Here is a 57,671-nt window from a genome sequence, read left to right as displayed (position 1 = left end):
ACCATTTCTGGCTACCGGAAACCTTATCCAGCGAGTATGTCTCTAACCCCGAAAACTCGCTCAAAGAACATATTGACCAGCTTTGGCCGATACTGACGCGCGAACCGCAGGATCATATTCCGTGGTCTTCGCTGCTGGCCCTGCCGCAATCCTATATCGTGCCGGGTGGCCGTTTTAGCGAAACCTATTATTGGGACTCTTATTTTACCATGCTGGGTCTGGCGGAAAGCGGGCGCGAAGACTTACTTAAATGTATGGCGGATAATTTCGCCTGGATGATTGAAAACTACGGGCATATTCCCAACGGCAACCGGACCTATTACCTGAGCCGTTCCCAGCCGCCAGTTTTTGCCCTGATGGTTGAACTGTTTGAAGAAGACGGCGTGCGCGGCGCGCGGCGTTATCTCGACCATCTCAAAATGGAATACGCCTTCTGGATGGACGGCGCCGAATCACTGGCGCTCAACCAGGCTTATCGCCACGTTGTGCGGATGCCGGACGGTTCCCTGCTGAACCGCTACTGGGACGATCGCGACACGCCGCGCGACGAGTCGTGGCTGGAAGATGTCGAAACCGCGAAACATTCCGGCCGTCCGCCCAATGAAGTCTACCGGGATTTACGCGCCGGGGCAGCGTCCGGATGGGACTATTCTTCACGCTGGCTACGCGATGCGGGTCGGCTTGCCAGCATACGCACAACCCAGTTTATCCCCATCGATTTGAACGCTTTTCTGTACAAACTGGAGAGCGCCATCGCCAATATTTCAGCGCTGAAAGGCGAACGTGACACCGAAGCGCTATTTCGTCAGAAAGCCAGCGATCGCCGCGCCGCCGTGAACCATTATCTGTGGGATGATGAAAACGGCTGTTATCGGGACTATGACTGGCGACGCGAAGAAATGGCGCTCTTTTCCGCCGCCAGTATCGTGCCGCTGTATGTCGGTATGGCAAACCATGAACAGGCCGACCGTCTGGCAAATGTGGTACGCAGCCGCCTGTTAACGCCCGGCGGAATTATGGCGACCGAATACGAAACCGGCGAACAGTGGGATAAACCGAACGGCTGGGCGCCGCTGCAATGGATGGCGATCCAGGGCTTCAAACTGTATGGCGACGATATGCTGGGCGATGAAATCGCCCATAACTGGTTAAAAACGGTGAACCATTTTTATCAGGAGCACCATAAACTGATTGAGAAATACCATATTTCCGGCGGTACGCCCCGCGAAGGCGGCGGGGGTGAGTATCCGCTACAGGATGGATTCGGCTGGACCAATGGCGTGGTGCGCCGCCTGATTGGCCTTTATGGAGAGCCTTAACCTGCTCCGGCCTCAGTGAATCGCATCATAAATGGCTGACTGAATTTTAAACCATTTTTTATTGTCTGCGCTGGGTCGGGCCTGAGCGCGTAATCGGGCCTGCTCCGTATCGTGCTGCTGGCGCGTCACAACGGCCGGAACGGTGCAAAACGTTTGCAAATAGGTTTTATGCATCGCGGTCAGCGGCGCGCCGCTCGACATGGCGTGGCTTAACGTTGTGATAAATCGTCGGCAAGGTTTTACCTCATCCATCAGCGCGGGATAACGCAACAACAGTTGCAGCACCTCGGTATGTCCCGCCGCAAACGCTTGCTCCGTCCACGCGAGTTGCCAGTTCATTCCGCCCTGTAGGAACAGCGCCGTCACCCGCGTATCATTGCGATCTATCGCCGCCCGCATGTTATACGTATCCCAGGTAATACCCATATGGGTGATCGTTTCCCGCGCGGAGGGCGCCTCGCGTGGCGGCTCATCCTGCGCAATCGCGAGAGTTTGCCCGGCCCCGTCGCCCGGCGGGGGCGAACTGAACAGCCAGAATACGCCCGCCAGTATCGCCAGAGTCATTACGCCGACCCCGCCCCACAAAGCGCCGGAAATCAGTTGATCACGTTCTTCAGGCGTGCGCGGCGGCCGTTTACGCGGCGGCTCTATGCTCTCACTAATCTCATGCTTATCTCCTCCGGCCTGTCGATCTTTAAGCCGTGCGGTTTCCCAGAACTGACGCAATTCCCGTTCATCCGCCAGCAGAAACGAAGCGGGATTCACGCGAGTACGCTTTTCGGCATAGGCGCGCTGGATGGGTCGAACGATTTGCTGATACTGAACGTTTAGCAGCATAAGCCGCGCTGAGGTGAGCGGCTGCCTGGCGATAACCTCGTTTCGCGCGAGGCGGCAATCATCCAGAAACATACGCAGAGTGGTGCGCGACTCGGCGAACAGCGTCAACGCCGAGGCGTCATTAAAAATTCTGACGTAATGACGGGCAAACAATTTCTTATCGACCACCATGAGCGCCAGCTCGCTGAACAACATGCCTTCCAGCGCATGTTGATCTTCTCCCTGTTTTAACCACTGGCGCAAACGGTCCGGGCCGAAATGCTGTTTAAGGTAGTGATTCAGAGACGCCCGATCCGGCCATGCGCGCGCAATAAGCGCTTTTAACGTCAGCTCTATCGCCCGAAGCTGACGCTGCGCCTCAAGATGCGCCTCCTGGTCGGGTTCTTCCAGTTCAGTTTGATACGTCAGTAGCGGCTGTTGCTGACGTAGATGTTCCAGCGAGGTGACAAAACGCAACGCGGCAAGCAGTTGATTTTCTGTGACCTCTTGCCCGCTGTCATACTGGGGGACATGCTGCTGAAGGTGACGCAGTTGCAGCATAAACTGGCTCAACTGCGCGTCATTTATCCGCAATTTTTTCGCCACCGCGCCCCAACCGCCCAGATTAAGGCGCGCCTGCTCAAGCTGTTCCATGAACCACCGAGGCTCTTTTCCCTCTGCGGTATGAACACCCAGCAGCAGCAGTATTTCCATTGACGCCTGGCGGATAATCCCCAGGCTATGTTCAAAAGGCGCATGTGTCGCCTGCGAAGCGCTATTCGTCATTATCTTCCCTAAAAAGACGATCCCGCGACGAGATCTTAGTTTTCTTTTAATTATGTTTTTTCATAGATATAACAGATTTAGCCACATTTCAGTGACTTAATCTTAATCATTGCAAATTTATAAGAAGATCGGTTGCTAACCTAAAACATCAGCTTTTCATTCTGTCAACGTGGCGTTACGCTGAACGGTATAGACCTTTTCCCTGCCAGCGTTTGGCCCTCTGACCACTGGTCATGCTTGCCGCACACTTTATAATCGCGATTTTTATGAGAAAGACGCCATGCCGCACATTTCATCTCGCTTTAGTTCCGCCTGCATCGCGTTTATTAAACAGTGGCAAGGTCTGTCGCTGGAAAAGTATCGCGATCGACAGGGGGATTGGGTGATTGGTTACGGACATATGCTGACGCCGGATGAAACACTGACGTTCATTACGCCCGAACAGGCGGAGGCATTCTTGCTGGATGACCTCAATAACTGCGATAAATTGCTACAGACCTGCCTGCCGGAGCTTAATGATCGGTTTCAACACGAAACGCTTATTGCGCTGATGTTCAGCATCGGACATCAGCGTTTTTTATCATTAATTAATACGAGTGATATTTCACAGTGAGGAATCTGCGGACTGTAAATTTAACGTTGTTAATTCGATTCATTTAACATCATGGCGGCCTGAGTACGATTTTTCACATCCAGCCGCCGGTAAAGCGACTCAAGATGCGCTTTAACCGTCCCGGTACTAATATTTAACGCCCGACCAATTTGTTTATTTGATTCTCCTGCGGCAAGCATCTGTAAAATTTCTCGCTGGCGGGTGCTTAACGCTTTTATATCATGGGACGCCAGTTCCGTTGAATTTAACCAATTCCCCGGTAAAAACATCATCCCGCGAGCGACAGTATTGAGCGCAAGGGCAAAGGTATCGGCATCAGAATCACGCGGCACCACGGCCTGAACGTTAAATTGCATCATTTCATGCAGCCACTTTTGACTGCCTTCCATCGCCGTGATAATAATCTTCACCTCAGGAAATTGCCGCGCGATTCTTTGTAGCACCTCACGGCAAAATTCAGCATCCAGGCCGCCATCCAGCATGATCAGCGCATCCGGCGTGCTTTCTACTTTTTGCCAGAGTTCTTCTGCCTGACCGACACTCTGAATACTTATTCCTGAAATACGTTGCTGCAAACTGATTTTCATTCCATGAATAAATATTGACTGCCTGTCAAACATGATTACCTGCATTACTTTTCTCCGCCTCAGTAAAATAATAGACTCAAGATGAGGAAGGGTATTCCCCGTAGGGTAAAATAAGAAGTCGCCATTTGGCATAGACCATTTTACCGATAGCCATTAGTTGAGGAAGAGAGGGGTTATGAATATTTACAGCTTCAACATCGGGATTACATAATTAGCCAGAATTAGCGCTTTAATTTAAGGAATATCTTATTAGCAACAACATAAAACGCTAACTTTAATATTAATTATCAAGAAGAATATGCCTGGCGCGCCGCAAAAGAAACATCTGTCTTCCATCTGGTATGTTACAAAATATAAATTAGCACACCGCGTTAAAAAATAACCGGTCAGCCCTGAAAACTGCGACGATGGGTCAATTCAAATACCGTCTATCCACGCACATTTTCCGCCCTGCCGCACCCACTTTTATCGACGCATTTTACCGCCCTCGTCCCGTTTAACGACTTTTTGGCGCTGCACAACCTGACTTGAAGGGATAAATCCGTTGCACAGCGTGATCAGACCTATTCGTCACGCGGACAATGATTGCGAAAGTGCTTATTAGATGCTAGAAAATCAATAAAACCAGCCGCTTCAGCGTCACTGTTTCAATAAAAACAATAATAGAGCCTGATGATGGATAAAATATATGCAATGAAATTGTTTGTACGCGTGGCGGAACGGGAAAGTTTTTCCCGCGCAGCAGAGGATGTCGGCCTCCCCAAAGGCAGCGTTTCACGGCAGATACAAGCGCTGGAAAATCAACTGGGCACGCGCCTGCTCCACCGCACCACCCGGCGGGTACAGCTTACGCAGGACGGAATGGCTTACTACGAACGGGCAAAAGATCTGTTGAGTAACCTGGATGAACTGGAAGGCCTTTTTCAGCCTGACCCCGCCAGTATCAGCGGCAAAATACGAATAGATATACCGCCGGGTCTCACAAACAGCCTAATCATGCCGCGCCTGCCCACTTTTTTACATCATTATCCCGGCATTGCACTGGAACTTTGTAGTAGCGATCGACAGGTTGATTTACTACGGGAAGATTTCGACTGCGTGGTGCGTACAGAGCCGCTACACGCGCCAGGGATATTAACGCGCCCGCTTGGCAAACTGACGAGGGTGAACTGCGCCAGTCCACAATACCTGGCGCGCTTTGGGTATCCGGAAAACCTTGACGATCTCGCCTCGCATGCGGTGGTGCATTATTCATTGACGCCAGGAGCCTCTTCACCGGGTTTTGCCTTCGAAACCTCCCACGGTATACAGTGGGTAAAAACCGGCGGAATGCTAACTGTAAACAGTACGGAGACCTGGCATGCAGCTTGTCTGGCAGGGTTAGGGATCATTCAGACGCCGCGCATTGTTGTGCGTGAGGCTTTACGCGCCGGAACGCTCATTGAAATTTTGCCGCAATATCGCGCCGCTCCACTGCCGGTAACGCTGCATTATCCTCATCGCCGTAATCTTTCCCGCCGGATACATCTGTTTATGGTATGGCTGACCGAGACTATCAAAGAGGCCGCAGAGTAGCCGCGTTTTCAGCATCAGCCGGGGAGAAGCTATACTGACTACTCTATTAATGATGAAGGACTACCGACCTGATGACGCAGGAAAATGACGTAAAACGCCCTATTCAGGAACTGGAACACGACCCGATACAAAAAATAGAAATGCAGCCGCAAGATGCGCCGGAAAAAAACGAAAAGGCAAATCAGGCGTTGCATGCCGTCACCACCCTGATGCAAAAAATTCAGCGTCAACCGATGGTGGCCCACCTCATTCGCGCGACCGAACGTTTTAACGATCGACTGGGCAATCAGTTTGGCGCAGCTATCACCTACTTCTCGTTTCTGTCGATGATCCCGATAATGATGGTGTCCTTTGCCGCAGCAGGTTTTATCCTCGCCTCGCACCCTAATCTACTGGAAGATATTTTCAGCAAGATATTGATGAATGTGAGCGATCCTACGCTGGCGTCCACGCTTAAGAACACGATTACTACGGCGGTTCAACAGCGTACCACGGTTGGGCTGGTCGGACTGGGTATCGCGCTCTATTCCGGCGTTAACTGGATGGGCAACCTGCGAGAAGCGATTCGCGCCCAGTCACGGGACGTCTGGGAGAGAACGCCGCAGGACCAGGAGAAAATCTGGCTCAAATATCTGCGCGATTTTATCTCACTGATTGGATTATTGGTCGCTTTAATCATTACGCTTTCCATCACTTCCATCGCCGGTTCCGCCCAGCAGATGATTATCTCCGCCTTATATCTCGACAGCATCGAATGGTTAAAACCAGCCTGGCATTTGATCGGTCTGGCAATCTCTATTTTTGCCAACTATCTGCTTTTTTTCTGGATTTTCTGGCGACTGCCTCGCCATCGTCCACGTAAAAAGGCATTGATTCGCGGGACATTTATCGCCGCTATCGGTTTTGAGGTGATTAAAATCATTATGACCTATACGCTGCCATCGCTGGTGAAATCGCCTTCCGGCGCGGCGTTTGGCTCCGTACTCGGTCTGATGGCATTCTTCTACTTTTTTGCTCGCCTGACGTTATTCTGCGCGGCCTGGATAGCGACCGCCGAATACAAGGACGACCCGCGAATGCCGGGTAAAACGCAACGCTAATCTGCGACTTGCTGCCGGATGGCACGCACGGCGTCGTCATTCGGCCTACTGCTGTGTGGACCCAGGCCGGGCAAGCAAAGCGTACCCAGCGGTACAATCAGGCACGTCCTTCCGCCACATCCCATTGCTTCAGCATATAAATCCAGTAATTAACTTTTATTTAACCAAAAACCAGTCTTATTCACTAATTTTAAAATTATGTGAAGCATTTCATAGACGCAAAATGGCTGGCTTAAACATTATCCCCTTTTTGCGCTTTTTTTGACCATCTTTTGCTTTTGTTACACATTGAAATATAACTTTTGCTGTGCGTAATATGGCTATTCGTTCGCTAAAAATAAGAAAATAGTATGCAAGCAACCGCCACAACACTCGACCATGAACAGGAACATGTTCCGGTAAACTCACGCAATAAAGTCGTTATTGCCTCGCTTATCGGCACCGCGATTGAGTTCTTCGACTTCTATATTTACGCCACCGCAGCGGTGATCGTGTTCCCCCATATCTTCTTCCCACAGGGCGATCCCACTGCGGCAACGCTACAATCGCTCGCCACCTTCGCTATCGCGTTTGTGGCGCGTCCGATTGGCTCTGCGCTATTCGGTCATTTCGGCGACCGGGTAGGCCGCAAAGTCACGCTGGTGGCTTCGCTGCTGACGATGGGGATCTCAACAGTCATTATCGGTCTGTTGCCGGGCTACGCGACGATGGGTATTTTCGCGCCGCTGCTGCTGGCGCTGGCGCGTTTCGGCCAGGGGCTGGGGCTGGGCGGCGAATGGGGCGGCGCAGCGTTATTGGCGACAGAGAATGCGCCGCCGCGGAAACGCGCGCTGTATGGATCTTTCCCGCAGTTGGGTGCGCCGATCGGCTTCTTTTTTGCCAATGGCACCTTCCTGTTACTCTCCTGGCTGCTGACCGATGAGCAGTTTATGAGCTGGGGCTGGCGCGTGCCGTTTATCTTCTCGGCGGTGCTGGTGATTATCGGTCTGTATGTGCGCGTGTCGCTGCATGAAACGCCAGTGTTTGCGAAAGTGGCCGCAGCGAAAAAGCAGGTGAAAATACCGCTGGGCACGTTGCTGACGAAACATGTCCGCGTAACCATTCTCGGCACGTTTATCATGCTGGCGACCTACACACTGTTCTATATCATGACCGTCTATTCCATGACTTACAGCACCGCCGCCGCACCGGTGGGACTTGGCCTGCCGCGCAATGAAATACTGTGGATGCTGATGATGGCGGTGATGGGTTTCGGCGTGATGGTGCCCGTCGCCGGCCTGCTGGCGGACGCATTTGGCCGTCGGAAAAGCATGGTTATCATTACCACGCTCATCATTCTCTTCGCGTTGTTCGCCTTTACCCCACTGCTGGGTTCAGGCAATCCGGCGCTGGTATTTGTGTTCCTGTTGTTAGGTTTGAGTCTGATGGGGCTGACCTTCGGCCCAATGGGAGCGCTACTGCCGGAGCTGTTTCCGACGGAAGTGCGCTATACCGGCGCGTCGTTTTCCTACAATGTGTCATCGATTCTGGGCGCTTCCGTCGCGCCGTATATTGCCGCATGGCTGCAAAGCCACTACGGGCTGGCGGCGGTAGGAGTTTACCTGGCGTCAATGGCGGCGCTGACGCTGATTGCGTTGCTATTAATCCATGAGACGCGCCACCAGTCGCTGTAATAGGGCGGCCGGATGGCGCGACGTAGGCCGGATAAGACGTTTTGCGTCGTCATCCGGCGCTACGTTTCACGTTACTGCTTCATCTGCGTTAAAATCGTCCGGCACTGGTTGGCTTCGCCTTCAGACGGCGAAATTAGCGCCAGTAACGCGGCAGCGGGCGTTACCAACGTCGCCAGCGCTGCCGCAACCGCGCCGCGCGCAATCAGCGGACCGGGCTTGACGCCCGCCTGCGGATTTTTAAATGTCCCGCGCACGTAAAGCGGCGATCGCAGCGTAATAATACGAATCCCCTTACTTTCCGGATCAATGGTTAAATCAAGCTGTTCAGAGGCGAAACTCGCCGTACCGGTCACGTTAACCAGCGCATTTTCCGTATCAAAAGCAAAAATTTGCGGTCGCGCCACGCCGTTCGCAATATTGAGATTCGCCGCCGCACAGTTAACCCGCACTTCGTCATCGCCAAAAATCTGCCCGACAATATAGTTGCCGACGTTCAGCCCCACGATTTCCATCAGGTTGCGGCTAATCAATCCGTCATTCATCAATAACTTGAGATTACCGTTACTGTTGCCAAGCAGCGCGGCGACCGAGTTGCCCGTGCCGCGAATATCCGCATCGCCGTTCAGCTCGCCCAGCGTTTTCTGCATCAGCTCCACATCCGGCATCAGTTCTTTAAGCTTCAGCCGACGTGCCTGTATATCCGCCCGCCCCTGCATCGGCTTTTTATCCCCTTCCAGATGGATGTTGGATACAATACTGCCGCCTGCCAGACCAAACTTCAGCGGCTGTAGACGTAAGTCGGCGTTTTTCAGGATGATATGGGTCGAAAGATCGCTAATCGGCAGACTGCCGCCATGCTCAATACGCCGGCCTTTAAACCGGACATCGGCGTCCATGACGTCCCATTTGTCGGTTTCGAAGCGATCGTAAGGCAACACTTTATCCGCCGGCTGAACATTCTTCTCGCCTTTGCGCTGTTCAGACCGTTTCGACTGCTCAGCGCCTTTCCCGGAATCCACGCCAATCAGCGGCCCAAGATCGGCCAGTCGTAACTGGCGCGATTCGACCTCACCTTCCAGTTTAGGACGCGGTTTACCGGTGGTATAAGTGAGGGAGCCGTGGATATCACTGTCGCCAATACGCCCGTTAAAACCACGATAATCAAATACCGACGACTTTTCGGCGTCAATTTTCGCCACTAATCGCCCATCGGTCTCAAACGGCGGCGTATCCGGCAGCAGCACGCCGGTTAAATCATATAAATCGCCCAGTGAATCGCCAGAGAATTTAAGCCGCAGATCGACACCGCCCATTTTCATTGGTTCGTTCACCACGCCGCTAAAAGCCACCCGCGTATTGCCAGAGCGGAAATCGGCCTGCACAGGAAAAGGCGTACTTTCGCTGCGTAGCGCCAGCATACCGCCTATTTTCCCCGTACCGGTCAACGGCTCCCCGTTATAACGCCCCTGCGCTTTCAGGCCGAAGACATAGTCGCCCACGCTGGATTTGTCCTCTTTGCCTTTCGTTCCCGTCACTTCGCTGAACGGCAACGGTTTGCCCAACGGATCTATCAGTATAGTGATATCCGCTTTGCTGACCTTATCATCGATCGCGATTCGCCCCTGGTCGAAGAGAATATTATCCAGCCGGAAGGACCAGGCGGAAGGTTTAGCATTGGGGTCCGTATTCTCGTCTTGCGCGAGGTTAAAGGTCCAGTTATTGGTTTTCTCGGACAGGCGAATAAGACGCGCGTCGGGTTTCACCAGTTTGATCCACGGCAGCCAGACGGTTTTGGTCAGGAGCGCCAGCGGGGCGAGTGTCGCCTCAACGCGTGGCAGATGCACCATCGTTACTTCCGGAATATCCGGCGGATTGCCGAGAATGACGTCTTCCGCATGAACATGTGGCCATGGTACCCAGCTTCGCCAGCCGGTCTCCTGTTTTTGGCGTTCCCACACCACACCTACATCGCCTCGAATAGCGAAAGGCCGGTTCAATTCGGTAGAGACTTTCTGGTTGATGGTCGGTTTGAGGCGGTTCCAGTCAAATGTTGCGATCAACACAATCACTATGACGATCAACAACAAGAAAGTCCCTGTGATGGCGGCGGTTATTTTGCCTGCTTTAGTCATGTGTTATTTCCTCACTTCTTCCCTTGCCTGTCCTAAAGATAGTCCAGTCAGACGAAAAAGGAGGACGACCGCGCCTCGTAATACCACGTATTACGGGGAACAGTCTGGCGTTACAAGGTCAAAATTACCTCTTCGAGCGATATCAGCGGCACGGGTCGGGAAAGAAAATAGCCCTGGGCGGCAAAGGCGGGTGAGCGCTGTACATCACGCCACTCTTCCAGCGTTTCCACGCCTTCGACAATAACGCCGCGGCAGTAGCGGTTCATCAGTTGCAGCAGCAGAATGAACAGGTTGCGCCCCTCCGGGGTCTGACGCAGCATGACGAACAGATCTCGCGCCACTTTAATATAGTCATACCGCACTTCGCTCAGCGCTGAAAAGTTGGCCATACCAGTACCAAAATCATCCAGCCATAGCGGGCCGAACTCACACATCGAGGCGAAAGAGGAGTCTTTTGGTAAACGAATATGTTCCACCAGCTCGAAACGCAGCCAGGGTAAGCGTTCCATCGTTGCCAGAATGTCCGGCTGTTGTCGCATGGCAATCAGCGTAGGGCCGTCGACATTGACCGATGCCAATAAGTGATGACAAGTGAAAAAATCCGCTTTTTGTTCAAGCTGATGAAGTTGTTCTTTCACTACGTCAATGCGGTGTCGAACCGCTAATTCCGCAAAATAACGATCCGGGGCAATACGTCTGGAAGGGTTATCAGGATGGGTTACGACAGTCAGAAGTTCAACCGCCATCAGACGGCCATTCGTCTGGTATATCGGCTGGTAAGTATAGGCACGCTCGCATTGCAGCCAATAGCGCCGTTCCTGCAAGTTCTCTATACCTGCATCAGGAACGTTTAGCTGCTGGATAACCTGCTTTATCATCTCAGTTGTCCTGTTAATGGGAGTGTGACTGTCCGGACTCGTCAAAGGTTACCGGCGTTCAGGCAGAGAACTTTACCCTCGGTCCCAGGCAAAATAAAAACAGGTTACGAAAACCTGTCAGAAATACGTTTTGGCTCAAAAAAATAATGGAACGATGTTTTAATATGATTGACCACTAAACATCCACAGCGCACACTAACGCTAATTTTTACAGATCAGGTTCACGACTATGTCTAAAAAGATTGCCGTGATTGGCGAATGCATGATTGAACTGTCGCAGAAAGGCGCTGATGTTCAGCGCGGCTTCGGCGGCGACACGTTGAATACCTCCATTTATATTGCCCGTCAGGTCGATTCTGCCGCCTTGACCGTTCACTATGTGACGGCGCTGGGTACCGACAGTTTCAGCCAACAGATGCTGGAGGCGTGGCAGCATGAAAATGTGGATACATCGCTAACGCAGCGGATGGAAAATCGTCTGCCAGGTCTCTATTACATCGAAACCGACGACACTGGCGAACGTACCTTCTACTACTGGCGTAACGAAGCGGCGGCGAAATTCTGGCTGGAGAGCGAGCAGACGGCGGCTATCTGTAAGTCGCTGGCGACCTTCGATTACCTCTACCTGAGCGGCATCAGCCTCGCGATTTTAAGCCCGGCCAGCCGTGATAAGCTGCTGTCTTTATTGCGTGAATGCCGCGACAACGGCGGAAAAGTGATTTTTGATAATAACTATCGCCCGCGTTTATGGACAAGTCGCGAAGAAACGCAGCAGGTCTATCAAAAGATGCTGGAATGTACCGATATCGCCTTCCTGACGCTGGACGATGAAGACGCGCTATGGGGTAAGAAACCGGTGGAAGAGGTCATTGCCCGCACCCATGCGACAGGCGTACAGGAAGTGGTGGTAAAACGCGGGGCGGACTCTTGCCTGGTCTCGATTCAGGGCGAGGCGCTCATTGACGTTCCGGCGGTCAAACTCCCGAAAGAGAAAGTGATAGACACCACTGCCGCAGGCGACTCCTTCAGCGCCGGTTATCTGGCCGTTCGTTTGTCGGGCGGCAGCGCGACGGATGCCGCGAAGCGTGGGCACCTGACGGCCAGCACCGTGATTCAGTACCGTGGGGCGATTATTCCGCACGACGCGATGCCGCAGTAAGTCATTCGCTTTTGCCCGATGGCGCGGCGCTTACCGGACCTGCGTGAACGTTGTGCCTGTGCCGGATAAGGCGGTCACGCCGCCATCCGGCATTTTACACAGGGCTCGGGCCGACGGGCGGCAGGTTACTGTGCCGCCGGCGTATCCGTCACTTCCGGATGCGCCTCATCCGTTTCAACAGCGGCGGCAGTCGCCGGGGCCATGATTTCATCCCACGTCGCCTTTAACGCCTTCATATTAAATTCCGGCTCGCCTTGCGGTTGCAGCAAAATTAATGCCATCTCCTGCGATAGCTGCTGACGTAGATTCTGATTGAGCATATCGACGGTCAGGCTGTTGAGGAAATTCTGGCGCAGCTTCTGATACTGCTCCGGCGCGATATCCACCACCTGATTCTGCAGCGAGCGCATACGCTGTCCAGTCAAAATGTCGGTATCGGTACGAGCGTAGGTCGCGAACAGCTTTTGCAATTCGAGATTCTTCTGCGCCACCAGAGCAGTAAACTCCTCTTCCGACAGACCCTTATCGCGTACTTTCGCCAGTTCATTCGCCACCAGGCTCAAATTGGTATTGAGCTTATCATTAGGTGATTCAATATTGATGGCGCACTGCGCGCGCAGAAATAGAACCCGGCAGTCAAACCCCAGACCAATATCTTTCGCGTTATTTTTAGTGAGCTCCTGCTGGATATGCCAGAACAGCGCTTCGCGCGCCAGATCCGCCTGCCAGTAACGCAACAGCGCCGCCGATTCGCGAATCGGTTGCCACGGCGTATCCCACATAATGGAGAGACGATCCTGGCGCACCGCATCGGTCATAATGCTCACTGACTCCGCCCGCAGCGGCGAAAGCGTCGGCACTGGGGCGGGCGCTTCGCGTTTACCTTTCAGCGTACCGAACGTTTTATTGATTTGCTCGGCGACGGAGCGCGCATCAATGTTGCCGACAATAATCAGCGTCATGGCATCCGGGGTGTACCATTTTTCATAGAAAGACTGAATTTTGGCCGCGTCTACCGGCTGCTTTAACGGTTCGGCAGGATCGTGCCCCAATAACGCCGACCCTTTCAGCCGATAACGCCACCAGCCCTCTTTAGTATCTGCTGGCCACGTCGCGACCATATCTTCGCTGCTTAACGCATGATTCACCGTCTCTGGAGTAATGGTTAATTTACCGGAAACATTAGCCAGATAGGTCAGCGCTTCTTTCAGCAGATCGTTACGGTTATTGGGTAAACTGAGGTTATAGAGCGTGGAATCATAAGAAACAATAACGGGCGGCATGGGACGTTTAGGATCAAACCCTTGCTGCCATAAAGAACGTGCCTGTGCGGCATCCAGACCACCGCTTTGCGTCAGCGCGATACGGGGAATCGCATGGCTGAACCCGCTCTGTTGCGTACTTTCGGTGAGCGAACCGGTATTAACCTGCAGACGAACTTCAATACGATCGCTGGGGCGCTGAGGCGTAGCCAACACTTGCCACTGTAACCCATTAGCCAGCGTCCCCTGTTGCCATGCCGGATCGGGCTGGAGCGCATCTGCCTGCACATAGCCGGCAGAGGCCAACATCAACAGACTGCCCGCTAAGAGTCGAATTTTTGTGCCCTGCATGTGAACCCCTGATCAACAATCCTGGTAATAAAAAGACAGCCCCGGCAGGGGTGCCTGAATATGACGTAAAAACACTTCGTGTTAGACCGCAAGAACCTAAAAATGTCACGGAAGAAGTGAAATAATCCCTAAGCATCATGCTGTATGCTTTGGGCGCAGGGGTCAATTATGCGCAAACACCCGCAGTCCTGGAAGGGACTACGGGCATAAGTGGCGAGATTAGGAGGAAATTTCGTGCGTTTTGCCATCCGGCGCACGATTATTAAGCACATCGTCCAGCTTTTGGTGATCTAACTCTTTCACCCATTTGGCAACCACCACCGTCGCCACGCCGTTACCCACCAGGTTAGTCAGCGCGCGCGCTTCGGACATAAAGCGGTCGATACCGAGGATTAACGCCAGTCCCGCAACCGGTAAATGTCCAACGGCGGAGATAGTGGCCGCCAGCACGATAAAGCCGCTTCCGGTCACGCCTGCGGCGCCTTTTGACGAGAGCAGCAGCACGACCAGCAACGTTATCTGGTGGAAGATATCCATATGGCTATTGGTCGCCTGGGCGATAAACACCGCCGCCATCGTCAGGTAGATAGAGGTGCCATCGAGGTTGAACGAATACCCCGTCGGGATCACCAGTCCAACCACCGACTTACGGCACCCCAGTTTTTCCATCTTATCGAGCATACGCGGCAGCGCTGACTCGGAAGAGGAGGTGCCGAGTACAATGAGTAATTCTTCCCGGATATAGCGAATAAATTTAAAAATGCTAAAGCCCGTTACCCGTGCAATCGTCCCCAGTACCACCACCACGAAGAGAATACAGGTGATATAGAAGCAGATAATGAGCTGCCCCAGTTGCACCAGAGAACCGACGCCGTATTTACCGATGGTGAAAGCCATCGCGCCAAATGCGCCAATCGGCGCCAGGCGCATGATCATGTTGATAATGCCGAAAATGACCTGCGAAAAACTCTCAATCACATTGAAAATTAGCTGGCCTTTGCTGCCCAAACGGTGCAGCGCAAAACCAAACAACACCGCAAACAGTAAGACCTGCAGAATGTTGCCGCTGGCAAACGCGCCGATCACGCTGCCCGGTATGACATCCATCAGAAAGGCAATAATGCCCTGCTCCTTGGCTTGTGCGGCATAAACGGCCACCGCCTGCGCATCCAGCGTTGCCGGATCGACGTTCATCCCGGCGCCAGGTTGCACGACGTTAACGATGATAAGACCGATAATCAGCGCAATCGTACTGACAATTTCAAAGTAAAGCAGCGCTACCGCGCCGGTACGGCCCACCGCTTTCATGCTTTCCATGCCTGCGATGCCCGTCACGACAGTACAGAAAATGACAGGAGCGATGATCATCTTAATGAGCTTAACGAACGCGTCGCCAAGCGGTTTCATTTGTGCGCCCAGTTCAGGATAGTAATGGCCAAGGAGAATACCAATGGCGATTGCTGTCAGGACCTGAAAATAAAGACTTTTGAACAGAGAGGTTTTCATAGGGTGTCCTTGAAGTAAAAACCACAGGTCTTGTAAGGTTATGAGTAACCTGCGGCCTTAAAATAACACCCACACAACATGACAGAAATGCGCCAGGATCATAATTGAAACAAAAATGTTAAAAAGTTTGAGCTGGCTCGCACAAGCGCGACCTTTTTTAACTTTTGTAATCAGGATTTACGTGCGGCAGATACCGTTCTTCAAAGATATCCGCGGGAACGGGGCGAGCAAACAGGAAGCCTTGCGCCACGTCAACCCCAGCCTGTTCCAGCCACGCGCGCTGCGCCTCGTTCTCCACGCCCTCGGCAATCAATTGTAAATTAAGACTGCGGGCCATCAGGATAATCGCCGTTACCATACTGTGATCATCCGGTAACCCATCGACAAACATTTTATCAATTTTAAGGATATCGACCGGTAACGACTTCATATGCTGTAACTGGCGCAGCCCCGCGTAGCCCATGCCAAAATCATCCAGCGCAATACGCACGCCAGCATTACGTAACGGACGTAAGATGGCGACGGCAGCGTGTGGATCGTCGATACGGCGGCTTTCAGTGACCTCAAGAATCAGCGTACCCGATTGAATACGATAGCGGTTTAACAATTCCAGCAGCTCCGACACCATGCCTGGGTGCATGAGCTGTAACGCGGAAAGATTGACGGAAAGCGGCAATGTCACGCCGCGCTCCTGCCAGGCGGCAAGCTGGCGACAGGACTCTTCCAGCACCCAATAGCCCACCGTGACCATCAGGCCGCAGGATTCAATGCGCTCAATCAGCCCCTCCGGTAATTCCCAGCTACCGTCCTGCTGCTGCATACGTAACAAGGCTTCAGCGCTTATGACGTTGCCGCTGCGCATCTCGACCTGCGGCTGTAGCCAAATGGCGAATTGATGGTTATCCAGCGCGGTAAGGATATCGCTCTCTTCGGTAAGGCGCTGTTGAGCGGCCTCCATCTGCGCCGGGTCAAAGAACTGGATCTGATTTTTACCCTTCCGACGCGAGGTAAACGCGGCGGAGACGGCACGACCATAAAGCTGTTCGGCGGTCAGATCGCCATAATACATCGCGATGCCAATACTGCAGCTTGGGCGTAGTTGAATACTTTGGATGGGAAGCCGCTCATTAATGATAGTGAGTATTTGCTGACCTAATGTGATGGCGTGCCACGGCTCTTTTACGCCGTGGGCGATAATGGCAAAGTCATACCCGCTGACCTGCGTAAGCACCATGCGCGGCGCCAGCACCGACTTCAGCTTCTCAACCAGCGTCAGCAATAGAATCTCCCGCTGCGTTTCTTGCAGCACGCCTGCTGTGTCACGCAACGTTTCACACGTCACGATGATAAGCGCGGTGGTCTGTTGGCGGGTGACAACCTGTTCCAGCAGCGCCATTAAAAAGGCTTTATTGGGAAGATCGGAAACCGGAAAACGCATCGCGTTGTCCGTTTGCTCCTCGCTTTGACGCTGCATAAGCTGCTGGTTGAGGTTATAGCTGCGCACCAGCATCCCAATCTCATCATCCTGATGCAGACGCGGCAACGCCAACTGATGCCCGATAAGCTCTTGCTGCGGAATGTCATTCAGCTCCCGGGCAATTTTGCGCAGCGGGTGCACAATCAGGCGGTTTACGCACCAGGCGATGGCCACCGTCAGGATTAGCGATAAAAGTAAGTAAATGGTCACTAACGTAGAGAGCGCGCTCATGACGAACTTATACATACGGTACGAATCCGCCTGCAATACAAGGTAGGCCAGAGGTTGCGGATTGGCGGGACGCTCCAGCGAATAAACCGGCAGAGAAATTTGTACCGGCAGTTCGAAGAGACGCGTCACCGTGACCGGGACGGGGCGTTCAGGAATAAAGCGCTTGCGCAACGCCTGGAACTGATTCGGCAATACCACATCGGCGCGACTCACCACGCCCGCAGGTTTAATACTTTCCAGAATGGTTTCCGCGCCGGGGAGATCCGCTTTTAAAATCGCGGAAGAAAGGGGTTCCCGGACGGATCGCGCGATGCTTTCCAGTTGCGTAGCCGTGTTGTAGCGGTTCTGCTGCACCAGATGGAACAACAGAACGGTGCAAAAGACAAAAACAAACACCATGACAACGGCCGCAACCATTGCCATCTGTTTAATTGTTAACGAGCGGCTGACGCGCAAATTGACTCTCCCTGGATATCCCGGACTGCCGCCTGAGTATACCCGATTGCAGCGGCATTAAGAGAGGCCGTATCTGAAAAGGACTTTTCTGAATAACGGTTAATGATAGCGTCTGATGGCTCTGCGCTTCTCAGGCCTACGGCGCATATCAATACGTAGGCCTGACACAATGATTACCAGTCAGCATAAGGCACCAGAGGCTGCGGCGGTAAATCCATATCCCCCTGCCAGCCTGCTGCGGAATAACGGACATACAGCAGCAGATGACTGGGGGTATAGTCTTTCGCCTGCTGAATATCGACTGCCGTACCAATAAACCAGTTGGCAGTGACCCGGCGTTCAATGAGCGCCCGCGCGGTATAGCCAAATCCCTGGCTGCTGCCACCGCCATTGGTCTGGTCACGCGCATCCTCCTGATACTCCGCCGGAATCAAATTCATCAGCGGATAACGCGGCATGGTACGGGTACGGGAGTGCGACCAGGATACCGAGCCGCCTAACTCCCACGACCAGTTTTCCGTACGCTGCCGCCACATCACCGGCACCGCAAACGACAGGTATTCCTGCGGGCTATAATAACCGCCCTGACCCAGTGAATAACCGCTCAAATCCTTGTCGTAATGCCAGATCATGTTATTCAGCCCAACGGTAACGCGGCGGTTATTCTCGTTAATCACCTTATAGTAATAACCGGTCATCCAGCGCACGCGCCAGTTATCTTCCACATTTTTACCGCTCAACTGGTCGCCGCTGAGCGACGCCCACACGCCGTTTGCTTCGCCTTTATCATAGCTGAGAGTGACGCCGCCGCCGTTGGCCCGTACGCCGCCCCATTTGGTGCCGGTATTGCTGGTGGCATCCTTTTGCCCGCCAAACGCCAGCAACGAACTGGAGATCGGGCGACGATGCGCGTTCAGGGTATAACCCAACGGCCCGATATCGTCGCTATAGCTCACGCCGCCGACCACATCAACGACATTAAAGCCCATCGGCGTCGTGCCGATATCCCAACGCCAGGTCTCATTCTGCCAGCCGACTGCCACGCTCGCGCCCGTATCGGCCTGGCTACGGTGTCCACTGCATTTCTCCAGCGTACAGGTGCCCCAGTTATTATCGTATTTCCCATCCGCATCCGTAGAGAAGCGGCCAACATCCATATTAACCATATCAGTACGAAAGAACGCCCGTCCGTCCGACCAGGGCGCATCCACCTGAAGCATCGTAGTATGCGCCTTCAGATCGGAGTAGCCGCCAGTACCGCTCGACCCCCAATAATCGTGCGCCAACGTGACATTGAGATCCTGCTGACGGTACAACTCCGCCGCATCGCTACGCACGCCGCGTTTTAACCAGTCATCTTTTTCATCATTGCGCGTCAGTCGGGTAAAGGTATCGTTATCCTGTGGACGAACCGGCGTAATCGCCGCCGCGACCATGGCATCTTTGTAGGTCTCCAGCGCCCGCTGCGGCTCGCCCGTTTGCGCCTGAAAATCGGCGGCGTCACGCAATACCATCGCGCTTTCCATTGATGGCGGCTGTGCTTTTGCCTGCGGCGTAATGCGGTTGAAGGTCCGCGCCGCCGCCGCGATATCGCCAAGCTGGAGCTGCGCCAGTGCGACGCGGCGCTGCATGTTAATAGAGGCGATTTGCGCCGCAGGCAGCGCCGCCAGTTGAGCGCGCGCCGCGGCGTTATCACCCTGTGCGATGTCGATTTCCACTCGCCCCAGCATGGCATCGACATTACCCGGTTCACGCGCCAGAACGGCGTCATAAGCGGCGCGGGCCGCCGCATTATCGCCACGCTGCTGCGCCCAATCCGCCAACGTTAACGCAATGCGCGTAGAGGGCGGCTGCTGACGTAACAACGCTTCCGCTTCGCGTTCTTTGCCGCTATCGCGCAAGCGGTTAGCGCTTTCCAGCGCCTGGTTACTTTGCAATCGGTCCGCCAGTTCCTGAATATTGCTGTTCCACTGGCTGGGTGGCAGGGTATTGAGATGCGCCAGCGCCGCCCGGTCCCGATCGCTGCCGGAAAGATAAAGCCCATAAGCATAGACCTGTTCCGGATCGTTTAGCTTCTGCTGCGCCAGAGAGCGCATTTGCGCATCGGCCTGGGCGTGCTGCCCGGCCTGCCACAGATCGCGTGACAGTCGGTACGTCACCCACACGCTACCCGGATCTAATGCCAGCCGACGACGGTGCAGCTCAGCGGCCTGCGCCCATTCGCCCTCGCTTTCCAGCGTTTCCGCCTGCTGCGCCAGACGGTCATTTTCCAGACTGCGTTCGATATCGTCGATACTGCGCCGCTGGCTGGCGGAAAGAGAAGCGATAAACGCGGCGGCTTTTTGCGGCGACTGCTGGCGATAGAGATTCGCCAGCCCGCGCACAGCATTGGTATTACCGCTATCCATACGCAGCGTCTGCTGATAATAACGTTCGGCGGCAGCATTATCTTGGCGCGCCATCGCCACATCCCCCAGCCCCAGCACCGCGTAGCTGTCAGTGTTATCCACCGCTCGCGCCTGCTGATAGAAACGCTCCGCCTGGGCCAGATTATTAGCCTTTAAGGCGGCGTCGCCCTGCTGAATTAACAGCCAGTAGCGATTGACCTTCAGCAGACTCTCCCACTTATCGCGGCTGCTGCTGTGCGGCGCCATCGCCAGCGCCTTTTCAAACTGCGCGACGGCGCGGGCGCGATCGCCACGCTGTGAGTATGCCTGCCCCAGCGCACCAACCGCCTCGCTATCGTCCTGCCGGGCGCTCACCGCCTGCTGCAATTGCGCAATGGCGTTACCGCCTTCTCCGGCATTAACCGCCGCGATGCCTTGCGAGCGCGCGCGGAACGCCGGATCGGCTAACTGTTTTTGTTGCTCGCTAAGCTGGGTGCGAGCGGCAGACACGCTATCGCCTTCGCTAAACTGCGTCAGATAGTCTTGCAACGCTTTTACGCTGGCGTCGCTCACCGGGAGATCTTTTATCTGCTGGTACCAGATGGCGGAGGCCGCGCCGCGTCCCGTACTGGATTTCGCCATCTGTTTTAGCACCGCGAATCCCTCATCGCGCCGCCCGCTGGCGAACAACAGTTGCGCCAGCGCATTTTGCAGAGCGTTATTACCCGGGCTGACGGCATTGATTTTCTGTAACTGGTTAATCGCTTCATGACGGCGGGCGGGCAATTTCGCCACGGTCGTCCAGTATTCGACCGCCAGTTCGCCCTCCGGCGGATAACCTTTAAACAGCTTGTCGTAGCTGGCGATCGCTTGCTCAGTATGGCCGGTCGTCGCCAGTAAACGCGCCTCCTGCAAAGACTGGCGTCCTTGCGGCGTGGAGAGCAGCATCGCGGTGCGGGAAGATTGATACGCCGTCGACTCCGGCGCCAGTTGCGCCAGCCGGTCAAGTAGCTTCTGCGCCCCGTCGCTATCCCCCTGCCGCAACAGATAGCGGAAACGGGCGGCGATAACCTGTGGATCATTTGGGTCGATCAGTTCCAGCCGATAGAGCGACTGACGGACTAAGTCCTCACGGTGCATGGCCTCTCCCAGCCGAACCTGCTCCAGCAACTGTTGCTGCGCGGAGGTCGCTGCGTCGGCAAGCGGAGTTAGCGCCATACCAAGCGATAAACCCAACAATGCCCGATAAATGCCCCTTTTACCGGGTAAGGCATTTCGACCGCCAGCCGGCAAAAAAGCGTGCATGAGACTTAACGTGAACTTACGCATTCCTGGCCCCAGTCAGGTAATAATTCACCTTTGACGGTGAAGCGAAAACGGTGCTGATCCCAGCCTTGTCCAAAGAGAGTCAGCACATAGTTGTAATAGGCATCGCTGCCAGGAAAATGGTCTGTGACCCGCTGTCGCTGCACGGCCTGAGCATCGCGATTTTGCAGGAAAGGCAGTAAGGCGGCGGAAAACCCGACCGGCCCCGTCCCTTGTGCGTTCCCGCTGGCGACATCAACTTTTTCCGGTGGAACGCCGTTTTTTATGGTTAACGTCGCCATCGGTTTAAATCGCGCCAGTAAACGCGCTTTTTGCGGATCGCCATCATGCATCATTCCCGCCCATAAATAGACGCGAATCGCATCGTAGCTACTGATCAGCGTCTTTTCCGCTTTCAACTGCCAGCCTTGCTTGCTTTTATAACGCACCCAGTCCGGCGAGAAACCTTTCGGCGCGGTTTCCAGCAAAAGCCGCAAATTGGTTTCCCGTAGCGTCGACCACGGCGCGCCAAAACGGCTAAAGTATTGCGCCAACTGCGGCGGCAGATAGCTTGGGTTAAAACGCCAGCTATTCGCCTCGGCAAAGCCGATTTTGCCAGGTAGCAGCATTGAGCCCAGCCCCGGCACATTCACGACCTCTTCGCGGGCGATGCGCTTTAACAACGCCGTGCCCACTTCGGTATAACGCGTCTCTTTCCACAGACGACCGGCCTCCAGCAGCGACCATGCCATCCAGATATCGCCGTCGGACGCGGAGTTGCTGTCCAGCACCGACCAGGTGTCGGGATCTTTTTGTCCCCACAGCCAGGCGGGCAGATGTTCACGCAGCGATCCCTGCGCCAGATTATTTTGCGTCCAGTTAAACAGTTGCGCGAACGCCGGTCGATCGTTCGCCGCCAGGGCAAAGAACATAGCGTAGCTTTGCCCTTCGGAGGTGGTAATTTTTCGCGCATCGCCCGGATCGATAACGCGTCCCTGCTGGCTAATGTAGTCTTTCTTGAACTGCTCCCACGCAGGCCAGCTACAGGCCGCCTGCGCATTTATTGCCGTCAGCATGACGATCATCGTTATCCATCCGCGCAGCATAGTCATCATGCATTACTCATGGTCAGGGTCGAGACGACGGCGACTGAGAATACGTAGCAGACGCCACAATACCCACGCCAGTAATATCACGCTGAGGGCCGCCAGTACCGCCAGCAGCACCGGATGATTCGCCAGCGCATACCACAGCCGCTCAAACCACGGCAGATGTCCGACGTAATAGATATCGCCAACGCGCAGACTGTGAACGCCGGACTCGCGGATCACCGCCACGGAACCAAACATCGCGGCGCGTTTACCGCTGTCGTTCATGGCGTCGTTCAGTAGCTGGTAGCCGCGCGGGCTGTCGGCCAGCAGAGCAATCACGCTGCGCTGATCATTAAACGGCGACTGGAAGCCCACCGCCGCCGCCATCGGACCGCTGGAGGTGACGGTGGACTGCGCATCCGCCGCGCGATCGGCTTCATCCGGCATAATCGACGGGAAAGCGGTCTGCCGCATTGGGGTTTTTACCCAGCTTTGTGTCGCCTGCACCAACAGATCGATACGCTTATCGTCTTTTAGCTTGTCCGGAATAGCGCCAATAATCAGCAGATCGGCGTCTTTGTCAGCGATCTGAGCGCTATCATCGGTGATTGTCAGATTAATTGCCGGGAAACCGGTCTGCCCGCCAATGGCACCGACCGTATTCAGCAGCGTTTCCATTTGCGCTTCGGTTGGGGTCTTCGGCATCACCGCCAGGGTGTCAGACAGGTCGGCCATCCGGCTGAACGGGAAACCGGCATTGGCGAACGCGCGTAAATCCGGCATCGCGATAAAGTGGTAATATTTCGAAAAATCGATAGTGGAGTCATCCCCTATCACCACATGATTCGGTACCGACTGGAAGGTAATACAGTTGTCCACCGACCCGCCCGGCATCGGGTTCATGTACTGGAAGTCAAAACGTAGCTGGTTCATCGCCCCCAGTTTTAGGGCCGGAATCGACACATCCGTTTTACCATCCAGCAATCCCTGAAGTACCGGCAAGCGCAACAGGAGTCGATTAGTTTCTTGCGTACTGTTAAGGCTAAAGGCTTGCAGGAACTGGTTATTCAGGCTGATATCCAGCCGCGAACTGTCTTTGGTCGGCGGCGAGGTATAACGGTAGTTGAGATCCATATCAATACCGTTGCTACGCAGCAAATAGAGGTCCGGCGGCAGATTCAAAGAAACGTTGATGGGCGCCGGCTCCAGCCCACTCGACTGGAGCTGCTCTTCATAGGTTTTCAGTTCGCCAAAGGTGACCGGGCGATCGGTACGCACCCAGTTCGGCGCATCGTACGGCTTGCGCGCCAGTAGCGGTTTTACATCGTTGACTACCACGCTGGAGCCACGAAAGAGAATATTCCCTTGCGCAATACCTTTTGCCGCCTGCAACAGATCTTTATCATCACGACCAAATACGACCAGCAACTTCACATACGGATTATCCGGATGGTTCATCATCTCGATAACCGGCGCGTTAACCGCAGGATGATCGCGCAGGAAATCGGGGCGTCGATCGTTGGTGGCGAACACGATCGCATTGCGATCCGGCAGGTGGTTATACAACACCGGGAAGCGCTGACCGCGCCAGCCCGCCCGCGAGCCAAACCAGGACGCGACAATAGAAGCCGCCTGCTGCTGCGCCAGATCCGGCACGTCAGCAAACACTATTGGCAACGTCACCGGACGGTTATCCCGCGGATCGAAAAACGGCACCGGGAAGTGGGAAAGATCGTTATTCACCGCCAGCATGTTATAGGTCAGATCCAGAGCGCTATTTCGTCCGATGTCCAACCACAGAGTACTGCTGGCCGGGTTTTCACATACGTCGCGATAATGGCCGACAAACTCCAGCCGTACCCGGTTAAAGTCGGTGATAAATAGCGGATTGATAGGTACCTGCGCCAGCGTCTTTTTCCCCAACTGCTCTTTTGTCACCGGCAGTACGCCCATCAGTTCATCATTGAGATAAACCTTAAGCTGCGACTGAACCGGCAGGAGCGATGGCGACGGCGTATATTCCAGATTCAGCACCGCTTTCGACGCCACTTCATCGCTGCGCATACCAAATTCAATGCCGCCGTTAGGGTTAACGCCACGCAGCGCCATACTGCCCGGCGGCGGCGCGATTTGCGCAAAGGTCAGCTTGACCTCGCGCGAAGGCGCGGTTTGCGCCACGACGGGCGCCTGATTTGCGAATGGCTGCGCAGGCTCGGTGGGTTCAGCATTTATCAATGGCGGCGTAGCAGGCGCCGCCGCCGTCATGAAAGCAGGAAACGCGCTTAATCCTATTACCGCCGCACAAATCCAGGACAATTTTCTTTTCATCGCATTATCATCATTGTTGAGCCTGAGCCATAACCCGATCCGACGGCTGTATCGCCGCTTGCCGCTCCGGGCGACGCGGAATAAACGATACAATCCAGGCAATTAACGCCGTCAACGATCGGAAAATTACTTTTACTGAAGGCGGTGCAAACTCCGCGAGATGGCGATAGCCGCGGAAGCCCAGCTTCAGAATATCCAGCAAGCTTTCCAGCGGTTTATCTTCCGGGAAGCTATCTTGCCAAAGCGCCCACGTATCGGCGCGAGCGAAGGTACACTGCACAAAATCAATATGTTGTTTGGTGGTGAGCGGCATCAGTTGCAGCCCTATCTCATTGCCCGTCACGCGCACCACCTGCGTTGGAAAGACATATTCCTGCTGCCCACGTTTAAGCAACAGGTTCACTTTCTGTCCTTCCAGCACCTGCGCCTGACCGTTGATCTTGATGCCTAACCCGCCGTCGGAGAAGTCATGTACGGTACAGGAGAACAAATGCCCATCTTCGCGGGCGATGGCCCCCGGCATGGCAATCTCGACCCGATGCGCGCGCCTGACCTGTTTACTCTCTACCGAAACCGCAACCGCGCCGCCGAGAATGACCAGGTTGTAGAAGACCCACACCAGGCTAACGATGACGGTCAGCATTTCATTTTCCGGCCCGTAATAGTATCGCCATACGCCCACCACCACACCGAGCAGGTTAAGCAAGACAAGGAAGATATACGGACGCGAGATTACCCAGTCGACGTACTTCTCTTCCACCAGCCCGCCTTTCGCCGTGACGTTAAATTTCCCTTTGTGCGGATTGATCAACGCGACCAGAGTCGGCGGCGCGATATACCATGCCAGTACCGTTTCATAGATTTCGCTCCAGAAGGAGTGACGATACTTACCCTGAATCTTCGAGTTAGTCAGGCTGGCGTGGATCATGTGCGGTAAAACAAATAGCGCAATCATCAACGCAGGCGCATAAATGATATAGGCGTGCAGCAGCAGAAAAGCCAGCGGCGCGGTCAGAAAGATCAGGCGCGGAATGCCGGACAAGAAATGGAACATTGCGTTGAGGTAGCACAGCCGCTGCGCCAGTTTTAAGCCTTTGCCAAACAGAGGGTTATCGAGGCGGAAAATTTGCACCATGCCCCGCGCCCAACGAATACGCTGCCCGATATGCGCCGACAGGCTTTCCGTCGCCAGCCCCGCCGCCTGCGGAATGCGCATATACGCAGAGGTATAACCGCGCCGGTGCAGCCGGAGCGAAGTATGCGCATCTTCCGTCACCGTCTCAACGGCGATACCGCCAATCTCATCCAGCGGCTTACGGCGAATCACCGCGCACGATCCGCAAAAGAAAGTGGCGTCCCACATATCGTTACCGTCCTGCACCAGCCCGTAAAACAGCGTGCCTTCGTTAGGCGTTTTACGAAAACGCCCCAGGTTGCGCTCAAAAGGGTCCGGGGAGAAGAAGTGGTGCGGCGTCTGCATCATCGCCAGCTGTTTCTCTTTCAGGAACCAGCCCATCGTCATTTGCAGAAACGAGCGCGTCGGCACATGGTCGCAATCGAAGATCGCCACAAACTCGCCTTTCGCGTGTTTTAGCGCATTGTTGATGTTGCCGGCTTTGGCGTGTTCATGCGTGGCGCGGGCAATGTAATGCACGCCAACATGTCGGGCAAACTGACGAAATGATTCTCGCCCGCCGTCATCAAGAATCCAGATATTCAGCTTGTCTTTCGGCCAGTCAATGCCAAGCGAAGCGTAAATGGTATTTTTGACCACGTTAAGGTCTTCGTTATAGGTCGGCACAAAAATATCCACTGTCGGCCACTGCGACATCTCTTTCGGCAACGGCACCGGTTGACGATTTAACGGCCACACCACCTGGAAGTACCCCAGCACCAGCACAATCCAGGCGTAGGTTTCCGCAAACAGCAAAATCAGTCCACACACCAGACTTACCGGGTCGTCCCAATTTAGCGTCGAGGTATAGCGCCACCAGATATAACGACAGGAGACCGTTAGCGACAGCACGATGAGCATCAGCGCGGAAAAGCGTCCCGGCATACGTCGTACCAATAGCGCAACGCCCCACAGCAACAGCAGAAAGATAAATTGCGATAGCGGGTTAAATGGCTGCGTAATACAGATCAGCGCCAGTATCAGTGAAAAGGTCACGATAACGCCCAGAATAAAACGTCGGACGCCGTTGCTAAGATGTCCCAGTTCTTTTTCCTTTTCCAGGTGCGTTGTCTTTTGGCGCACCCGCTCCGGTAAGGTATCCATCCATTGATGGTAACGTCCACGAACGCCCTGCAAGCGCGCAAATGACCGCCAGCGCGGTTCATGACGTTCTTTAGCTGACGAGATCATTACCAGCCAGAGGGTCTGAATGAGATATCGAGCCGGGTCCAGCGGGCGCGGGCGGGCGGCGTTAATATGCGGATAAAGCGCTTTATGCCCGGCGCGAATACGCTGCCAGCGCGGATGCTCAAGCGGAAACACTATCCACGCCAGAATCGTCCACAGGCAGCCGAGCGCTGCGCTAAATGGCGACGCGCCGTGGCGGCGGTAACCCTGATAGCGCTCGCTCAAACGCGCGCTGACCGGCGGGATAAGCAGCCACCGGGAAAGGGCGCTCATCGCGGGCTCCTGGCGGACGTTTTGTCTCCCGCATCGTGCAACAGGCACCAGTTCGCCAGCGTTAACACCTCTTCGGCGGCCAACGAATCGCTGCGATACTCGCCTAACGGTTGTTTCGACGCCATGCACTCCGCCATCGCCTCATCGCGATGGATCACCATAGGCAGCAATCGGCGCTGGCTTTGCAGCCAGACCTGGTACAGATCGTCTTGTAACTGGCTGCCGATGCGTAAGTCATTGATCAGAATATGCGCTCCGGCAGGCAACGCCTGTTGATGAAGGCGAATATGGCAGTTGGTGTCAACCCTGGCTACCGCCAGCGTATGGTCGCAGAGGCTCACCAACTGCCGTGTCAGTGGTGACGCGCCGTAGGGTAAGTCCAGTAAAATCCAGCTATAACGCCTGCTCGCTTTCAGCGCCTGGATAGCAGATCCGATCTCTCCCAGCGTCTCCTGCCAGGCCTGCGGATTTTCCCGCTCTTTCGTGGTGAGCTGTCCAAACGGCAGCAGATCAAGCTGCGAGGTATAACGTAACCCGGCATCACGCCAGTCATGGCCGTCCAGCAACGATCGCGCCCAACCGCCCTGATGGACGAAGTCGACGTTAAACGACATGCGCAGCAGGTTATCGGGGCTGGCGTCAATCACCAGGACATTTTCCCCTAAGATTTGTAACGCCCAGGCGAGTGCTGAGGTGATAGATGTGGTTCCCACCCCACCGCGCACGCCCTGCAATCCCAGAATCGCCATTTATGGCTTCCTTAATGTTGTTGCGCAAATTCAGCCAGGAGCGGCCATCTTTTAATCGCCGCCGCCAACTGTTCGCGTTGGGAAATATCGGTATAATCTATTTCGGGTAGTGAAAACGCCTGGCTTAATGCCAGAAAATCATTTTGAAAAGTGTAGCCCAACGTTGGATCGGACTGAGCGCCAGGTTCATTGTTATACATTCTGGTTGCTCCCTTTTAAATATTTCTCACTGGCAACATTACGCCCCGTCGTCAATACGGGAGAACGCGCATTTTTCGTCTTTCCGTGGCATCATTTATAATGTGTAAAAATGCAAAGCGCAGAGTTACAGGGCATCCTGCCGGACAAATTGATTCACATGCTAAATCTGATGCGTTTTAATTTCAATGTTAGGTTTATTTCTGTGCTTTCGCTAGTAAACTGATAAATAGTTAAAATAGTGACATGAGGGACACTGTGGACCCCGTATTTTCTCTCGGCATCTCATCATTATGGGATGAACTGCGTCATATGCCAACTGGCGGTGTCTGGTGGGTTAACGCCGATCGCCAGCAAGATGCCATCAGTCTGGTGAATCAAACGATTGCGTCACAAACGGAGAATGCAAACGTCGCCGTCATCGGCATGGAAGGCGATCCTGGCAAAGTAATCAAATTAGATGAATCTCACGGTCCGGAGAAAATCCGCTTATTTACCATGCCGGATTCAGAAAAAGGGCTATACTCTTTGGCCCACGATTTACTTTGTTCTGTCAACCCGACGCATTACTTTTTCATTCTTATTTGTACAAATAACACGTGGCGGAATATAACGTCAGAAAGCCTGCATAAATGGCTGGAAAAAATGAATAAATGGACTCGCTTTCATCACTGTTCATTGTTGGTTATTAACCCTTGTCATAATAGTGATAAACAATCCTCGTTGTTGATGGGCGAGTATCGCTCACTTTTCGGCCTCGCCAGTTTACGTTTTCAGGGCGATCAACATTTGTTCGATATTGCCTTCTGGTGTAACGAAAAAGGCGTCAGCGCCCGACAGCAGTTATTGCTATGTCAGCAGGATGAACGCTGGATGTTATCCCATCAGGAAGAGACGGCAATTCAGCCGCGTAGCGACGAAAAACGCATTCTCAGCCACGTCGCCGTCCTTGAAGGCGCGCCGCCGCTCTCGGAACACTGGGCGCTTTTCGACAATAACGAAGCGCTGTTCAACGACGCGCGCACGGCGCAGGCCGCGACGATTATTTTTTCTCTCACACAGAATAACCAAATCGAGCCGCTTGCTCGTCGCATTCATACTTTGCGGCGCCAGCGGGGAAGCGCGCTGAAAATTGTCGTGCGCGAAAATATCGCCAGTTTGCGTGCCACCGATGAGCGCCTGCTGCTGGGTTGCGGCGCCAATATGATCATTCCCTGGAACGCTCCGCTTTCACGCTGTCTGACACTTATTGAAAGCGTTCAGGGACAGCAGTTCAGCCGTTACGTACCGGAAGATATCACCACGCTGCTGTCGATGACGCAGCCGTTGAAACTGCGCGGTTTTCAGCCGTGGGATACCTTCTGCGATGCCGTCCATACGATGATGAGCAATACGCTGCTCCCCGCCGACGGGAAAGGCGTTCTGGTCGCGCTGCGCCCGGTGCCGGGCATTCGGGTTGAGCAGGCATTGACATTATGTCGGCCAAACCGAACCGGCGATATTATGACCATCGGCGGCAACCGTCTGGTGTTGTTTTTATCATTCTGCCGGGTCAACGATCTGGATACCGCGTTAAACCATATTTTCCCTTTGCCCACGGGCGATATTTTCTCTAATCGTATGGTCTGGTTCGAAGATAAACAAATCAGCGCCGAGCTGGTGCAGATGCGCTTATTGTCGCCGGAATTGTGGGGAACGCCGCTACCGCTGGCTAAACGCGCCGACCCGGTAATAAATGCCGAACACGATGGCCGCATCTGGCGTCGTATTCCTGAACCCCTGCGATTGCTCGACGACACCGCGGAGCGTGCATCATGATGACCATCAGCGATATCGTGCAACTTATTCTTTTTTGCGCGCTGATTTTCTTTCCGCTGGGCTATCTGGCGCGTCATTCGCTACGCCGTATGAGTGATACGACCCGGCTGCTATTTGCCAAACCTCGTTATGTAAAACCAGCCGGAACTCTGCGCCGCGCTACGAAAGTCAAGGCAGACAAAAAATGACTCAGCATACTCAAACACCCTCAATGCCTTCTCCGCTCTGGCAATACTGGCGCGGTCTTTCCGGCTGGAATTTCTATTTTCTGGTCAAGTTTGGCCTGCTGTGGGCAGGCTACCTGAATTTTCATCCTTTACTGAATCTGGTATTTATGGCGTTCCTGCTGATACCAATACCAAAATATCGCCTCCACCAGTTGCGCCACTGGATTGCTATTCCCGTCGGCTTCGCGCTGTTCTGGCACGACACCTGGCTGCCCGGCCCGCAAAGCATTATGAGCCAGGGTACGCAGGTGGCGGAGTTCAGCTCCGGTTATCTGCTCGATCTGATCGCTCGTTTTATTAACTGGCAAATGATCGGCGCCGTCTTTGTACTGCTGGTCGCCTGGCTATTTTTATCACAGTGGATTCGGGTCACGGTGTTTGTGGTCGCCATCATGATATGGCTGAACGTCCTGACATTAACCGGCCCGGTTTTTACGCTGTGGCCGGCAGGTCAGCCAACCGATACGGTGACGACGACTGGCGGTAACGCTGCCGCTACCGTCGCGACAGCGGGCGATAAGCCGATCATCGGCGATATGCCTGCGCAAACCGCGCCACCGACGACCGCGAATCTGAACGCCTGGTTGAACACCTTCTATACTGCGGAAGAAAAGCGGAAAACGTCGTTCCCGGCGCAGCTTCCGCCTGATGCGCAGCCGTTCGACCTATTGGTCATCAATATTTGTTCGCTCTCCTGGTCGGATGTCGAAGCGGCAGGCTTGATGTCACATCCGCTATGGTCGCACTTTGATATCTTGTTTAAACATTTTAATTCCGGTACGTCTTACAGCGGCCCGGCGGCCATTCGTCTGCTGCGCGCCAGTTGTGGTCAACCATCGCATACCCGGCTTTATCAACCAGCCGATAACGAATGTTATCTGTTCGATAATCTGGCGAAACTGGGCTTTACTCAGCATCTGATGATGGATCATAACGGCGAATTTGGCGGCTTCCTGAAAGAAGTTCGCGAAAACGGCGGTATGCAGAGCGAGCTGATGAACCAGTCCGGTCTGCCAACCGCCCTGCTGTCATTCGACGGCTCGCCGGTATATGACGACCTGGCGGTTCTGAACCGCTGGTTGACAGGGGAAGAACGTGAAGCCAGCTCCCGTTCCGCGACCTTCTTTAACCTGCTGCCGTTACACGATGGCAACCACTTCCCCGGCGTCAGCAAAACGGCGGATTATAAAATCCGCGCGCAGAAGCTGTTCGATGAACTGGACGCCTTCTTTACCGAGCTGGAGAAATCCGGACGTAAGGTGATGGTGGTCGTCGTACCGGAGCACGGCGGCGCGCTGAAGGGCGACAGAATGCAGATCTCAGGCCTGCGCGATATTCCCAGCCCCTCCATCACCAATGTCCCGGCGGGCGTGAAATTTTTTGGCATGAAAGCCCCGCATGAGGGCGCGCCGATTGATATTAACCAGCCGAGCAGCTACCTGGCGATTTCCGAACTGGTCGTACGCGCCGTGGACGGTAAGCTCTTTACCGAAGACAGTGTGAACTGGAACAAGCTGACCAGCAATCTGCCGCAAACCGCGCCGGTTTCAGAAAACGCTAATGCGGTGGTGATTCAGTATCAGGGTAAACCCTACGTTCGTCTGAATGGCGGCGACTGGGTGCCCTACCCGCAGTAAACCGAAAAAGGCCGCAAGGTTTCCCCTGCGGCCTGGTTCGGGCGCATGTTGCCATTACGGCGGACAGACGCTCAAAACGCATTACTTCCTGTCACGTAGCCAGTTGACGATCACACTGGCGATAATGCCAGCAATGATCGGCGCCGCCAGATCGTGCCAGAAGGCCACGCCCAACTGCGTAAGCGTCATATAGCCGCCTTGTTGCAATGGCAACCGTTCGCGGCTATCCTTGATGTGTTGAGGTTCAAGTTAGCCCCCGTCAGGTTGCCAGGTTTATACCAGTCAACGTGCGGGGGTTTTCTCTATCCAGCAACCTATGCCGCCGGGGATCAAGCCCCCGCAACATTGCGCCTCACCGGGTAAACCCGGCTTGCTGCTGATATTACGGTAAAACACCCGCCCCGGCACGGCGCTAACGTGCAATCTGCGTGACGCTTCGCAGACGACTACTTTTATTTGCCAGAATACATTCAGCATTTCTGAGACTGGCAGTCAGCCACTCAATTCTGTAAATTATGCCTCCTCGCGGCCAGTCCCGGTGATACCGAAACCCTCGTTCAGCATCCTGCGTCTATGACATATTCGCCTGTTGCGCCAGAGGAATGGCTAAAAGCAGGTATTACCGACGAACTTATCCGTCTTTCAGCGGGACCTGAAGATCCCGACGATATTATTCATGACCTTGAACGCGCCAGCAGAAAAGCAGCATTCTGACGATTGCGCGGCGAACCGCTGTCACCGGTTTGCCGCATCGGGTATCAAGGCACTATAGCCTGGTTATAGGCAGCATTCTTTATGAGAGAGCTGCGTATATTTTGGGCAGGGGGCTCTATGCAGGACGACACATTACCATTAAATAACAGTAAAGCAACGACCACACCGCTTTCAACGAGATTACCGTTTACAAAATATGATTTTGGCTGGGTGCTCTTGTGTATCGGTATGGCGATCGGCGCAGGTACCGTATTAATGCCTGTGCAAATCGGTCTCAAGGGGATCTGGGTATTTATTACCGCTTTTATCATCGCTTATCCCGCTACCTATATTGTGCAGGATATTTATCTAAAAACGTTGTCTGAAAGCGAAACCTGTGACGATTATACAGATATTATCAGTCACTACCTGGGCAAAAACTGGGGCGTTTTTCTCGGTGTAATCTATTTTCTTATGATTATCCACGGGGTGTTTATTTACTCCCTGTCGGTGGTGTTTGATAGCGCCTCCTATATAAAAACCTTCGGCCTTACTGAGGCCGATCTTTCGCAGTCTATTATCTATAAAGTCGCGATTTTCGCCGTGCTGGTCGCGATTGCCTCCGGCGGGGAAAAGCTATTATTTAAAATTTCCGGCCCGATGGTGGTGGTGAAAGTCGGGATCATTCTGATATTCGGTTTTGCGATGATCCCACACTGGAATCTTGATAATATTTCCGCCTTTCCCGCCGCATCGGTTTTCTTTCGCGACGTACTGCTCACTATCCCATTCTGCTTCTTTTCTGCGGTCTTCATTCAGGTGCTAAACCCAATGAACATCGCCTATCGTAAACGCGAACCTGACCGTGTGCTGGCCACCCGAATGGCGATTCGCACACACCGCATTAGCTATATTACGCTGATTGCTATTATTCTCTTTTTCTCGTTCTCGTTTACCTTTTCGATTAGCCATGAAGAGGCGGTATCAGCGTTCGAGCAGAATATTTCCGCCCTTGCGCTGGCAGCTCAGGTAATCCCTGGCCATATCATCCACATTACCTCCACCATCCTCAATATTTTTGCCGTACTTACCGCGTTCTTTGGTATTTATTTAGGTTTTCACGAAGCGCTTAAAGGTATTGTGCTGAATGTATTGAGTCGTATTATGGATGTCAAAAACGTCAACCCACTGTTACTGACCACTGGGATCTGTGTCTTTATCGTGGTTACTCTGGTCATTTGGGTTTCGTTTCGCGTCTCAGTATTGGTCTTTTTCCAGTTAGGCAGTCCGCTTTATGGCATTGTCGCGTGTATTATTCCCTTTTTCCTGATTTATAAAGTAGTGCAACTGAAAAAATTACGCGGTCTGAAAACCTGGCTTATTTTGTTATATGGAATATTGTTGTGCCTGTCGCCATTATTAAAATTGATTGAATAAGCCGTGCCAAAGAGCAATGCCTGGTGGCGCTACGCTTACCAGGCCTACCGATAGGGTGTAGGCCGGATAAGGCGTAGCCGCCATCCGGCATAAAATGCAGTTAACTCACCGATTTCTGCGGATTTTCATCCTGATCGACGGCAAAGCAGGCCACCAACTGACCGTCGTACTCTTTGAGCTGCGGCTGCAACTGCGTACAGGGTCCGAAGCGACGGCGGCAGCGGGCGTTGAAGGCGCAGCCCGGCGGCGGATTCAGCGGACTTGGCAACTCGCCGGTCAGCTTAATCCGCTCACGGCGATCGTCCGGATTCAGCCGCGGCGTGGCGGAGAGCAACGCCTGGGTATACGGATGACGTGGATTGTTAAAAATCTGCTCTTTGGTCCCTTTCTCCACGCAGCGGCCTAAGTACATGACCATCACTTCATCGGCGATGTGTTCCACCACCGACAGGTCGTGCGAGATAAAGACATAAGACAGCCCCATATCCTGTTGCAAATCCATCATCAGGTTCAGCACCTGGGCGCGCACCGACACGTCGAGCGCGGAGACCGGTTCGTCGGCAATCACTACGTCCGGATCAAGCATCAGACCGCGGGCGATAGCGATACGCTGACGCTGGCCGCCGGAGAACATATGCGGATAGCGGTCGTAGTGCTCGGTTTTCAGCCCCACCTTCGCCATCATCGCCAGCGCTTTTTCACGACGCTGCGCTTTACTCAGGCTGGTATTGATCAGCAACGGCTCTTCCAGAATTTGCCCCACTTTCTTGCGTGGGTTCAGGGAACCGTAAGGGTTCTGAAACACAATCTGGATTTTCTGCCGCCGCAGCTTCTGCGCGTGCGGATCGTGTTTGAGCAGATCCTGCCCCTGGTAATAAAGCTCGCCGCCGGTTGGCGTTTCAATCATCGTCAGCAGGCGGCCCAGCGTGGATTTTCCACAACCGGACTCCCCCACTACGGCCAGCGTCTTACCGCGTTCGAGATTAAACGACACGCCGTCCAGCGCTTTTACCAGCCGTTCCGGAGAAAAGATCCCCTTCTTTACCGGGTAGTGTTTTTTCAGGTCGATAGCCCGCAACAGCGGCTGTTGCAAGGTGGCCTCATGCGTACTCATAGTGTGGGCCTCCCGGCATCATCGAGTGGGTAATGACATTTTGACTGACGTCCATCGTCCAGTTGGTTGAGAGCAGGTTCTTCCGCACGACATCTGTCCGTGGCGTAGGGGCAGCGCGGGTTAAGCAGACAGCCTGTCGGGCGGTCATATTTCCCCGGCACCACGCCCGGCAGCGAAGCCAGACGCGCTTTATCTTGCGCAAATTCCGGCAACGCGCGTAGCAGTGCCTGCGTATAGGGATGACGCGGCGCACGAAAAATATCCTGCGCATCGCCGGTTTCGACTACCTGCCCGGCGTACATGACGATAATTTTGTGCGCCGCTTCCGCCACCAGCGCCAGGTCATGGGTAATAAGCACCAGCGCCATGTTCTCTTTTTGCTGCAACTCCAGCAGCAGCTCAATGATTTGCGCCTGAATGGTCACATCCAGCGCCGTGGTCGGTTCATCAGCAATTAACAGCTTTGGTCGACAGGCTATTGCCATCGCAATCATCACTCGCTGACTCATACCGCCGGAAAGCTGGTGCGGATAGACATCCAGACGAGAGGCCGGATCGGGAATGCCCACCTGGTTCAACAGGTCAATCGCTCGCTGACGACGGGTTTTCTTGTTCCCGCCCTGGTGTACCTTGATGGCTTCCATAATCTGAAAGCCAACGGTATAGCAAGGATTGAGGCTGGTCATCGGGTCCTGGAAAATCATCGCTACTTCAGCGCCCACCAGGTTGCGACGTTCCTTCTCGGAAATGCGCTTCAGATCCTGTCCGTTAAAGAGCAGGTTTTCCGCCATCACGCGGCCTGGGTAATCGATAAGCCCCATAATCGCCAGCGAGCTGACGGATTTGCCGGAACCAGACTCGCCGACAATGCCGACCACTTCCCCCTGCTTCACGCTGTAGCTGATGCGGTCGACGGCTTTGAACGGTGTCCCTTCGTCGCCGAAGTGTACCGATAATTGATCTACATTTAATAACGCCATCTCGAACCTCTTACTGCTTCAGTTTGGGATCGAGCGCGTCACGCAGACCGTCACCCATCAGGTTAAATGCCAGCACCGTCAGCAGAATCGCCAGCCCCGGGAAGGTCACGACCCACCAGGCGCTTTGCGCGAACTGCAACACGTCAGAGAGCATGGTGCCCCACTCCGGCGTTGGCGGCTGCGCGCCCATGCCAAGAAAACCGAGAGCGGCCATATCGAGAATGGCGTTAGAGAAGCCCAGCGACGCCTGAACGATCAGCGGCGCAAGGCAGTTCGGGAAAATATTGACGAACATCTGACGCATCGCGCCTGCGCCCGCCACGCGAGAGGCAGTCACATAATCGCGGTTCACCTCTACCAGAACCGCCGCGCGGGTTAAGCGGACATAGTGCGGCAGCGCCACAAACGTCAACGCCAGTGCAGCGTTGACGATGGAGGGGCCGAAGATCGCCACCAGCACCAGCGCCAGCAGCAGGCTCGGCAGGGCCAGCATGATATCGACCACGCGCATGATGATGTTATCGACCAGACCGCCGAAGTAGCCCGCGACCAGGCCGAGAATAATCCCCATTACCAGCGACAGGACGACCACCAGACAGCCGACCAGCAGTGACAAACGCGCGCCATACATCAGGCGCGAGAGGACATCGCGACCAACATCATCCGTTCCCAGAATATGCGCCCAACTGCCGCCTTCCTGCCAGACCGGCGGCGCCAGCAGCGCATCGCGGAACTGCTCTGCCGGGTTGTACGGCGCAATAAAGTTGGCAAACACCGCAATCAGGATCACGATGACGACATACGCCAGCCCGACGACCGCGCCTTTATTGCGTTTGAAATAGTGCCAGAACTCTCGCAATGGCGTCATGGGCGCCGGTGCGGCAATAACATTATTTTCAGTAACCTGTGACATGATGGCCCCTTACTTCTTATGCCGAATACGCGGGTTCACCACGCCGTACAGCAGGTCTACCAGCAGGTTGACGAGAATAATCATCGTCGCTACCAGTAACACGCCGCCCTGCACTACCGGATAATCGCGGCGTTGCAGCGCATCGATCAGCCAGCGCCCCAGGCCGGGCCACGAGAAGATAGTTTCTGTCAGAATCGCGCCCGCCAACAGCGTCCCGACCTGCAGGCCGATCACGGTGACGACCGGCAACATGGCGTTACGCAGAGCATGGATGATAATGACGCGCATCCTGGTCAACCCTTTGGCGCGTGCGGTACGGATGTAATCCTCCCCCAGCACTTCCAGCATCGACGAACGGGTCATACGCACAATGACGGCCAGCGGGATTGTGCCGAGCACCATCGCAGGCAGGATCATATGTGCCAGCGCATCAATAAAGTTGCCCTCTTCGCCCCAGATGGCGGTGTCGATCAGCATAAAGCCAGTCAACGGATTGGTGTCATCAAGAAACACCATATCGCTCACGCGCCCGGAAACCGGCGTCAGGTTCCAGTGGACGGAGACCAGCATGATCAGCATCATGCCCCACCAGAAGATAGGCATAGAGTAACCGGTCAGCGCCAGGCCAACGGCAGTATGGTCGAAAATGGAGCCGCGCTTGACGGCAGCCAGTACGCCAACCGGAATCCCCACCGCAGTGGCGAAAATCATGGCGCAGACGCCAAGTTCCAGCGTCGCTTTAAAGCGAGGTACAAACTCGTCCCACACGGGGATTCGGCTTTTCAGCGAGATGCCTAAATCGCCATGCATCACCCCCCAGATATAATGGAGATACTGCTGCCACATCGGTTTATCAAGACCGAGTTCAGCCAACAGTTGAGCATGGCGCTCAGGGGAGATACCTCGCTCACCCGCCATGATCATCACCGGATCGCCCGGGATCATATGGACAAAGGCAAAGGTGAGAAGGGTAATACCGATAAACGTCGGGATGACGAGTCCCAAACGTCGGAGAATGAACTGCAACATAACCCGGATTCTCTCTCATGACGCACGGCCTGGAACCGTGAATCTGTATTGCTCACAAATCTTATCCCGCTCAAAAAATAGCCGAGGGGCGAAGCATAGTTGCCGGCTGGCGCTACGCTGATCCGGCCGACAAAGGCCGGAGCGTAGCGCTCTTTTAATTATTCGACAGAGACGTTTTCGAAGTGATGTTTGCCCAGCGGATCAACCACATAGCCTTTAACTTCTTTACGCACTGGCTCATAAACCGTGGAGTGAGCGATGATCAGCGCTGGCGCCTGGTCATGCATCACAACCTGGGCCTGTTTATAGAGTTCAATACGCTTGTTGTGGTCATCGGTCGCACGCGCAGGCTGAATGAGGTCTTCAAACGGCTTGTAACACCATTTTGAATAGTTGGAGCCTTGCTGCGCGGCATCGCAACTGAACAGAGTGGCGAAGAAGTTATCCGGATCGCCATTGTCGCCGGTCCAGCCCATCATCACCGTCTGGTGCTCGCCATCTTTAGCGCGCTTGAGGTATTCGCCCCATTCATAGGTGACAATTTTGGCCTGAACGCCAATCTTCGCCCAGTCCGCCTGGATCATTTCCGCCATACGACGCGCATTCGGGTTATAGGGACGCTGTACCGGCATCGCCCACAGATCGATGGTGAAGCCTTTTTCCAGACCGGCTTCTTTCAGCAGCGCCTTCGCTTTTTCCGGATCGTAGCCGTAGTCTTTAATATCGTCGTTATAGCCCCACATCGTCGGCGGGATCAGGTTTTTTGCGGCAACGCCCGCGCCCTGATAAACGGCTTTGATGATGGCCTCTTTATTCACGGCATAGGTCAACGCCTGGCGAACTTTGACGTCATCCAGCGGTTTTTTCTGTACGTTATAGGAGAGATAACCCACGTTCAGACCCGCCTGCTCCATCAGATTGATGTTTTTATCCTGCTTCATACGGGCGATGTCAGCCGGGTTCGGGTACGGCATCACTTGACACTCATTTTTCTGCAATTTAGCGTAACGCACGGAGGCGTCAGGCGTAATGGAGAAAACCAGGCGGTCAATTTTCGGCTTCGTGCCCCAGTAACCGTCAAAGGCTTTGTAGAGAATGCGGGAGTCTTTCTGATATTGCACCAGTTGGAATGGGCCAGTGCCAACCGGGTTCAGATCTACTTTTTCCGGCGTACCGGCTTTCAGCATATTGTCGGCATATTCTTTGGAAAGAATAGAGGCGAAGTCCATGGCTAAATCGGCAAGGAACGGCGCTTCCGGACGCGTCAGCACAAACTGCACGGTGTGATCGTCCACCTTCTTCACTTCGCTAATCAGATCCGGCAGCCCCATGCCTTCAAAGTATTCATAGCTGCCGCCAGACACTTTATGGTACGGGTTCTGCTCGTTTTTCTGCCGGTCGAAAGAGAACACGACATCATCGGCGTTCAGCTCGCGCGTGGGTTTGAAATCCTTGCTGGATTGCCATTTCACCCCTTTACGCAGGTGGAACGTATAGATTTTACCGTCTTCGCTGATATCCCACTTCTCAGCAAGACCCGGGATCACTTCCGTGGTGCCGATTTTGAATTCTACCAGGCGGTTGTAGATGGGCACAGCGCTGGCGTCATAAGTGGTACCGGAAGTAAACAGCTGCGGGTTGAATCCTTCAGGAGATCCTTCTGAACAATAAACCAGAGTTTTAGCCTGTACGCTTGCTGCAACGGTCATGGCTATCAGGCTCAGACCAAGCTTCAGCATCCCTGACTTCTTCAAGGAAATACTCATTCTTCTGCTCCAATTGTGATGTATGTTGTTTTGCCCTTTGCAGTGGCTTTTACCGCCCGGCCTTTTTTGTTTTTTACCTGGTCAGGTCAGTAGTGAGAGGTGGGGATTCCGTTCGCATAAACGACTGAGTTGCAGTGCGGATTCTCCATAAAATGCCCCTCATTCCCTACAATCTGTCAACAGAATGTCAAAACGTCAATACAGGTAACCAGCTTTTACAACAACGGTGAGAATTAACAAACAAAGATTAAAAAAAGTTCAGAAGGGTATTTTCAGCAGGGAAATTTGTGCTACGCCCGAGTCATCAGAATAATTATCTTAATATTTAGAAACATTTAGTGTTTAACTTTTATGCTGTCAACGCAAAAATTTTAAAAATATGGCGCATATATGAGCGATTAATACCATGTACGTTAAAGCGGACAGCGAAAAATGCTAAGTACGGCAGGCAGTAACGCAGAAAGCGATTTACGCAAACGGCGGCGAAAGCAATGGAATATGTCAGCAATGAGTAAGCAGGCGCCAGGAGAGGATGACTCGCCACTGCGTGGCTCGCCCTGCGGGCCGTTGCTGACGCAACGTTCTCTCGCTTCGCTCGAGTCGAACCTCTTGCCCCCGGAGGTTCTCATCCTCTTCAGGCTTCAGATACAAAAAACCCTGCTCGTTGAGCAGGGTTTTTGAATTTGGTCGGTGATAGAGGATGACTCGCCACTGCGTGGCTCGCCCTGCGGGCCGTTGCTGATGCAACGTTCTCTCGCTTCGCTCGAGTCGAACCTCTTGCCCCCGGAGGTTCTCATCCTCTTCAGGCTTCAGATACAAAAAACCCTGCTCGTTGAGCAGGGTTTCTGAATTTGGTCGGTGATAGAGGATTCGAACCTCCGACCCCTTCGTCCCGAACGAAGTGCGCTACCAGGCTGCGCCAATCACCGAATGCGGGCGCATCTTACTGCTCAGGCGCACGCCCGTCAATCCCTTAGTCGCAAAATACAATTCAATCGGCGAGAAAGTCGGCAGACGGCTTACTTCGCGGCGACTTTCTGCGCATCGGGAATATGGCACCAGTTGTTATTCTGGTTAATGCCGCCATTCGGCGATGTATACCCCAGGCAGCCCATTATCGTGTCGTACAGCTCCACATGACGACGCGGCACTTTGATCTCCGCCTGTTGTTTCAGGTGAGCAAACATCTGCGCATGCTGCGGATTGGCAAGATATTTATCCGACATCCATACCAGCATCGGAACGCGGAATTGCTCCGGCGGCGCCATGTTGCGCGGCGTACCGTGCAAATGTTCGCGTTCGTTAATCGACTCGCCGTGGTCAGCCGCGTAGAACACAATCGCTTTTTTATCACGTAGCTGATCGAACACGCTGGTAATAAAGTGATCAACATAGGTCACGGAGTTATCGTAAGAGTTGATCATCTGCGCTTTCGTGCAGCCGCTATCGACCCCAATACACTCGGGCTTCCACTGAGCGTAGCTGCGCGGATAACGTTGCGTATAATTAAAATGCGACCCTTTGGTATGCAGGATAATCAGATGCTTACCCTCCGGGTTCTGGGTAATTGAGTTCTGCATCTCATCAATCAACAGCATGTCATCAACCGTTTTACCGCGGTTACGCGGCTCCGCGCCGATCTGCTCGCGATAGGAGATATTATCCGCCATGGTATTACTATAGAACCATATTTCGCTCTGCATGGCGTACAGATCGGAACTGAACCCGAGCTGTTTGAGTACCGCAAAAACATTCTGCTCTTTTAGCGTACGCTGCGGGTTATTATCCGCGCCGCCTTCTCGTACAAACATACAACGTAAAGATAGCTTGGTCGCGGTATCGCAGGAATAGCCGCGGAACGCCGCCAGATTTTTTTCCTGCGCCAGCTTCGGCGTGGTATTACGCTCGTAGCCGAAAATCCCCATGTGATCCCAACGGGTCGTCTCACCGATAATGAAAACGACGTAGGTGTCATCCCCATCCTTCGGCGCAACATAGGTAAATTTCCTGGCCGGATTTATTAATGAATTATTGTCCGACGACTCATCTACCTGCGCCCAGGCATACAGCCCTAACGCAGATAACCAGTTTGAAGGCAGATAGGAGTTCGCCACCACGCCGCCATAGCTAGGTAAATCGATGCCTGTCGCCCGCTCAACCTTTTTCTGATGCACATCCAGCAGGCGGATAGGCGCCCACACCATCACCCCTGCGAGCGCCACCGCAGCGGCGCTGCGAAAACGCTGCCCCGGCGTACGTAGCTGGCGCAACAACGTGTAGCGACAGCGGTTACTCCAGATGAAAATGAGCGGAAGTACGCTCACGGCAATCAGCCACAATACGAAGTGCAGCCCCACCACCTCTTTCGAGAGATCGATGTCGGTGGTCATAACAGACGCAATAATGCCGTAGCCAATCACCACATTCAGGAAGGTCATGTAATAACTGGCGCCAGCGGAAAACAGCACCACCAGCGTGGCCAGCACGCGCCAGACTCGTCGGCCAAACAGTGAAAGAAGACGAAGTAAGAAGAAAGTCACCAGCACCGTGGCGCCAAGTTCGACAACCGCGGAGATGCCTTTCCAAATGGTAAATTCTTGCGCATAACTGCCGAAACGGCGGTAAAACACGGCGCAATTCATAAACAGACCGATATAGAGCGCAAGCAAGAAACTAAGTTTCTGCTGCGTCATCGATTTAATGTATCTCATGCAAGCAAACCCTGGGAATCGGGATAAAAACGACCTGTACAACGATTCTTTAATCAAACAGGTAAATATGCGGCTAACGCAGATGTGAGAAAGTCTACAAGCGCGGCTAAGTAGACCACAGGAAGCGCAAAAAGTGTCTATAGAGAATGTGATTAACCCATATATTTTTGTAAATATATAAACAGCGTATTAGCCGAACGTCTAATAAATCCGGGCGGGGCTTATCTCGTTAAAAGCGAGCGCTCACCCCCAGGGTATACAAATAATCACTATCCGTAGCGCTATTTTCCGCCTGGGAAAACGTCGCATACGCCGCCAGATGTGGGTTAAGTAACACGTCCGCGCCTACAGTGACATCCAGCCAGTTTCCCTCTTGATTTACTGCGGTCATACGGCTTAACCCAGACTGCGCTTTCCAGATATTTTCCCCAAACTGCTGGTTATAGCTAATTTGCGCCCAGGGACGGACATCGCCGAATTGCGAATTTACCCGCCAGCCTAATGTACTGACGCTGGCGTGCCATAACGGATCGGTGAGCGTTAATGTCGTCGCGCTATCGCCATATTCGTTATACATTGATGAAGTCGAACCGTCGTAATACAGCGTCGCTACCGGCCCGGTGGTCACGCGTCGGGAAAGCGGAAAGTTCCAGCCCATACTGATACCGCTGGTCGCATCAAGCGGGGTTCCATCCGCCAGGCTAAGCACCGGACCCACCGTATTTTGCGAAGACTGAATACGTTCGGCCAGTATGTCGTTGTAATTCGGTTGGTGATCGCTGTCCCAGGTATAGCGTTCCGTCGTATGCCCCGGAACCGCTTCAGCGATATATTCTTGTTGCCAGGCATACGCGGTATTGATAAAAAACGAGCAGGCCATAAGGCCGGCCAGACAACGCAATGTCCGGCGACCACGGCGTTTTCTTACAATCATCAACGCGACTCCAGAGTAGAGCCGAATTCGGCGATATTATTGTCATTGAATGAAGGATGTCGGGCATCAGCCCTGTATTAACTATTGTCCTTTTAGCGGGCCCGTCAAGGCGGGTTGAAGGAAATTTTCGCGGTAACCACAATAACGAGGAAGTCTATGCAGCGTTGCGGCTGGGTCAGCCAGGCCCCCCTTTATATTGCCTATCATGACAACGAGTGGGGCATACCGGAAACTGATGGCAGAAAGTTGTTTGAAATGATCTGTCTTGAAGGTCAACAGGCCGGTTTATCCTGGATCACCGTGCTTAAAAAACGGGAGAACTATCGCGCCTGTTTTCATCAGTTTGACCCGGTACGTATCGCTGCTATGCAGGAGGAGGATGTTGAACGCCTGCTGCAGAATACGGGGATTATACGGCATCGCGGGAAAATTCAGGCCATTATCAGTAACGCCCGCGCCTGGCTTGCGATGGAGCAAAACGGCGAGCCTTTCGCCGATTTTGTCTGGTCATTCGTTGATGGCCAGCCGCAGCTCACCCAGGCGGCCAGTCTGGATGAGATCCCCACCTCAACACCTGCGTCAGATGCGCTTGCTAAGGCATTGAAAAAGCGCGGTTTCAAGTTTGTCGGTACGACTATCTGTTACTCCTTTATGCAGGCGTGCGGACTGGTCAACGACCATATTACCGGCTGTTTTTGCCATCCGGGAGAAAAACATGATTCGCAAATCCCAGAGTGAGGACATGGCGTCTATTCTGGCGCTGTGGATGAAAAGTACTATTTATGCCCATCCCTTTATCGAAGAACGTTACTGGCACGAGAGCGAAGCGATTGTGCGCGACGTCTATTTACCCGCCGCACAAACCTGGGTATGGGAAGAAAATGGACAACTGAAAGGCTTCGTCAGCGTGCTGGAAGCCCGTTTTGTCGGGGCGCTGTTTGTCGCCCCCGACGCGTTAAGACACGGCATTGGCAAAGCGCTTCTGGAATATGTACAGCAACGTTTTCCGCTGCTAAGCCTTGAGGTTTACCAGAAAAATCAAACCGCCGTAAACTTCTATCATGCGCTCGGTTTTCGCATTGAAGATAGCGCCTGGCAAGAGGATACTTCCCATCCCACCTGGATTATGAGCTGGCAGGCGGATCAAACGCCGTAAGCGGTAGCGCCGGGCCGGTATATTTCTCAAACCAGACCAACGCGGTATTGCCCGCACAACCGTTCCCCAGCCGGGAGCTAGGGAGATCTTTTGTCAGGACATTTACCGCGCCGTTTTTACATATACCGCCTGCGGTAGGTTCAGGGTCCGGCCATGCGCCTTCGTGAATACAGATCACGCCGGGCCGAATCCCTTCGGTAACGACCGCGCCCGCCAGAATCTGCCCACGATGATTCCAGACGCGTATCGTATCGCCATCGACGATTCCGCGCGCTGTCGCATCCTGCGGATGAATCGTCGCCGGTTCGCGTCCTGCTACCGCATACCGCTCCCGTAACGAACTGTAGTTAAGCTGGCTATGCAGGCGGTGCGCCGGATGCGCGGAAAGTAACTGAACCTGCCCCGCATCGGCATTCCCGTGCCACTCATCCGGCACAAGCCACATCGGATGACCGGGACAATCCGCGTACCCATAGCTGGCAATGCGCGCAGAATAGATTTCGATTTTGCCGCTGGCCGTTTTTAGCGGATGGTTATCAGGATCGCGGCGAAAATCCGCGAAGCGCACAAACTGCGCGCTGGCGGGATTTTCCGGCATCTCCAGTAAACGGTTAGCCTGCCAGAATGCGGCAAACGGCGGCAGCGTCACCCCCAGGCTGGCGCCACGCTGGGCGGCAATATTGTAGAAGGTCTCCAGCCACGCCAGCTCGCTTTTTCCTTCAGTGAACCGAGCGTAACCGCCGGCTTCCCATCGTTCGCTCAGTTCAGCAAAAACGTCAAAATCATTCCACGCCTCCCACCGGGGCGACACTACCTGCTTCATTGGCGCCAAATGCTGATTGCTATAGTCGCCGGTCATGGTCAAATCGTTACGCTCATAGCTGGTGGTCGCGGGCAGAACAATATCCGCGTGTTTCGCGGCGGCCGTCCAGAAACATTCAGAGATGACGACAATCTCCGGTTTTTGCCACGCGCGAATCAGACGGTTGGTATCCTGATGATGGGTGAAGTTCGCGCCGCCGGCCCACCAGATAAAACGAATATCCGGGAAGCGGCGATCCATCCCATTGTGTTGGTAAAACCCACCGGGGTTTTCCAGCGCATCGACAATACGCGCCACCGGTATTTTATCTACCGCATCGACCCCGCCCGTGATGCTCCCCTGCATCGACGCTAACACAGCGGCGCGTCGCGTCGGGTTGCCGCCGTTAGCAAAATGATAAGAAAAACCAAACCCGCCGCCAGGCGTACCAATTTGCCCCAGCATTGCGGCAAGCGTGACGATCATCCAGTGCTTTTGCTCGCCGAACTGCTGACGCTGCATTCCCCAACCGGCCATCAGCATAGTGGTGTTATGATGAAATATTTCCGCCAGTTCACGGATTTTCACCGCAGAAACGCCGCAAATTTCCGCCGCCCATTCCGCTGTTTTGGCCGTACCGTCGGTCACGCCCAAAAGATAATCGGCGAAGCGGTCATAACCCGTCGTGCAGCGGGCAAGGAACGCTTCATCCTGCCAACCATTTTCCACCAGCGTATGGGCGATCCCCAACATTAACGCCACATCGGTGCCCATATGCGGGGCGATCCACTCCATCTTATCGCCAAAAAAGTCGACGCTTTCCGATCGCATCGGATCGATGCAGATCAGGCGCTTCCCCCTTTTTCGCAACGCCGCAAAATAATTGAGACCCTGTTCATCCGAGGCGTTCCAGGCAATTTTCAGAGTATTCAGCGGGTTCGCGCTCCAGAGCACCACGACGTCGCTGTGTTCCAGCACCACCGGCCAGCTAGTCTGTTGCTGGTAAACCTCGTTGCCACCCACCACATAAGGCATGATAGCCTGCGCCGCACCGGTGGAATAATCGCCAAGATGGCCGGTATATCCTCCCGCCAGCGCCATGTAACGCTGCAATAGCGTAGCCGCTTTATGCAATACGCCGTTCGAACGCCAACCGTAGGAGCCGGCGAAGATGGACGATGGCCCATAACTTCCGCGAATACGTTTGTGCTGAGCGTGGATCAGATCCAGCGCATCATCCCAACTTACGCGAACAAACTCATCCTGCCCGCGTACGCCTTGCGGCTTATCGGGTGAAGCCAGAAACCCTTTACGCACCATCGGAAAGCGAACCCGCGTTTTACTATGCACCTGGTCATGGACAACGGTTTGCAAGGAATTTGGGTGTGCCGTCGGGAGTTCGCCATATGAGGCAAAAATGCGTTCTCCGTCGGTTTCAACGCGGACTGGCCCCCAGTGTGCAGCGGTCAATACCGAATGGCGCGATGGTGCGTGGGTCAAAGTTCGCTCCTGAATCATTGGGGTTATTTAATTTACCAGTCAATGTTACTTACAAATTTCAGAGTTTTCCCTGGAATTTTCTTCATGTGCAGACGTCATAATCAACCGCCACGGTCGCTGTGGTAACAATAAAAAAGTGATAAGGATTTAAGATGAAAAAACGTGTATTTGTGATTGCTGCCATCGTGAGCGGCGCCCTGGCAGTATCTGGCTGCACAACAAACCCTTACACCGGCGAACGCGAAGCAGGTAAATCCGGCATTGGCGCGGGTATCGGATCGCTGGTCGGCGCAGGTATCGGCGCGCTCTCCTCCTCTAAAAAAGATCGCGGTAAAGGCGCGCTGATTGGCGCAGCGGCGGGCGCAGCGCTGGGCGGCGGCGTCGGTTACTACATGGACGTACAGGAAGCGAAACTGCGTGACAAAATGCGGGGAACGGGCGTTAGCGTGACGCGAAGCGGCGATAATATCATTCTGAATATGCCGAATAACGTCACCTTCGACAGCAGTAGCGCGACGCTGAAACCGGCAGGCGCCAACACGTTAACCGGCGTGGCGATGGTGCTGAAAGAGTATCCCAGGACCGCCGTCAATGTAGTGGGTTACACCGACAGTACCGGCAGCCACGATCTGAATATGCGTCTGTCGCAGCAACGCGCTGACTCCGTCGCCAGCTCGCTGATCACGCAGGGCGTCGACGCCAGCCGTATCCGTACCAGCGGAATGGGTCCGGCGAACCCGATCGCCAGCAACAGTACGGCAGAAGGTAAGGCGCAAAACCGCCGCGTCGAAATTACCTTGAGTCCATTGCAGTAAACTACAGTACCGGGTAAGGCGGTATGCTTTACCCGGCCTGCATTATTCCCTCGCCAGACCGGATACACGTCGCATTATTCGGTATTCATTCACCATTTACCACGACACGGCTGCCAACAGCGGGGAAATCGGCTGGTCGATTATTGCTAAGCGGGTTAATAATAAGCCTGTTCCGGTTGGCGCACGCCGCGCTTACCTTTTGATCTACGGAGAGTCGCATGAAGCCGTCCATCATTCTCTACAAAACCCTGCCTGATGATTTGCTGCATCGCCTGGAGGCGCATTTTACCGTCACCCTGGTACCGAACCTGCGTCCGGAAACGGTAGCGCGACACGCGCAGGCATTTGCCAGCGCGCAAGGCCTTCTGGGCGCCAGCGAAACCGTTAACCGCGAGCTGCTGGAAAAAATGCCGGCGCTACGCGCGGCGTCGACCGTCTCGGTGGGATACGATAATGTCGATGTGGTCGCCCTTACTGCCCGCAAAATAGTCCTGATGCACACGCCTGCCGTTTTGACGGAAACCGTTGCCGATACGATGATGGCGTTAATGCTGGCCACTGCCCGCCGCGTCGTGGACGTCGCAGAACGGGTTAAAGCAGGTGAATGGACGGAAAACATTGGCCCGTCGTGGTTTGGCGTCGATGTGCATCACAAAACGCTCGGTATTGTTGGGATGGGGCGTATCGGGATGGCGCTGGCGCAGCGAGCGCACTTTGGGTTTACCATGCCGGTTCTCTATCACGCCCGCAGGCGGCATCAGGAGGCGGAAGACCGGTTTAACGCCCGCTACTGCGATCTGGATACGTTGTTGCAGGAGGCCGATTTTGTCTGCGTGATCCTGCCGCTAACGGCAGAAACGCGACATCTGTTTGGCGCAACACAGTTTGCCAGAATGAAATCGTCCGCCATTTTTATTAATGCCGGACGCGGCCCGGTGGTCGATGAAAACGCGCTGATTGCCGCGCTGCAAAACGGTGAAATATATGCGGCAGGTCTGGATGTCTTTGAACATGAACCGCTACCCGTGGATTCGCCCCTGCTGAGCATGTCTAATGTCGTCGCGGTGCCGCATATCGGCTCAGCAACGCATGAGACGCGCTACAACATGATGGCCTGTGCGGTGGATAATTTGATTGATGCGCTGCAGGGAAAAATAGAGAAGAACTGCGTCAATCCGCAGGCGGCGGGATAAGGCTACAGGCCCGATAAGCGCTGGCTTGCGCTTATCGGGAAGACTGTTATCACTGGGTCGCGTTTACCGCCGCCGTCCAGGCCTGATTAAACGCCTGATGCTGCGAGGCCAACGGCCCAATCAGCGCGTTATATTGGCTGGCCTGCTGTGAGGTCGGGAACTGAATGCCGTTCGCGACAAAGCTCACCTGCTCGCCCTGTTGCGCAATATAATCGCCCACTTGTACCAACTGCTGCGTAAAGATCTGCGCCGCCGGGATCAGCGGTTGCAAAGCATCTGCCGGCACGGTGACCACTTTTTTGTAGACCTGATCAAACACAGGTTTCAGGTCATCGGCCTGCTTTAACGCGCCATGCGCGGCATCAGCCTGCAGTTTTGCATTCTGCAACTGTTGCGCCAGCACGCCTAACGAACCATTTGCCTGCCGCAGCGGCTCGCGTTGCGTCATATAATCCTGCGGAACGCGGATGGCGTTAACGCTATCGACCACCGGGCGCAGACCGGAATCCATCGCCTGGTTTACCTGCTGCGAGTAGCCATACAGTATCGCGTAATCAGACACGAACGGACCAAACTGTTTTTTCTGATCGGCCGTCAGCGTTGGTAAACGCTCTCCGCTACGCATTGCCGTATTCTGCAGGAAATCGACAAACGCTTTGCGCTGATCGCCTTCTTTATCAAAACACCCGCTCAGGCTAAACACCATTAATAACGCCACAACAGGCGCAAACCAGCGAGAGCAGGACTTACCTGTCGCCATTGTTAATACTCCTTTCACCCAAAAATGCGCACAACGACACCTGCGTGCCTGACGGCTTACAAGGATAGTCCAGGTCAGGCTTGCAGGATACCCTTTCCACACGATCTTGTAGCGGAAAATCACGTTTATCTGCATCAGCACTCAATTTGTTATTTTATTGTTAATTTTTGACCTGGCGCTTCGATAAAAAACGCGGTAAGAAAGCTTTCCAGCAGGTGATGTAATATTTTTTTAATCTTTACAATTATTTTCTGAAACACGGATATATCTTCCTGGATCAGATTGTTAGGGTCCTAAAAGTCGCGCAACGTAAGTCATCGAAACGAATCGATAGCGCTTCTTGACGACGCGTCGCCCCCACCCGCGAGTTTCCCGACTATTCTTAATAGGCTTCGATGCACTTCACGATCCCGCTGTGTGATTTACAGGAGTTCTCAATGGAACATAAAGATCCGATGTTTGAGCTGCTGAGCAGCCTGGAACAAATTGTTTTTAAAGATGAAACGCGAAAGATCACCCTGACGCAAAAACCCAATCCTTTTACCGAATTTGAACAGTTACGGAGAGGAACGGGACTAAAAACAGATGAATTCGCCAGAGCGCTGGGCGTAACGGTTGCCATGGTTCAGGAATGGGAATCGAAACGCGAAAAACCCACACCAGCAGAGCTCAAATTGATGCGCCTGATACAGGCGAACCCACGCTTAAGTAAGCAATTGATGGAGTAATTTTTACCACTTCTTGTTTTAACGGTCCTGCGTAAGGGCCGTTTCCCCCATCCGATTCCTGACCTGGAGAAATAAAGTAAAATAAAAGTTGCATCGCCCGGCATTACATGAGTTAATGTGCTCAACGGTTTGACGTACAGACCATTAAAGCAGTTTAGTAAGGCAAGTCCCCTTCAAGAGTTATCCATTAGATACCCCTCGTAGTGCGCATTTCCTTAACGCTTAAAAAATCTGTAAAGCACGCCATAACGCCGAAAGGCACACTTATTTTTTAAAAGGTAATACACTATGTCCGGTAAAATGACTGGTATCGTAAAATGGTTCAACGCTGATAAAGGCTTCGGCTTTATTACTCCTGATGACGGTTCTAAAGACGTGTTCGTACACTTCTCCGCAATTCAGAACGATGGTTACAAATCTCTGGATGAAGGTCAGAAAGTTTCCTTCACCATCGAAAGCGGCGCTAAAGGCCCGGCAGCTGGTAACGTAACCAGCCTGTAAGCTTAAAAAGCTCAGAATTGAAGATCCCTGCCTGATGGCGGGGATTTTTTTATTCCAATCTCCCCCTCTCCCCCCGCATAACTTTGCATTACTTTACCCTGCGTCCCTTTGACCTTTCCCTTAGGGGAACCCCTATAGTGGGCAAGGATATTGTTCACAAGGAATTGAAGTTATGTCGAAATCATCATGGTTATTACTTTTGGGTTTATGCACCAGCGGCTCCGCGCTTGCGGCATCCTCAGAATCCGCTTTTCTGGCGCAACACGGGCTTGCGGGAAAAACGGTTGAGCAGATCGTGGATACTATTGATCAGACGCCACAGAGCCGTCCTTTGCCTTACTCCGCGTCGATTACCAGTACCGAGCTCAAATTATCTGACGGAGAGCAGATTTATACGTTGCCGTTAGGCGACAAATTCTATCTCTCTTTTGCGCCTTATGAATGGCGGACACACCCCTGCTTTAACCACAGCCTTTCCGGCTGTCAGGGAGAAATGCCGAATAAACCGTTCGCTGTAAAAGTGACAGATAGTAAAGACTCTATCATCGTACAAAAAGAGATGCACAGCTATCGAAATGGATTTATCGGTGTTTGGCTACCGCGCAATATGGAAGGGACGCTCGAAGTAAGTTACAACGGCAAAACAGCGTCACATGCTATTGCCACCAAAGGTGACAGCCAGACCTGCCTGACAGAATTACCATTACGTTAAAAATAAAAAAACCTGCCCGAAAGCAGGTTTTTGTTTAATTAACTGAACGCTTATTGCAGTAACGAAATATCCGCTACCTGCAGGAACAGTTCGCGTAGTTTCGACAACAGCGTCAGACGGTTGATACGGATATCTTTCTCTTCCGCGTTAACCATTACATTTTCGAAGAATTCATCCACTGGCGCGCGCAGAGCGGCCAACTCAATCAACGCTTCCTGATAACGGCCATCGGCAAAGTACGGCTGAAGCTTATCACGCAGCACAACCAGATGTCTGGCCAACTCAATTTCCGCCGCTTCTTTCAGTACGGAGGCGTGGACGATATCGTTCAGCGGCTCAGTGGCTTTCGCCAGAATGTTGGAGACGCGCTTGTTAGCCGCCGCCAGCGCAGAGGCTTCTTCCAGGGTGCGGAAATGAGACACCGCCTTCATGCGGGCATCAAAATCTGCCGGACGGGTCGGACGACGCGCCAGAACAGCCTGAATGGTGTCGACGGTATAGCCTTCATCCTGATACCAGGCCCGGAAGCGACCCAGCATAAAATCGATCACGTCATCGACTACGTTGGCGTTGGTCAGCTTGTCGCCATACAGACGCACCGCCTCTTCGGTCAGCGTTTGCAGATCAAGAGCGAGGTTCTTCTCAACGATGATACGCAGCACGCCCAGCGCGGCTCGGCGCAGCGCAAACGGGTCTTTGTCACCTTTAGGATGCTGACCAATACCGAATATACCCGCCAAAGTATCCATCTTATCCGCGATCGCCAGCGCGCAGGCCACCGGGTTAGACGGCAGATCATCCCCGGCAAAACGCGGCTGATACTGTTCGTTCAACGCCACAGCAACATCTTCCGCTTCGCCATCATGGCGCGCGTAGTGCATCCCCATCACGCCCTGCGTGTCGGTGAACTCGAAGACCATGTTGGTCATCAGGTCGCACTTGGAGAGCAGGCCCGCACGAGTGGCGTGGTTGACGTCAGCGCCAATCTGACCGGCAATCCAGCCCGCCAGCGCCTGAATACGGTCGGTCTTGTCACGCAGCGTGCCCAGTTGTTGCTGGAACAGGACGGTTTGCAGACGCGGAAGATGGTCTTCCAGACGTTTTTTACGGTCGGTATTGAAGAAGAATTCAGCATCTGCCAGACGCGGACGCACCACTTTCTCGTTACCGGAGATAATTTGTTGCGGATCTTTCGACTCGATGTTGGCGACGAAGATAAAGTTCGGCAGCAGCTTGCCCGCGTTGTCATAAACCGGGAAATACTTCTGGTCGCCCTTCATGGTGTACACCAGCGCTTCGGCAGGCACGGCGAGGAATTTCTCTTCGAATTTCGCCGTCAATACCACCGGCCATTCCACCAGCGAGGCGACCTCTTCCAGCAGGCTTTCGCTCAGGTCGGCATTGCCGCCAATCTTGCGTGCCGCCTCTTCCGCATCCGCTTTGATTTTGGCTTTACGCGCTTCGTAGTCCGCAATGACTTTACCGCGCTCCAGCAGAATTTGCGGGTACTGATCGGCACTGTCGATGGTGAACTCCGGCTCGCCCATAAAGCGATGGCCGCGAATCACGCGATCGGACTGAATACCCAGAATAGTCGCCGGAATGACGTTATCGCCCAACAGCAGGGTTACAGTATGCACCGGACGCACGAAATGCACGTCAGACGCACCCCAGCGCATCAGTTTCGGGATCGGCAGCTTAGCGAGCGACGTGGCCACCATATCAGGCACCAGAGCTTCGGTACTTTCGCCCTTCATGTGGGCGCGATACAGCAACCATTCGCCTTTGTCGGTCTTCAGACGCTCGGCCTGGTCAACGGTGATCCCGCAGCCGCGCGCCCAGCCTTCTGCTGCTTTGCTCGGTTTACCTTCGGCGTCGAACGCCTGAGCAATCGCCGGACCACGTTTTTCGACTTCGCGATCGGGCTGAGATTCAGCAAGGTTTGCCACTTTCAGCGCCAGACGGCGCGGGGCGGCAAACCATTCAACATTACCGTGTACGAGGCCGGCGTTATCCAGCTCCGCAGTGAAGTTCGCAGCAAAGGACTCCGCCAGGCTGCGCAGGGCTTTTGGCGGCAGCTCTTCAGTGCCGATTTCCACCAGAAAAGTTTTCTCAGACATGGCCGCCTCTTATTTATTCTTGTTGCACATCGGGAAGCCGAGGGCTTCACGGGAAGCATAATAAGCTTCCGCCACTGCTTTGGTCAGGGTACGAATACGCAAAATGTAGCGCTGACGTTCGGTGACGGAGATGGCTTTACGCGCATCCAGCAGGTTAAAGCTATGGGCGGCTTTCAGAATACGCTCGTAGGCCGGTAGCGGCAGCGGGTTTTCCAGCGCCAGCAGTTGCTGGGCTTCTTTTTCATACTGCTCGAAGCAAGTGAATAAGAAATCCACATCGGCGTATTCAAAGTTATAGGTGGACTGCTCCACTTCGTTTTGATGGAACACATCGCCGTAGGTGGTTTTACCCAGCGGGCCGTCGCTCCAGACCAGGTCGTAAACGCTGTCCACGCCCTGAATGTACATCGCCAGACGTTCCAGGCCGTAGGTGATTTCACCGGTCACCGGTTTACATTCCAGACCGCCAACCTGCTGGAAGTAGGTGAACTGCGTCACTTCCATGCCGTTCAGCCACACTTCCCAGCCCAGCCCCCAGGCGCCCAGCGTCGGGTTTTCCCAGTTGTCTTCCACAAAACGAATGTCGTGGATCGTCGGGTCCATACCCAGCTCTTTCAGAGAACCGAGGTACAGCTCCTGAATATTCTCCGGAGACGGTTTAATCACCACCTGAAACTGATAGTAGTGCTGTAAGCGGTTCGGGTTTTCGCCGTAGCGGCCATCGGTCGGACGACGAGAAGGCTGCACATAGGCAGTCGCCATCGGCTCTGGCCCCAGCGCGCGCAGGCAGGTCATTGGATGAGAGGTTCCCGCGCCGACTTCCATGTCCAATGGTTGAACAATGGTGCAGCCCTGGCGAGCCCAGTAATCCTGTAAGGTCAGGATCAAGCCCTGGAAGGTCCTGGTATCAAACTTTTGCATATTATTTCGTGCTGGATACGTGTGGATTTAAAGGAAGGAGTCAGTATACCCGCTGGATGCGAGATATACAGTATGAAACAGGTTTGTTTAGCGAAAATTGCCGGATTTCGCGGCATCACACCTCACCAGACGCGGCTTTTACCGCATAGAAAGATGTAAAAACTGCCCATCTGCATCAAAAGAGCAGACAAAACTCTCTTTACGGAAGGTATTACCACGCATCTCATAGCTTCCCTGAAACTGTTCGAAGCCGGTAACAGCAATTTTCTGTGCGCCAGTGTTGTAACGCTGTGCCGCCTGAGCTTTACACAATGCTTCCATATCCAGCGTGCGTGTTGGGCTCACTTTACTCTGCTGGGCTTTCTGCATCGGTGGCTGCGTCGCTGTGCATCCCACCAGCGCGATGGCTATCATCACAGGACAAAAATACTTCATTGTCATTTTTATTACCGTCTGGTTTGCTGGTCAGTCTTATTATTAAGGTTTGTGGGTAACAGACGCATTGTGCGAATCTCCTTACGCCATCACAAGATGTAGCGTAAAAAGTCGGATTTTTCCAGTGAGCCACCACGCTGGAACCCTATTGAAACAGAAGCTGAGGAACTAATGCAGCCTAAAATTAACTGGATTGATAACTTGCGAGGGATCGCCTGTTTAATGGTAGTGATGATCCATACCACAACGTGGTATATCACCAACGCCCACAGCGTCAGCCCGCTAAACTGGGATATTGCGAATGTCCTGAATTCGGCTTCTCGTGTTAGCGTTCCCCTGTTTTTTATGATTTCAGGCTATCTTTTTTTTGGCGAGCGCAGCGCGCAACCTCGGCATTTCTTACGTATCGCCCTCTGCCTTATCTTTTACAGCGTTGTCGCCCTGGCTTACATTTCACTTTTTACTTCGATCAACGTCGAGCTCTCGCTAAAAAATGTGCTGCAAAAACCCGTGTTCTATCACCTGTGGTTTTTCTTTGCGATTGCGGTGATCTACCTGGTATCGCCATTAATCCAGGTAAAAAATGTGAGCGGCAAAATGCTCCTGACGCTGATGGTGGTCATTGGCATTATTGCTAACCCAAATACTGTGCCGCAAAAAATCGGCGGCGTTGAATGGTTGCCCATCAACCTGTATATCAGCGGTGACACGTTCTACTACATTCTCTACGGTATGCTGGGCCGCGCCATTGGAATGATGGAGACGCAAAAGCAATCGCTGACGCTTATCTGCGCCGCCCTGTTCATCATCGCGGTAGTTATTATTTCTCGCGGCACATTGCATGAATTACGCTGGCGCGGAAATTTTGCCGATACCTGGTATCTGTATTGCGGTCCCATGGTGTTTATTTGCGCCGTCTCACTGTTCACGGTAGTTAAAAATAAGCTGAATGCGCGGACGTTACCTGGACTGGGGCTTATCTCCCGCCACTCGTTGGGTATTTATGGTTTTCACGCGCTGATTATCCATGCGCTACGCACCAATGGTCTGGAATTAAAACGTTGGCCACCGTTAGATATCGTGTGGGTTTTTGCCGCAACGGTAACAGGAAGCCTGTTGCTTTCCATGCTGTTACAGCGTATTGATAAACGAAAATGGGTTAGCTAAACGACAATGATGGCTCCGGCCATCATTCATCATCACTGTAGGAAGCGTAAAGATCGGTTCCATATATACTGACCACCAGTGCCGCCAGACAAAATATTTTCAGCGCGCCCGCCAGTTCCAGATTCAATACGCCAACCGCGACCATGCCGATGCCAAGCAACAGTAAATATTTGCAACGAGAAAGCAGGCGGTCATTCCCCGTGTGTTCCTGGCGAATTAAGACTGGAAAACCGCACATGACCATTGCCGCAAAAAAATATCCCTTTTCGCTTAATGTATGACAGGCTGGCCACAGTCCCACCAGGTATACCACTGCACCGACGACTAACATTCCCAGACCGAATACCCGTTTTCTACGCGTAACGTGATCGTCCATATCACTCTCCTTGTGGATGAGTGAAACACATTAAGCGAAGAAATAGCGATGAAAAAGGCGCCGGCTCAGCAATAATATAAAAATCAGAAAACACACATACTTACTTCGATATAATTCAATAGAATCAATACTTACGAAAAATGCCTTTCAGCCAAAACCGAAAGGCATTCTGACTTATGACATCAACGGCAACAGTTGCTGATAGAGTCGACGGAAGGTTTCACGGCGTTGTTGATAAACCGCATAACGCTGTGCATCAGGATAGTGCGCCTGCTCCAGCGGCAACTGCGGCAGTACATCGGCGAGCGGGGTCTGTTTATTCACCGCAATTTGCGCCAGACGCGCCGCGCCCAGCGCTGGCCCGACATCGCCGCCAGTACGATAATCAAGCTGTAGCCCGCTAATATCAGATAGCATCTGACGCCAGTATTCGCTGCGCGCCCCGCCGCCGATAAGCGTCACGCCGGCGGGTTTGACGCCGCAGGCGTGAACCACATCCATGCCGTCCGCCAGAGCATATCCCACGCCTTCCAGTACCGCCCGCGCCAGTTCCGCCGGGCCATGCTGATGGGTTAAACCAAAGAAAACGCCTTTTGCCTGCGGATTATTGTG

At 53.7% G+C, this 57,671-nt stretch carries 46 protein-coding genes, 1 tRNA gene, 2 other RNA genes and 1 pseudogene (2 of these 50 only partly in view); 19 read left to right on the top strand and 31 right to left on the bottom strand.

Going from position 1 to position 57,671, the window contains the following annotated elements:
- On the top strand, positions 1 to 1,319 hold the 3' portion of the coding sequence (locus ACE15A_RS01040) for an alpha,alpha-trehalase (protein WP_000934254.1). Its footprint begins 331 nt before the window's first position; only the last 1,319 of its 1,650 coding nucleotides appear in the window; its start codon lies off the left edge, out of view; the stop codon is at positions 1,317 to 1,319.
- A gap of 12 nt (positions 1,320 to 1,331) precedes the next feature.
- On the opposite strand, the gene ACE15A_RS01035 is transcribed toward ACE15A_RS01040, so the two are convergent.
- A complete protein-coding gene (locus tag ACE15A_RS01035; protein ID WP_053508005.1) occupies positions 1,332 to 2,921 on the bottom strand; it encodes an STY4199 family HEPN domain-containing protein in 1,590 nt (529 codons plus the stop codon).
- A gap of 280 nt (positions 2,922 to 3,201) precedes the next feature.
- Between ACE15A_RS01035 and ACE15A_RS01030 the strand changes: the two genes are divergently transcribed.
- Complete coding sequence (locus ACE15A_RS01030) at positions 3,202 to 3,534, top strand: glycoside hydrolase family protein (RefSeq protein WP_023247790.1); 333 nt, start codon at positions 3,202 to 3,204, stop codon at positions 3,532 to 3,534.
- Between the two features lie 29 nt (positions 3,535 to 3,563).
- On the opposite strand, the gene ACE15A_RS01025 is transcribed toward ACE15A_RS01030, so the two are convergent.
- Complete coding sequence (locus tag ACE15A_RS01025; protein ID WP_053508006.1) at positions 3,564 to 4,166, bottom strand: response regulator transcription factor; 603 nt, start codon at positions 4,164 to 4,166, stop codon at positions 3,564 to 3,566.
- A 630-nt stretch (positions 4,167 to 4,796) separates the two neighbouring features.
- Here ACE15A_RS01025 and ACE15A_RS01020 point away from each other — a divergent pair.
- The 3 genes from ACE15A_RS01020 to ACE15A_RS01010 all read left to right on the top strand — a co-directional run bounded on the left by ACE15A_RS01020 (position 4,797) and on the right by ACE15A_RS01010 (position 8,469).
- Positions 4,797 to 5,696 (top strand): LysR family transcriptional regulator, encoded by a 900-nt coding sequence (locus ACE15A_RS01020; RefSeq protein WP_053508007.1) that lies wholly within the window; start codon positions 4,797 to 4,799, stop codon positions 5,694 to 5,696.
- Positions 5,697 to 5,767: 71 nt separating this feature from the next.
- On the top strand, positions 5,768 to 6,796 hold the full coding sequence (yhjD, locus tag ACE15A_RS01015; protein ID WP_023247787.1) for an inner membrane protein YhjD: 1,029 nt from the start codon (positions 5,768 to 5,770) through the stop codon (positions 6,794 to 6,796).
- Positions 6,797 to 7,146: 350 nt separating this feature from the next.
- Positions 7,147 to 8,469: an MFS transporter gene (locus ACE15A_RS01010; protein WP_023247786.1), complete on the top strand. Its 1,323-nt coding sequence runs from the start codon at positions 7,147 to 7,149 to the stop codon at positions 8,467 to 8,469.
- Between the two features lie 71 nt (positions 8,470 to 8,540).
- On the opposite strand, the gene ACE15A_RS01005 is transcribed toward ACE15A_RS01010, so the two are convergent.
- Both ACE15A_RS01005 and pdeH read right to left on the bottom strand, forming a co-directional pair.
- Positions 8,541 to 10,601 carry an AsmA family protein gene (locus tag ACE15A_RS01005; RefSeq protein ID WP_053508008.1) on the bottom strand — a complete coding sequence of 687 codons (2,061 nt, stop codon included), beginning with the start codon at positions 10,599 to 10,601 and terminating at the stop codon, positions 8,541 to 8,543.
- Between the two features lie 110 nt (positions 10,602 to 10,711).
- Positions 10,712 to 11,479, bottom strand: a complete 768-nt coding sequence (pdeH, locus tag ACE15A_RS01000) for a cyclic-guanylate-specific phosphodiesterase (RefSeq protein WP_023247784.1) — start codon at positions 11,477 to 11,479, stop codon at positions 10,712 to 10,714.
- Positions 11,480 to 11,708: 229 nt separating this feature from the next.
- Between pdeH and ACE15A_RS00995 the strand changes: the two genes are divergently transcribed.
- Entirely contained in the window at positions 11,709 to 12,638 is a 930-nt protein-coding gene (locus ACE15A_RS00995; RefSeq protein ID WP_053508009.1) for a sugar kinase, read from the top strand.
- Between the two features lie 125 nt (positions 12,639 to 12,763).
- Here ACE15A_RS00995 and ACE15A_RS00990 read toward each other — a convergent pair whose 3' ends face one another.
- The 9 genes from ACE15A_RS00990 to bcsR all read right to left on the bottom strand — a co-directional run bounded on the left by ACE15A_RS00990 (position 12,764) and on the right by bcsR (position 28,616).
- The gene (locus tag ACE15A_RS00990) at positions 12,764 to 14,251 is read right to left on the bottom strand and encodes a pitrilysin family protein (protein ID WP_023247782.1); all 1,488 of its coding nucleotides are present in this window, start codon (positions 14,249 to 14,251) and stop codon (positions 12,764 to 12,766) included.
- Between the two features lie 219 nt (positions 14,252 to 14,470).
- Complete coding sequence (gene dctA, locus ACE15A_RS00985; protein WP_000858228.1) at positions 14,471 to 15,757, bottom strand: C4-dicarboxylate transporter DctC; 1,287 nt, start codon at positions 15,755 to 15,757, stop codon at positions 14,471 to 14,473.
- A gap of 157 nt (positions 15,758 to 15,914) precedes the next feature.
- Positions 15,915 to 17,921: a biofilm formation regulator HmsP gene (gene hmsP, locus ACE15A_RS00980; protein WP_023247781.1), complete on the bottom strand. Its 2,007-nt coding sequence runs from the start codon at positions 17,919 to 17,921 to the stop codon at positions 15,915 to 15,917.
- Between the two features lie 173 nt (positions 17,922 to 18,094).
- Entirely contained in the window at positions 18,095 to 21,637 is a 3,543-nt protein-coding gene (gene bcsC, locus ACE15A_RS00975) for a cellulose synthase complex outer membrane protein BcsC (protein WP_053508011.1), read from the bottom strand.
- Complete coding sequence (gene bcsZ, locus ACE15A_RS00970) at positions 21,619 to 22,728, bottom strand: cellulose synthase complex periplasmic endoglucanase BcsZ (RefSeq protein WP_024149655.1); 1,110 nt, start codon at positions 22,726 to 22,728, stop codon at positions 21,619 to 21,621. Before bcsZ ends, bcsC begins: the two co-directional genes overlap by 19 nt.
- A gap of 3 nt (positions 22,729 to 22,731) precedes the next feature.
- A complete protein-coding gene (gene bcsB, locus ACE15A_RS00965) occupies positions 22,732 to 25,032 on the bottom strand; it encodes a cellulose biosynthesis cyclic di-GMP-binding regulatory protein BcsB (RefSeq protein WP_053508014.1) in 2,301 nt (766 codons plus the stop codon).
- Between the two features lie 10 nt (positions 25,033 to 25,042).
- Positions 25,043 to 27,667, bottom strand: coding sequence for a UDP-forming cellulose synthase catalytic subunit (gene bcsA, locus ACE15A_RS00960; protein WP_053508016.1), 2,625 nt, complete (start codon positions 27,665 to 27,667; stop codon positions 25,043 to 25,045).
- On the bottom strand, positions 27,664 to 28,416 hold the full coding sequence (bcsQ, locus tag ACE15A_RS00955; RefSeq protein WP_053508018.1) for a cellulose biosynthesis protein BcsQ: 753 nt from the start codon (positions 28,414 to 28,416) through the stop codon (positions 27,664 to 27,666). Before bcsQ ends, bcsA begins: the two co-directional genes overlap by 4 nt.
- Positions 28,417 to 28,427: 11 nt before the next feature.
- Positions 28,428 to 28,616 carry a cellulose biosynthesis protein BcsR gene (gene bcsR, locus ACE15A_RS00950; RefSeq protein WP_000282617.1) on the bottom strand — a complete coding sequence of 63 codons (189 nt, stop codon included), beginning with the start codon at positions 28,614 to 28,616 and terminating at the stop codon, positions 28,428 to 28,430.
- A 244-nt stretch (positions 28,617 to 28,860) separates the two neighbouring features.
- Between bcsR and bcsE the strand changes: the two genes are divergently transcribed.
- The 3 genes from bcsE to bcsG are packed head-to-tail and all read left to right on the top strand — an operon-like array spanning position 28,861 to position 32,296.
- Complete coding sequence (gene bcsE / locus ACE15A_RS00945) at positions 28,861 to 30,432, top strand: cellulose biosynthesis c-di-GMP-binding protein BcsE (RefSeq protein ID WP_023247775.1); 1,572 nt, start codon at positions 28,861 to 28,863, stop codon at positions 30,430 to 30,432.
- Entirely contained in the window at positions 30,429 to 30,620 is a 192-nt protein-coding gene (gene bcsF / locus ACE15A_RS00940; protein WP_023247774.1) for a cellulose biosynthesis protein BcsF, read from the top strand. The genes bcsE and bcsF overlap by 4 nt, the downstream gene beginning before the upstream one ends.
- Positions 30,617 to 32,296: a cellulose biosynthesis protein BcsG gene (gene bcsG, locus ACE15A_RS00935; protein WP_053508021.1), complete on the top strand. Its 1,680-nt coding sequence runs from the start codon at positions 30,617 to 30,619 to the stop codon at positions 32,294 to 32,296. Before bcsF ends, bcsG begins: the two co-directional genes overlap by 4 nt.
- 81 nt (positions 32,297 to 32,377) lie before the next feature.
- Here the strand turns inward: bcsG and ACE15A_RS00930 are convergent, their stop codons facing one another.
- Entirely contained in the window at positions 32,378 to 32,485 is a 108-nt protein-coding gene (locus tag ACE15A_RS00930) for a type I toxin-antitoxin system toxin Ldr family protein (protein WP_001537650.1), read from the bottom strand.
- Between the two features lie 321 nt (positions 32,486 to 32,806).
- Between ACE15A_RS00930 and ACE15A_RS00925 the strand changes: the two are divergent.
- Together ACE15A_RS00925 and ACE15A_RS00920 are read left to right on the top strand one after the other, a co-directional pair.
- A pseudogene (locus ACE15A_RS00925) lies at positions 32,807 to 33,010 on the top strand (PLP-dependent transferase); the annotation flags it as partial.
- Positions 33,011 to 33,127: 117 nt separating this feature from the next.
- Positions 33,128 to 34,426: an aromatic amino acid transport family protein gene (locus ACE15A_RS00920; protein ID WP_053508023.1), complete on the top strand. Its 1,299-nt coding sequence runs from the start codon at positions 33,128 to 33,130 to the stop codon at positions 34,424 to 34,426.
- Between the two features lie 100 nt (positions 34,427 to 34,526).
- Here the strand turns inward: ACE15A_RS00920 and dppF are convergent, their stop codons facing one another.
- The 10 genes from dppF to ACE15A_RS00870 all read right to left on the bottom strand — a co-directional run bounded on the left by dppF (position 34,527) and on the right by ACE15A_RS00870 (position 43,873).
- Entirely contained in the window at positions 34,527 to 35,540 is a 1,014-nt protein-coding gene (dppF, locus tag ACE15A_RS00915; RefSeq protein WP_023247769.1) for a dipeptide ABC transporter ATP-binding subunit DppF, read from the bottom strand.
- The gene (gene dppD, locus ACE15A_RS00910) at positions 35,537 to 36,520 is read right to left on the bottom strand and encodes a dipeptide ABC transporter ATP-binding protein (RefSeq protein WP_023247768.1); all 984 of its coding nucleotides are present in this window, start codon (positions 36,518 to 36,520) and stop codon (positions 35,537 to 35,539) included. Before dppD ends, dppF begins: the two co-directional genes overlap by 4 nt.
- Before the next feature lie 10 nt (positions 36,521 to 36,530).
- Positions 36,531 to 37,433: a dipeptide ABC transporter permease DppC gene (dppC, locus tag ACE15A_RS00905; RefSeq protein ID WP_064055960.1), complete on the bottom strand. Its 903-nt coding sequence runs from the start codon at positions 37,431 to 37,433 to the stop codon at positions 36,531 to 36,533.
- Between the two features lie 9 nt (positions 37,434 to 37,442).
- Positions 37,443 to 38,462 carry a dipeptide ABC transporter permease DppB gene (gene dppB, locus ACE15A_RS00900; RefSeq protein WP_000938839.1) on the bottom strand — a complete coding sequence of 340 codons (1,020 nt, stop codon included), beginning with the start codon at positions 38,460 to 38,462 and terminating at the stop codon, positions 37,443 to 37,445.
- A gap of 158 nt (positions 38,463 to 38,620) precedes the next feature.
- The gene (dppA, locus tag ACE15A_RS00895; RefSeq protein WP_053508027.1) at positions 38,621 to 40,228 is read right to left on the bottom strand and encodes a dipeptide ABC transporter periplasmic-binding protein DppA; all 1,608 of its coding nucleotides are present in this window, start codon (positions 40,226 to 40,228) and stop codon (positions 38,621 to 38,623) included.
- A gap of 516 nt (positions 40,229 to 40,744) precedes the next feature.
- A non-coding RNA gene (locus ACE15A_RS00890) (RtT sRNA) lies at positions 40,745 to 40,878 on the bottom strand.
- Positions 40,879 to 40,912: 34 nt separating this feature from the next.
- A non-coding RNA gene (locus tag ACE15A_RS00885) (RtT sRNA) lies at positions 40,913 to 41,046 on the bottom strand.
- Between the two features lie 34 nt (positions 41,047 to 41,080).
- Positions 41,081 to 41,157, bottom strand: a tRNA-Pro gene (locus ACE15A_RS00880).
- 90 nt (positions 41,158 to 41,247) lie between these two features.
- The gene (eptB, locus tag ACE15A_RS00875) at positions 41,248 to 42,939 is read right to left on the bottom strand and encodes a kdo(2)-lipid A phosphoethanolamine 7''-transferase (RefSeq protein ID WP_023247357.1); all 1,692 of its coding nucleotides are present in this window, start codon (positions 42,937 to 42,939) and stop codon (positions 41,248 to 41,250) included.
- 229 nt (positions 42,940 to 43,168) lie between these two features.
- Positions 43,169 to 43,873 (bottom strand): autotransporter outer membrane beta-barrel domain-containing protein, encoded by a 705-nt coding sequence (locus ACE15A_RS00870; RefSeq protein WP_053509379.1) that lies wholly within the window; start codon positions 43,871 to 43,873, stop codon positions 43,169 to 43,171.
- A gap of 156 nt (positions 43,874 to 44,029) precedes the next feature.
- On the opposite strand from ACE15A_RS00870, the gene tag reads away from it, so the two are divergent.
- Together tag and ACE15A_RS00860 are read left to right on the top strand one after the other, a co-directional pair.
- Positions 44,030 to 44,611 (top strand): DNA-3-methyladenine glycosylase I, encoded by a 582-nt coding sequence (tag, locus tag ACE15A_RS00865; protein WP_053509377.1) that lies wholly within the window; start codon positions 44,030 to 44,032, stop codon positions 44,609 to 44,611.
- Complete coding sequence (locus ACE15A_RS00860) at positions 44,589 to 45,029, top strand: N-acetyltransferase (protein WP_023247354.1); 441 nt, start codon at positions 44,589 to 44,591, stop codon at positions 45,027 to 45,029. Before tag ends, ACE15A_RS00860 begins: the two co-directional genes overlap by 23 nt.
- Here the strand turns inward: ACE15A_RS00860 and ACE15A_RS00855 are convergent.
- Positions 44,998 to 47,331: a molybdopterin guanine dinucleotide-containing S/N-oxide reductase gene (locus ACE15A_RS00855; protein WP_064055757.1), complete on the bottom strand. Its 2,334-nt coding sequence runs from the start codon at positions 47,329 to 47,331 to the stop codon at positions 44,998 to 45,000. The two genes, ACE15A_RS00860 and ACE15A_RS00855, sit on opposite strands and share 32 nt — an antisense overlap.
- A 152-nt stretch (positions 47,332 to 47,483) precedes the next feature.
- Between ACE15A_RS00855 and ACE15A_RS00850 the strand changes: the two genes are divergently transcribed.
- Positions 47,484 to 48,146, top strand: a complete 663-nt coding sequence (locus ACE15A_RS00850; protein ID WP_053509375.1) for an OmpA family lipoprotein — start codon at positions 47,484 to 47,486, stop codon at positions 48,144 to 48,146.
- A gap of 218 nt (positions 48,147 to 48,364) precedes the next feature.
- A complete protein-coding gene (gene ghrB / locus ACE15A_RS00845; protein ID WP_053509373.1) occupies positions 48,365 to 49,339 on the top strand; it encodes a glyoxylate/hydroxypyruvate reductase GhrB in 975 nt (324 codons plus the stop codon).
- A 49-nt stretch (positions 49,340 to 49,388) separates the two neighbouring features.
- On the opposite strand, the gene ACE15A_RS00840 is transcribed toward ghrB, so the two are convergent.
- A complete protein-coding gene (locus tag ACE15A_RS00840) occupies positions 49,389 to 50,099 on the bottom strand; it encodes a DUF3053 domain-containing protein (protein ID WP_000190524.1) in 711 nt (236 codons plus the stop codon).
- A gap of 437 nt (positions 50,100 to 50,536) precedes the next feature.
- On the opposite strand from ACE15A_RS00840, the gene ACE15A_RS00835 reads away from it, so the two are divergent.
- The 3 genes from ACE15A_RS00835 to cueP all read left to right on the top strand — a co-directional run bounded on the left by ACE15A_RS00835 (position 50,537) and on the right by cueP (position 52,040).
- A complete protein-coding gene (locus ACE15A_RS00835; protein ID WP_023247347.1) occupies positions 50,537 to 50,827 on the top strand; it encodes an HTH-type transcriptional regulator in 291 nt (96 codons plus the stop codon).
- A gap of 288 nt (positions 50,828 to 51,115) precedes the next feature.
- On the top strand, positions 51,116 to 51,328 hold the full coding sequence (cspA, locus tag ACE15A_RS00830) for an RNA chaperone/antiterminator CspA (protein WP_000014594.1): 213 nt from the start codon (positions 51,116 to 51,118) through the stop codon (positions 51,326 to 51,328).
- Positions 51,329 to 51,500: 172 nt separating this feature from the next.
- Entirely contained in the window at positions 51,501 to 52,040 is a 540-nt protein-coding gene (gene cueP / locus ACE15A_RS00825) for a copper-binding periplasmic metallochaperone CueP (RefSeq protein WP_053509370.1), read from the top strand.
- Between the two features lie 50 nt (positions 52,041 to 52,090).
- Here the strand turns inward: cueP and glyS are convergent, their stop codons facing one another.
- The 3 genes from glyS to ACE15A_RS00810 all read right to left on the bottom strand — a co-directional run bounded on the left by glyS (position 52,091) and on the right by ACE15A_RS00810 (position 55,522).
- Positions 52,091 to 54,160 (bottom strand): glycine--tRNA ligase subunit beta, encoded by a 2,070-nt coding sequence (gene glyS, locus ACE15A_RS00820; RefSeq protein WP_053509368.1) that lies wholly within the window; start codon positions 54,158 to 54,160, stop codon positions 52,091 to 52,093.
- A 9-nt stretch (positions 54,161 to 54,169) separates the two neighbouring features.
- Positions 54,170 to 55,081: a glycine--tRNA ligase subunit alpha gene (glyQ, locus tag ACE15A_RS00815; RefSeq protein WP_023247344.1), complete on the bottom strand. Its 912-nt coding sequence runs from the start codon at positions 55,079 to 55,081 to the stop codon at positions 54,170 to 54,172.
- Positions 55,082 to 55,219: 138 nt separating this feature from the next.
- Entirely contained in the window at positions 55,220 to 55,522 is a 303-nt protein-coding gene (locus ACE15A_RS00810) for a YsaB family lipoprotein (RefSeq protein ID WP_000178127.1), read from the bottom strand.
- 165 nt (positions 55,523 to 55,687) lie between these two features.
- Here ACE15A_RS00810 and ACE15A_RS00805 point away from each other — a divergent pair, with 165 nt between their 5' ends.
- The gene (locus ACE15A_RS00805) at positions 55,688 to 56,683 is read left to right on the top strand and encodes an acyltransferase (RefSeq protein WP_023247343.1); all 996 of its coding nucleotides are present in this window, start codon (positions 55,688 to 55,690) and stop codon (positions 56,681 to 56,683) included.
- Positions 56,684 to 56,705: 22 nt separating this feature from the next.
- On the opposite strand, the gene ACE15A_RS00800 is transcribed toward ACE15A_RS00805, so the two are convergent.
- Together ACE15A_RS00800 and xylB are read right to left on the bottom strand one after the other, a co-directional pair.
- On the bottom strand, positions 56,706 to 57,059 hold the full coding sequence (locus tag ACE15A_RS00800; RefSeq protein ID WP_023247342.1) for a YiaA/YiaB family protein: 354 nt from the start codon (positions 57,057 to 57,059) through the stop codon (positions 56,706 to 56,708).
- Between the two features lie 174 nt (positions 57,060 to 57,233).
- Positions 57,234 to 57,671 carry the final stretch of a xylulokinase gene (gene xylB / locus ACE15A_RS00795; RefSeq protein WP_053509366.1) on the bottom strand. 1,017 nt of this gene lie beyond the right edge of the window, so the window shows 438 of its 1,455 coding nt (coding positions 1,018–1,455); the start codon falls outside the window, past its right edge; its stop codon occupies positions 57,234 to 57,236.

The organism is Salmonella sp. HY31 (genome assembly GCF_042604575.1).
Classification (GTDB): domain Bacteria; phylum Pseudomonadota; class Gammaproteobacteria; order Enterobacterales; family Enterobacteriaceae; genus Salmonella; species Salmonella diarizonae.
The sequence above is the reverse complement of the archived record's forward strand: the minus strand, read 5'-3'. Positions and strand labels throughout refer to the sequence as shown.

Bases quoted from the DNA above. Each gene is read 5' to 3' on its own strand.
- ACE15A_RS01035 (WP_053508005.1), bottom strand. From the start codon at position 2,921: ATGACGAATAGCGCTTCGCAGGCGACACATGCGCCTTTTGAACATAGC.
- ACE15A_RS01030 (WP_023247790.1), top strand. From the start codon at position 3,202: ATGCCGCACATTTCATCTCGCTTTAGTTCCGCCTGCATCGCGTTTATT.
- ACE15A_RS01025 (WP_053508006.1), bottom strand. From the start codon at position 4,166: ATGCAGGTAATCATGTTTGACAGGCAGTCAATATTTATTCATGGAATG.
- ACE15A_RS01020 (WP_053508007.1), top strand. From the start codon at position 4,797: ATGGATAAAATATATGCAATGAAATTGTTTGTACGCGTGGCGGAACGG.
- yhjD (WP_023247787.1), top strand. From the start codon at position 5,768: ATGACGCAGGAAAATGACGTAAAACGCCCTATTCAGGAACTGGAACAC.
- ACE15A_RS01010 (WP_023247786.1), top strand. From the start codon at position 7,147: ATGCAAGCAACCGCCACAACACTCGACCATGAACAGGAACATGTTCCG.
- ACE15A_RS01005 (WP_053508008.1), bottom strand. From the start codon at position 10,601: ATGACTAAAGCAGGCAAAATAACCGCCGCCATCACAGGGACTTTCTTG.
- pdeH (WP_023247784.1), bottom strand. From the start codon at position 11,479: ATGATAAAGCAGGTTATCCAGCAGCTAAACGTTCCTGATGCAGGTATA.
- ACE15A_RS00995 (WP_053508009.1), top strand. From the start codon at position 11,709: ATGTCTAAAAAGATTGCCGTGATTGGCGAATGCATGATTGAACTGTCG.
- ACE15A_RS00990 (WP_023247782.1), bottom strand. From the start codon at position 14,251: ATGCAGGGCACAAAAATTCGACTCTTAGCGGGCAGTCTGTTGATGTTG.
- dctA (WP_000858228.1), bottom strand. From the start codon at position 15,757: ATGAAAACCTCTCTGTTCAAAAGTCTTTATTTTCAGGTCCTGACAGCA.
- bcsC (WP_053508011.1), bottom strand. From the start codon at position 21,637: ATGCGTAAGTTCACGTTAAGTCTCATGCACGCTTTTTTGCCGGCTGGC.
- bcsZ (WP_024149655.1), bottom strand. From the start codon at position 22,728: ATGATGACTATGCTGCGCGGATGGATAACGATGATCGTCATGCTGACG.
- bcsB (WP_053508014.1), bottom strand. From the start codon at position 25,032: ATGAAAAGAAAATTGTCCTGGATTTGTGCGGCGGTAATAGGATTAAGC.
- bcsA (WP_053508016.1), bottom strand. From the start codon at position 27,667: ATGAGCGCCCTTTCCCGGTGGCTGCTTATCCCGCCGGTCAGCGCGCGT.
- bcsQ (WP_053508018.1), bottom strand. From the start codon at position 28,416: ATGGCGATTCTGGGATTGCAGGGCGTGCGCGGTGGGGTGGGAACCACA.
- bcsR (WP_000282617.1), bottom strand. From the start codon at position 28,616: ATGTATAACAATGAACCTGGCGCTCAGTCCGATCCAACGTTGGGCTAC.
- bcsE (WP_023247775.1), top strand. From the start codon at position 28,861: ATGAGGGACACTGTGGACCCCGTATTTTCTCTCGGCATCTCATCATTA.
- bcsF (WP_023247774.1), top strand. From the start codon at position 30,429: ATGATGACCATCAGCGATATCGTGCAACTTATTCTTTTTTGCGCGCTG.
- bcsG (WP_053508021.1), top strand. From the start codon at position 30,617: ATGACTCAGCATACTCAAACACCCTCAATGCCTTCTCCGCTCTGGCAA.
- ACE15A_RS00930 (WP_001537650.1), bottom strand. From the start codon at position 32,485: ATGACGCTTACGCAGTTGGGCGTGGCCTTCTGGCACGATCTGGCGGCG.
- ACE15A_RS00920 (WP_053508023.1), top strand. From the start codon at position 33,128: ATGCAGGACGACACATTACCATTAAATAACAGTAAAGCAACGACCACA.
- dppF (WP_023247769.1), bottom strand. From the start codon at position 35,540: ATGAGTACGCATGAGGCCACCTTGCAACAGCCGCTGTTGCGGGCTATC.
- dppD (WP_023247768.1), bottom strand. From the start codon at position 36,520: ATGGCGTTATTAAATGTAGATCAATTATCGGTACACTTCGGCGACGAA.
- dppC (WP_064055960.1), bottom strand. From the start codon at position 37,433: ATGTCACAGGTTACTGAAAATAATGTTATTGCCGCACCGGCGCCCATG.
- dppB (WP_000938839.1), bottom strand. From the start codon at position 38,462: ATGTTGCAGTTCATTCTCCGACGTTTGGGACTCGTCATCCCGACGTTT.
- dppA (WP_053508027.1), bottom strand. From the start codon at position 40,228: ATGAGTATTTCCTTGAAGAAGTCAGGGATGCTGAAGCTTGGTCTGAGC.
- eptB (WP_023247357.1), bottom strand. From the start codon at position 42,939: ATGAGATACATTAAATCGATGACGCAGCAGAAACTTAGTTTCTTGCTT.
- ACE15A_RS00870 (WP_053509379.1), bottom strand. From the start codon at position 43,873: ATGATTGTAAGAAAACGCCGTGGTCGCCGGACATTGCGTTGTCTGGCC.
- tag (WP_053509377.1), top strand. From the start codon at position 44,030: ATGCAGCGTTGCGGCTGGGTCAGCCAGGCCCCCCTTTATATTGCCTAT.
- ACE15A_RS00860 (WP_023247354.1), top strand. From the start codon at position 44,589: ATGATTCGCAAATCCCAGAGTGAGGACATGGCGTCTATTCTGGCGCTG.
- ACE15A_RS00850 (WP_053509375.1), top strand. From the start codon at position 47,484: ATGAAAAAACGTGTATTTGTGATTGCTGCCATCGTGAGCGGCGCCCTG.
- ghrB (WP_053509373.1), top strand. From the start codon at position 48,365: ATGAAGCCGTCCATCATTCTCTACAAAACCCTGCCTGATGATTTGCTG.
- ACE15A_RS00840 (WP_000190524.1), bottom strand. From the start codon at position 50,099: ATGGCGACAGGTAAGTCCTGCTCTCGCTGGTTTGCGCCTGTTGTGGCG.
- ACE15A_RS00835 (WP_023247347.1), top strand. From the start codon at position 50,537: ATGGAACATAAAGATCCGATGTTTGAGCTGCTGAGCAGCCTGGAACAA.
- cspA (WP_000014594.1), top strand. From the start codon at position 51,116: ATGTCCGGTAAAATGACTGGTATCGTAAAATGGTTCAACGCTGATAAA.
- cueP (WP_053509370.1), top strand. From the start codon at position 51,501: ATGTCGAAATCATCATGGTTATTACTTTTGGGTTTATGCACCAGCGGC.
- glyS (WP_053509368.1), bottom strand. From the start codon at position 54,160: ATGTCTGAGAAAACTTTTCTGGTGGAAATCGGCACTGAAGAGCTGCCG.
- glyQ (WP_023247344.1), bottom strand. From the start codon at position 55,081: ATGCAAAAGTTTGATACCAGGACCTTCCAGGGCTTGATCCTGACCTTA.
- ACE15A_RS00810 (WP_000178127.1), bottom strand. From the start codon at position 55,522: ATGACAATGAAGTATTTTTGTCCTGTGATGATAGCCATCGCGCTGGTG.
- ACE15A_RS00805 (WP_023247343.1), top strand. From the start codon at position 55,688: ATGCAGCCTAAAATTAACTGGATTGATAACTTGCGAGGGATCGCCTGT.
- ACE15A_RS00800 (WP_023247342.1), bottom strand. From the start codon at position 57,059: ATGGACGATCACGTTACGCGTAGAAAACGGGTATTCGGTCTGGGAATG.